Origin of the sequence: Achromobacter sp. LC458, from assembly GCF_001005835.2 — a bacterium.
GTDB classification, from domain to species: domain Bacteria; phylum Pseudomonadota; class Gammaproteobacteria; order Burkholderiales; family Burkholderiaceae_B; genus Achromobacter; species Achromobacter spanius_B.
The window spans coordinates 1-54,113 of sequence record NZ_LBHW02000039.1 but is presented as its reverse complement, the minus strand read 5'-3'; the positions used below and the strand labels follow the sequence as shown (position 1 = coordinate 54,113).

The 54,113-nt window shown below is 63.0% G+C and carries 57 protein-coding genes, 1 tRNA gene and 2 pseudogenes (1 of these 60 running past the window's edge); 24 read left to right on the top strand and 36 right to left on the bottom strand.

Translation table 11 applies throughout. The features are described 5' to 3' along the window. Positions 1-358, top strand: partial view of a response regulator gene (locus YH64_RS24570; RefSeq protein ID WP_052946093.1) — the 3' portion only. It extends 8 nt beyond the left edge of the window; only the last 358 of its 366 coding nucleotides appear in the window; its start codon lies beyond the left edge, outside the window; it ends in the stop codon at positions 356-358. Between the two features lie 34 nt (positions 359-392). On the opposite strand, the gene YH64_RS24565 is transcribed toward YH64_RS24570, so the two are convergent. After that, positions 393-1,163 (bottom strand): DNA adenine methylase, encoded by a 771-nt coding sequence (locus YH64_RS24565; protein WP_046806867.1) that lies wholly within the window; start codon positions 1,161-1,163, stop codon positions 393-395. Between the two features lie 172 nt (positions 1,164-1,335). Between YH64_RS24565 and YH64_RS24560 the strand changes: the two genes are divergently transcribed. Continuing rightward, positions 1,336-2,031, top strand: a complete 696-nt coding sequence (locus YH64_RS24560) for a hypothetical protein (protein WP_046806868.1) — start codon at positions 1,336-1,338, stop codon at positions 2,029-2,031. A gap of 76 nt (positions 2,032-2,107) precedes the next feature. Here the strand turns inward: YH64_RS24560 and YH64_RS24555 are convergent, their stop codons facing one another. The 11 genes from YH64_RS24555 to YH64_RS24505 all read right to left on the bottom strand — a co-directional run bounded on the left by YH64_RS24555 (position 2,108) and on the right by YH64_RS24505 (position 8,629). After that, positions 2,108-2,452 (bottom strand): hypothetical protein, encoded by a 345-nt coding sequence (locus tag YH64_RS24555; protein WP_046806869.1) that lies wholly within the window; start codon positions 2,450-2,452, stop codon positions 2,108-2,110. 128 nt (positions 2,453-2,580) lie between these two features. Then, entirely contained in the window at positions 2,581-2,778 is a 198-nt protein-coding gene (locus YH64_RS24550; RefSeq protein ID WP_143215522.1) for a hypothetical protein, read from the bottom strand. 118 nt (positions 2,779-2,896) lie between these two features. Further along, positions 2,897-3,490 (bottom strand): hypothetical protein, encoded by a 594-nt coding sequence (locus tag YH64_RS24545; protein ID WP_046806870.1) that lies wholly within the window; start codon positions 3,488-3,490, stop codon positions 2,897-2,899. Further along, the gene (locus YH64_RS24540) at positions 3,487-3,876 is read right to left on the bottom strand and encodes a hypothetical protein (RefSeq protein WP_143215521.1); all 390 of its coding nucleotides are present in this window, start codon (positions 3,874-3,876) and stop codon (positions 3,487-3,489) included. The genes YH64_RS24545 and YH64_RS24540 overlap by 4 nt, the downstream gene beginning before the upstream one ends. An 8-nt stretch (positions 3,877-3,884) precedes the next feature. Continuing rightward, complete coding sequence (locus YH64_RS24535) at positions 3,885-4,247, bottom strand: hypothetical protein (protein ID WP_052946097.1); 363 nt, start codon at positions 4,245-4,247, stop codon at positions 3,885-3,887. A gap of 35 nt (positions 4,248-4,282) precedes the next feature. After that, positions 4,283-4,477: a hypothetical protein gene (locus YH64_RS24530; protein WP_046806873.1), complete on the bottom strand. Its 195-nt coding sequence runs from the start codon at positions 4,475-4,477 to the stop codon at positions 4,283-4,285. A gap of 237 nt (positions 4,478-4,714) precedes the next feature. After that, positions 4,715-5,083 (bottom strand): toprim domain-containing protein, encoded by a 369-nt coding sequence (locus tag YH64_RS30860; RefSeq protein ID WP_370512776.1) that lies wholly within the window; start codon positions 5,081-5,083, stop codon positions 4,715-4,717. Positions 5,084-5,564: 481 nt separating this feature from the next. After that, positions 5,565-7,115 (bottom strand): DEAD/DEAH box helicase, encoded by a 1,551-nt coding sequence (locus tag YH64_RS24520; RefSeq protein ID WP_255444721.1) that lies wholly within the window; start codon positions 7,113-7,115, stop codon positions 5,565-5,567. Beyond that, positions 7,112-8,032 carry a hypothetical protein gene (locus YH64_RS24515; protein ID WP_052946094.1) on the bottom strand — a complete coding sequence of 307 codons (921 nt, stop codon included), beginning with the start codon at positions 8,030-8,032 and terminating at the stop codon, positions 7,112-7,114. The genes YH64_RS24520 and YH64_RS24515 overlap by 4 nt, the downstream gene beginning before the upstream one ends. 2 nt (positions 8,033-8,034) lie before the next feature. Further along, a complete protein-coding gene (locus YH64_RS30855) occupies positions 8,035-8,418 on the bottom strand; it encodes a helix-turn-helix transcriptional regulator (protein ID WP_143215520.1) in 384 nt (127 codons plus the stop codon). Further along, a complete protein-coding gene (locus YH64_RS24505; protein WP_082134618.1) occupies positions 8,411-8,629 on the bottom strand; it encodes a Cro/CI family transcriptional regulator in 219 nt (72 codons plus the stop codon). The genes YH64_RS30855 and YH64_RS24505 overlap by 8 nt, the downstream gene beginning before the upstream one ends. Positions 8,630-8,699: 70 nt before the next feature. Between YH64_RS24505 and YH64_RS24500 the strand changes: the two genes are divergently transcribed. The 9 genes and pseudogenes from YH64_RS24500 (at position 8,700) to YH64_RS24460 (ending at position 13,330) form a co-directional block, all read left to right on the top strand. Further along, on the top strand, positions 8,700-9,761 hold the full coding sequence (locus YH64_RS24500; protein WP_046806875.1) for a S24 family peptidase: 1,062 nt from the start codon (positions 8,700-8,702) through the stop codon (positions 9,759-9,761). Between the two features lie 276 nt (positions 9,762-10,037). Then, positions 10,038-10,394 carry a hypothetical protein gene (locus YH64_RS24495; RefSeq protein WP_143215519.1) on the top strand — a complete coding sequence of 119 codons (357 nt, stop codon included), beginning with the start codon at positions 10,038-10,040 and terminating at the stop codon, positions 10,392-10,394. Further along, positions 10,391-11,218, top strand: coding sequence for a hypothetical protein (locus YH64_RS24490; protein WP_046806877.1), 828 nt, complete (start codon positions 10,391-10,393; stop codon positions 11,216-11,218). Before YH64_RS24495 ends, YH64_RS24490 begins: the two co-directional genes overlap by 4 nt. Further along, on the top strand, positions 11,215-11,415 hold the full coding sequence (locus YH64_RS24485; RefSeq protein WP_046806878.1) for a hypothetical protein: 201 nt from the start codon (positions 11,215-11,217) through the stop codon (positions 11,413-11,415). Before YH64_RS24490 ends, YH64_RS24485 begins: the two co-directional genes overlap by 4 nt. Continuing rightward, the gene (locus tag YH64_RS24480; RefSeq protein WP_046806879.1) at positions 11,408-11,683 is read left to right on the top strand and encodes a hypothetical protein; all 276 of its coding nucleotides are present in this window, start codon (positions 11,408-11,410) and stop codon (positions 11,681-11,683) included. The genes YH64_RS24485 and YH64_RS24480 overlap by 8 nt, the downstream gene beginning before the upstream one ends. Further along, positions 11,680-12,498, top strand: a complete 819-nt coding sequence (locus tag YH64_RS24475) for a DNA-directed RNA polymerase subunit alpha C-terminal domain-containing protein (protein WP_052946095.1) — start codon at positions 11,680-11,682, stop codon at positions 12,496-12,498. The genes YH64_RS24480 and YH64_RS24475 overlap by 4 nt, the downstream gene beginning before the upstream one ends. Positions 12,499-12,555: 57 nt before the next feature. Then, positions 12,556-12,718, top strand: a pseudogene (locus YH64_RS24470) (ClpX C4-type zinc finger protein); the annotation flags it as partial. Between the two features lie 154 nt (positions 12,719-12,872). Further along, positions 12,873-13,136 (top strand): DUF4884 domain-containing protein, encoded by a 264-nt coding sequence (locus YH64_RS30270; protein WP_046806880.1) that lies wholly within the window; start codon positions 12,873-12,875, stop codon positions 13,134-13,136. Next, the gene (locus YH64_RS24460; protein ID WP_046806881.1) at positions 13,133-13,330 is read left to right on the top strand and encodes an AlpA family transcriptional regulator; all 198 of its coding nucleotides are present in this window, start codon (positions 13,133-13,135) and stop codon (positions 13,328-13,330) included. The genes YH64_RS30270 and YH64_RS24460 overlap by 4 nt, the downstream gene beginning before the upstream one ends. A gap of 131 nt (positions 13,331-13,461) precedes the next feature. On the opposite strand, the gene YH64_RS24455 is transcribed toward YH64_RS24460, so the two are convergent. The 6 genes from YH64_RS24455 to ppk1 form a co-directional block, all read right to left on the bottom strand. Next, positions 13,462-13,538: transfer RNA gene (locus tag YH64_RS24455), tRNA-Pro, on the bottom strand. 188 nt (positions 13,539-13,726) lie between these two features. Next, entirely contained in the window at positions 13,727-14,503 is a 777-nt protein-coding gene (gene pstB, locus YH64_RS24450; RefSeq protein ID WP_006221056.1) for a phosphate ABC transporter ATP-binding protein PstB, read from the bottom strand. A gap of 48 nt (positions 14,504-14,551) precedes the next feature. Then, a complete protein-coding gene (gene pstA, locus YH64_RS24445; protein WP_082134619.1) occupies positions 14,552-15,406 on the bottom strand; it encodes a phosphate ABC transporter permease PstA in 855 nt (284 codons plus the stop codon). A 26-nt stretch (positions 15,407-15,432) separates the two neighbouring features. Next, positions 15,433-16,449, bottom strand: coding sequence for a phosphate ABC transporter permease subunit PstC (pstC, locus tag YH64_RS24440; RefSeq protein WP_046806883.1), 1,017 nt, complete (start codon positions 16,447-16,449; stop codon positions 15,433-15,435). A 176-nt stretch (positions 16,450-16,625) separates the two neighbouring features. After that, on the bottom strand, positions 16,626-17,666 hold the full coding sequence (gene pstS / locus YH64_RS24435; RefSeq protein ID WP_046806884.1) for a phosphate ABC transporter substrate-binding protein PstS: 1,041 nt from the start codon (positions 17,664-17,666) through the stop codon (positions 16,626-16,628). Positions 17,667-17,885: 219 nt separating this feature from the next. After that, positions 17,886-19,961, bottom strand: coding sequence for a polyphosphate kinase 1 (gene ppk1, locus YH64_RS24430; RefSeq protein WP_046806885.1), 2,076 nt, complete (start codon positions 19,959-19,961; stop codon positions 17,886-17,888). 223 nt (positions 19,962-20,184) lie between these two features. Between ppk1 and ppx the strand changes: the two genes are divergently transcribed. After that, entirely contained in the window at positions 20,185-21,672 is a 1,488-nt protein-coding gene (gene ppx / locus YH64_RS24425) for an exopolyphosphatase (RefSeq protein WP_046806886.1), read from the top strand. 177 nt (positions 21,673-21,849) lie between these two features. Here ppx and YH64_RS24420 read toward each other — a convergent pair whose 3' ends face one another. From YH64_RS24420 to YH64_RS24400, 5 genes are all read right to left on the bottom strand, one after another. Then, a complete protein-coding gene (locus YH64_RS24420; protein WP_046806887.1) occupies positions 21,850-22,656 on the bottom strand; it encodes a GNAT family N-acetyltransferase in 807 nt (268 codons plus the stop codon). 215 nt (positions 22,657-22,871) lie between these two features. Then, a complete protein-coding gene (gene glmM, locus YH64_RS24415) occupies positions 22,872-24,215 on the bottom strand; it encodes a phosphoglucosamine mutase (RefSeq protein ID WP_046806888.1) in 1,344 nt (447 codons plus the stop codon). Continuing rightward, entirely contained in the window at positions 24,212-25,057 is an 846-nt protein-coding gene (gene folP / locus YH64_RS24410) for a dihydropteroate synthase (RefSeq protein ID WP_046806889.1), read from the bottom strand. The genes glmM and folP overlap by 4 nt, the downstream gene beginning before the upstream one ends. A gap of 18 nt (positions 25,058-25,075) precedes the next feature. Next, positions 25,076-26,965 (bottom strand): ATP-dependent zinc metalloprotease FtsH, encoded by a 1,890-nt coding sequence (gene ftsH / locus YH64_RS24405; protein ID WP_046806890.1) that lies wholly within the window; start codon positions 26,963-26,965, stop codon positions 25,076-25,078. Between the two features lie 216 nt (positions 26,966-27,181). Then, complete coding sequence (locus tag YH64_RS24400; protein WP_046806891.1) at positions 27,182-27,814, bottom strand: RlmE family RNA methyltransferase; 633 nt, start codon at positions 27,812-27,814, stop codon at positions 27,182-27,184. Between the two features lie 18 nt (positions 27,815-27,832). Between YH64_RS24400 and YH64_RS24395 the strand changes: the two genes are divergently transcribed. After that, positions 27,833-28,435: a YhbY family RNA-binding protein gene (locus YH64_RS24395; RefSeq protein WP_046806892.1), complete on the top strand. Its 603-nt coding sequence runs from the start codon at positions 27,833-27,835 to the stop codon at positions 28,433-28,435. A 130-nt stretch (positions 28,436-28,565) separates the two neighbouring features. Here the strand turns inward: YH64_RS24395 and greA are convergent, their stop codons facing one another. Together greA and YH64_RS24385 are read right to left on the bottom strand one after the other, a co-directional pair. Then, entirely contained in the window at positions 28,566-29,042 is a 477-nt protein-coding gene (gene greA, locus YH64_RS24390; protein WP_006221068.1) for a transcription elongation factor GreA, read from the bottom strand. 432 nt (positions 29,043-29,474) lie between these two features. Further along, positions 29,475-30,800: a solute carrier family 23 protein gene (locus tag YH64_RS24385; RefSeq protein ID WP_046806893.1), complete on the bottom strand. Its 1,326-nt coding sequence runs from the start codon at positions 30,798-30,800 to the stop codon at positions 29,475-29,477. 142 nt (positions 30,801-30,942) lie between these two features. Here YH64_RS24385 and YH64_RS24380 point away from each other — a divergent pair, with 142 nt between their 5' ends. The 6 genes from YH64_RS24380 (at position 30,943) to YH64_RS24355 (ending at position 37,383) form a co-directional block, all read left to right on the top strand. Next, positions 30,943-31,389 (top strand): FlxA-like family protein, encoded by a 447-nt coding sequence (locus YH64_RS24380; RefSeq protein WP_046806894.1) that lies wholly within the window; start codon positions 30,943-30,945, stop codon positions 31,387-31,389. 131 nt (positions 31,390-31,520) lie between these two features. Further along, positions 31,521-32,858, top strand: a complete 1,338-nt coding sequence (locus YH64_RS24375) for an extracellular solute-binding protein (RefSeq protein ID WP_046806895.1) — start codon at positions 31,521-31,523, stop codon at positions 32,856-32,858. A gap of 141 nt (positions 32,859-32,999) precedes the next feature. Continuing rightward, positions 33,000-34,712, top strand: a complete 1,713-nt coding sequence (locus YH64_RS24370; protein WP_046806896.1) for an iron ABC transporter permease — start codon at positions 33,000-33,002, stop codon at positions 34,710-34,712. After that, positions 34,709-35,794, top strand: coding sequence for an ABC transporter ATP-binding protein (locus tag YH64_RS24365; protein WP_143215517.1), 1,086 nt, complete (start codon positions 34,709-34,711; stop codon positions 35,792-35,794). Before YH64_RS24370 ends, YH64_RS24365 begins: the two co-directional genes overlap by 4 nt. A 10-nt stretch (positions 35,795-35,804) precedes the next feature. Beyond that, positions 35,805-36,713 carry a LysR family transcriptional regulator gene (locus YH64_RS24360; RefSeq protein WP_046806898.1) on the top strand — a complete coding sequence of 303 codons (909 nt, stop codon included), beginning with the start codon at positions 35,805-35,807 and terminating at the stop codon, positions 36,711-36,713. A 25-nt stretch (positions 36,714-36,738) separates the two neighbouring features. Next, the gene (locus YH64_RS24355; protein WP_046806899.1) at positions 36,739-37,383 is read left to right on the top strand and encodes a histidine phosphatase family protein; all 645 of its coding nucleotides are present in this window, start codon (positions 36,739-36,741) and stop codon (positions 37,381-37,383) included. A gap of 37 nt (positions 37,384-37,420) precedes the next feature. On the opposite strand, the gene YH64_RS24350 is transcribed toward YH64_RS24355, so the two are convergent. The 3 genes from YH64_RS24350 to carA all read right to left on the bottom strand — a co-directional run bounded on the left by YH64_RS24350 (position 37,421) and on the right by carA (position 42,701). Next, on the bottom strand, positions 37,421-38,185 hold the full coding sequence (locus YH64_RS24350; protein WP_046806900.1) for an SDR family oxidoreductase: 765 nt from the start codon (positions 38,183-38,185) through the stop codon (positions 37,421-37,423). Positions 38,186-38,290: 105 nt separating this feature from the next. Next, the gene (gene carB / locus YH64_RS24345) at positions 38,291-41,536 is read right to left on the bottom strand and encodes a carbamoyl-phosphate synthase large subunit (protein WP_046806901.1); all 3,246 of its coding nucleotides are present in this window, start codon (positions 41,534-41,536) and stop codon (positions 38,291-38,293) included. A gap of 10 nt (positions 41,537-41,546) precedes the next feature. Next, on the bottom strand, positions 41,547-42,701 hold the full coding sequence (carA, locus tag YH64_RS24340; protein WP_046806902.1) for a glutamine-hydrolyzing carbamoyl-phosphate synthase small subunit: 1,155 nt from the start codon (positions 42,699-42,701) through the stop codon (positions 41,547-41,549). A gap of 211 nt (positions 42,702-42,912) precedes the next feature. Here carA and tal point away from each other — a divergent pair, with 211 nt between their 5' ends. Further along, positions 42,913-43,866 carry a transaldolase gene (gene tal, locus YH64_RS24335; RefSeq protein WP_046806920.1) on the top strand — a complete coding sequence of 318 codons (954 nt, stop codon included), beginning with the start codon at positions 42,913-42,915 and terminating at the stop codon, positions 43,864-43,866. Between the two features lie 88 nt (positions 43,867-43,954). Here tal and YH64_RS24330 read toward each other — a convergent pair whose 3' ends face one another. Continuing rightward, entirely contained in the window at positions 43,955-44,482 is a 528-nt protein-coding gene (locus tag YH64_RS24330) for a carboxymuconolactone decarboxylase family protein (RefSeq protein WP_046806903.1), read from the bottom strand. Positions 44,483-44,581: 99 nt separating this feature from the next. Here YH64_RS24330 and YH64_RS24325 point away from each other — a divergent pair, with 99 nt between their 5' ends. Genes YH64_RS24325 through YH64_RS24310 form a run of 4 tightly spaced genes read left to right on the top strand, consistent with a single transcriptional unit; the run spans position 44,582 to position 48,405 of the window. Next, complete coding sequence (locus tag YH64_RS24325; RefSeq protein WP_046806904.1) at positions 44,582-46,774, top strand: ATP-binding protein; 2,193 nt, start codon at positions 44,582-44,584, stop codon at positions 46,772-46,774. A gap of 24 nt (positions 46,775-46,798) precedes the next feature. Continuing rightward, positions 46,799-47,152 (top strand): response regulator, encoded by a 354-nt coding sequence (locus YH64_RS24320; protein WP_223264912.1) that lies wholly within the window; start codon positions 46,799-46,801, stop codon positions 47,150-47,152. 25 nt (positions 47,153-47,177) lie between these two features. Next, entirely contained in the window at positions 47,178-47,819 is a 642-nt protein-coding gene (locus YH64_RS24315) for a hypothetical protein (RefSeq protein ID WP_255444717.1), read from the top strand. Positions 47,820-47,829: 10 nt separating this feature from the next. Beyond that, positions 47,830-48,405, top strand: coding sequence for a biliverdin-producing heme oxygenase (locus YH64_RS24310; RefSeq protein ID WP_046806907.1), 576 nt, complete (start codon positions 47,830-47,832; stop codon positions 48,403-48,405). A 31-nt stretch (positions 48,406-48,436) separates the two neighbouring features. Here the strand turns inward: YH64_RS24310 and YH64_RS24305 are convergent, their stop codons facing one another. The 7 genes and pseudogenes from YH64_RS24305 to YH64_RS24275 all read right to left on the bottom strand — a co-directional run. Then, positions 48,437-49,231, bottom strand: a complete 795-nt coding sequence (locus tag YH64_RS24305; protein WP_006222859.1) for an ABC transporter permease — start codon at positions 49,229-49,231, stop codon at positions 48,437-48,439. 3 nt (positions 49,232-49,234) lie between these two features. Further along, positions 49,235-50,044 carry an ABC transporter ATP-binding protein gene (locus YH64_RS24300; protein WP_104144548.1) on the bottom strand — a complete coding sequence of 270 codons (810 nt, stop codon included), beginning with the start codon at positions 50,042-50,044 and terminating at the stop codon, positions 49,235-49,237. Further along, the gene (locus YH64_RS24295) at positions 50,037-51,077 is read right to left on the bottom strand and encodes an ABC transporter substrate-binding protein (protein WP_046806909.1); all 1,041 of its coding nucleotides are present in this window, start codon (positions 51,075-51,077) and stop codon (positions 50,037-50,039) included. Before YH64_RS24295 ends, YH64_RS24300 begins: the two co-directional genes overlap by 8 nt. A 12-nt stretch (positions 51,078-51,089) precedes the next feature. Beyond that, positions 51,090-52,349, bottom strand: a complete 1,260-nt coding sequence (locus tag YH64_RS24290; protein WP_046806910.1) for a CaiB/BaiF CoA-transferase family protein — start codon at positions 52,347-52,349, stop codon at positions 51,090-51,092. A 76-nt stretch (positions 52,350-52,425) separates the two neighbouring features. Next, positions 52,426-53,034 (bottom strand): recombination mediator RecR, encoded by a 609-nt coding sequence (recR, locus tag YH64_RS24285; protein WP_046806911.1) that lies wholly within the window; start codon positions 53,032-53,034, stop codon positions 52,426-52,428. Positions 53,035-53,055: 21 nt separating this feature from the next. Next, positions 53,056-53,382, bottom strand: a complete 327-nt coding sequence (locus tag YH64_RS24280; protein WP_006221090.1) for a YbaB/EbfC family nucleoid-associated protein — start codon at positions 53,380-53,382, stop codon at positions 53,056-53,058. Between the two features lie 45 nt (positions 53,383-53,427). Continuing rightward, positions 53,428-54,113 (bottom strand): annotated as a pseudogene (locus YH64_RS24275) (DNA polymerase III subunit gamma/tau); the annotation flags it as partial.

The window sequence follows — 54,113 nt, the reverse complement described above, 5'->3', positions numbered from 1 at the left end:
ACTTATCGTTGACGATGATTCGGACACCGCCGAGCTGACGGCCGAATGCTTGATGGTGGATGGCGACGTCACCGTCCAGGTCGTCAGCAACGGTGACGCTGCACTACGCGCGGTTGCCAACTTTGCGCCCGATGCGATTCTTCTTGATGTCGATCTCCGTGGCGAGTCGGGCCTTGACTTGGCGCCAGAACTAAAGAGGCTATGCCCGGGCGGGGAACCTCGCATCATCGTATTCAGCGGCACCGTTCCGAGATTAAACTTTGGATCGTTACCGGCAGGCGTAGACGCCTGGCTTGCCAAACCTGCGCACCTTGCGGAAATTCAAGCGTGTATTACAGGAAAACCCCATTCCACCTGAAAGCGCATCGGCAGCTAAAGTCTGCCCCCACCAGCTATTGGCCCGACCAACTCTGAATCAGAAGTTCGCGCCTGGGCACGCCAGCGCCCCCGGCCACCGTGTACCGGATGTCCAGGACGTGCATGGGAAACCCGGCGAACACTTGCCGCATTTCCGGATGATCGTTGACGCTGACTAGCGCTCGGCTTTTCATCGTCCGCATGGCGTCCGCCATCGCGGCATATTGCTCAAGCCCGAACTCGACGCCGTAGCCCGCCGTGGCCCAATAAGGCGGATCCATATAGAAAAGCGTGTGCGGCCGGTCGTATCGCTTCACGCAATCCAGCCACGGCAAATGCTCGATGAAGATGCGCGCGAGGCGCAAATGCGCCGCTGGCAGCGTTTCCTCCAAGCGCAGCAGATTCAGGCCGGGCGGCGACGTCGTTGCCGTGCCGAACGTCATGCCCTCCAGCTTGCCGCTGAAGCAGTTCTGCATGAGGTAATAGAACCGCGCCGCACGCTGAATGTCGGTCAGCGTTTCCGGCCGGGTTTCCTTCTGCCACTTGAACATCTGCCGGCTTGAGAGCGCCCATTTGAACTGGCGTACAAACTCTTCCAGATGATGCTGCACCACCCGATACAGGTTCACCAGATCGCCGTTGATGTCGTTCAGCACCTCCACCTTGGCTGGTTCCGGCCTCGCGAATAGCAGAGCCGCGCCCCCGGCGAAAGGTTCGACGTAGCAGGAATGCTTCGGAAAAAAGGGAAGAATCTTGTCAGCCAGGCGGCGCTTGCCACCCAGCCAGGGAATGATCGGTTTTGCCACTTGTGAACGTCCATGTAAACTGACCCCCGCCTGTACAGGTGGGACGGCCTTGGGTCGATCACGGGTCACTCCGTGTTTCGGCTGTCAATGAGGGAACTCGCGATTCTCTCGTTTTCGCCGTCTTCTTCAATTAATAATTAGCCCGGCGCGGCATACGCACCGAACCAGAACCATGGAAATTGACGATACCGGTAAGGAGCGGCGTAACGCGCTGCTTGTGTCGGCACTGATTTTCGCTGCCGCGTTTCTGCACTTGAAGGTCCCATCCATCCTCGCAGAGTTCTTCAAGTTCGAATTGAACTCTACGTACGCCTATCGCGCATGGCTTCTGGCTGCGTGCCTGGCGGGCTATGTCAGCCTCCGCTATCACTTTAGTGACGCGCGAAAAGCGGCTTCCTTGGCCTCTAATCAGGATTTCGCGCTATCCATCGTCACCGACATGCGCCGTATATTCCATGATCGCCCCGTCGATGGCGGGGTTGCGTTCTTCCACTGGCAAAAACTGTTAGGGGAGCTGGGGCTCGCGGATAGTGAATTCGTAGCCTACGTCAGCCCTCGCCATTTCCGGGTTCGCGCATATCGCTTAACCGGGCATGAGCTTCGCATTCGTTGGCAGATAGATCCCGCCCTCCTGACCCGGCACGATGCAATAGCGCACCGCATTCCAGATGAGATCGCGACGGAGACGGATCTCAATCACGCATCAAGAGCCAAGATGAAAATCCAGGGGACTCTCCATCGCCTTTTCTGGAGCAAGTCCGCAATTGAAGTCACAACAGTTTATGTTGTCGGTCTCGCTGCAATAGCGATTTGCCTTCATCGGGCATACACCCTCTTCCACCCGGCCGCGAGTTCCTCAATAGGCTAGAAAGCAGAAAGCCCGCCGGTCCCGCAGGCGGGCATTTAAAGCTGAGACGGCTGTCAATTTGAAGATACAGAGCCGACTATGGAAGCCTCGATACGATGAACGAGACTTCGTTTTGATGGTTAGGGTACCGACTATTTTGGAGCGCTGCGAAGTCTTTCTTGGAGATTCGGTGGCGGTAAGCGTCGTGCAACTCAACCATAAACTGGTTTGCCTCGGCTTCCGTATCGACGGGCATGCGCTTGTAGTTCGGATCCGCCTTTATCTGCTCCACCAGCGAGTCGAACCATGCTGAGAACGGCTTATCTTCCAGGGCCGCAACAACGCGAGGGTCGGTATTCGCCGCACATCCCTGTATCACGGGCATAGCCAATACGCAGGCTAGTAAAACAGCGCGACCGACGTTCCTGACTCTCATTGTCATGCTCACATCTCCATGGCTTCTTAGATAGGAGCAATAAAGATACATCGATATGAGCCTAGCTAGAAAAAAAGGTCGCGGGCAAAGCAAAAAACCGCCGACTTTCGCATGGCGGGTATCGTTGGGCGCAATCAGCTTGGATATTTGTCTTGACGGCCAGACGCCAGCTCGAAGGCTCGCGCCGCTTCGTCAGTGATTTCGGCGTCAAGTACGTCATATTTCCAGCCGCGCCTCGGCGGCCAGGGAACGCCCAACAACGTGAGCTGCTTTTTGTTGTAGCCCCCGTTGGGGGTTTGCCATCGAAGCAGCCAATAGTTAGTGACCAGCATTCGCGCACCTCGAAACAAAAAAAAGCCCGTCGCTTTCGCTTACGGGCTCCCTCTAGGCGGACTTCTGAGGAAATCCGTTAATGCATATTGTGATGGCAGATTTCCGCAGTGTCAAGGATCAAGGGATAAATCCACCCTCTCGCAGCAGTTTTTCAGCCATCGCGTGCGCGGCCTGCTCAACGCCGTACACCGGATCATCGCCGGCCTTCTTCTTGCGCGTACCCCGAATCCAGTCCGTGGCCTTCACGCTCGCCCGCTCCGCGCTCGCACGACTGCACTCGTTAGCCGAAGCCAGTTGGTCGAGCGTCGGCCGCCAGTCGGGATCGAAATGGCGGCGCATCAGCGCGTACCGCATCTCGGCGTTGATGCTGCGCATGCCCAGGTAGTCGGCCAAGTAGTTGGCCAGCATCCGCAGCGCCCCCACCCATTCCAGATGATCGCCAGCCGTGCCGCATGACTTGCAGCGGGTCTTGCGCTGCCCGTACTTCGCATACAGCAGCGCGAAGTGCTTCGGCGAAAGGCGCTGCTCCAGAAACTTGCGCGTCTTGCCTATCTCGGCCGCGCCATCCATTCCGGACAATGGGCCAGGCTCGCCCAGGCGTTCGTCTGCCGCGCGCGCCATGGCCGGGCGGCCCGAGGTGTGCCGCTCGTCACTGAACGCATATGCGAGCGCAACGGCCGTGCACGCGAAAGGCGCTTTGTGGTCGTTCATGCCGCCCCCGGCAAGGAGTAGATCGAATACGACGGCTCCGGCTCACCGGCCGGCTTGCCGTCCTTGCGGCGGGCCTCGATGCGCAACCACGCCTCCAACTGCTCCTGTGCGCGTCCATGGTGGCCGGGCTGCGTATTCCAATTGAAGAGAAATTCTTCCCGAACAGCTTCCGGCTGGCGCAGCAGGTGACGAGCCAGCAGTCGGTCTAAGACGGGCCGGTCGGCCAGCGCGACCACTCCGCCGCAGCGCCAGCAATGGCAGCCGGTGCCACCCTTCTCCGGCCGCAACTCATACAGCACCACGCGCGCCGGTTGTTTATGGCCGCGCGCCATTTGCGCGGGGACTTCCTGCCAGAGGGATTGGCAATCGATAGTTTGGGTAAGCATGAACGTCCTTAAACGATTCCAGGGTTGTAGGGAGGGACGCGCAACAGCCGCGCCACAAGCTCAACCGCAGAGCCGTCTCGGACGGAACTCTCGGTAAAGCGCAACACCTTCCAGCCCGCAAGGGTGGCGGCGTTGTACTTCTCGCAATCAGCGACGAATCCGGATCCACGGGTGTGACGCCCGTTTGTCCATACGCCGCCTTCAATCTCGACCGCGAACTTCTGTTCGGGCCAAGCAAAGTCGATGCGCCACATACGCGGCGGCGCGAAGCGGTATTCGCGTTGCGGCTCCAGCACCTTGAGGGCGCGCAGGTCGCGGGCAAACCTTTCCTCGAGCGCACTCGGGACCTTTGGGGCGCGTTTGGCGGTCATCTTCGCCACGGGGCCCCGCACAGCACGGGTCGCCATCACGCCGCCCCCAAGCGCGCCAACGCTCGGTTGTGGCAGTTCACGAGAATCGTGTGCCATTCGGCGCGGCGGGCCCAATAAGTCCGGCGGCATTCCTCGACTTCTGCCACGTTGAATTCCTTCATCTGCACCAATTCCATTAGCCGGTTCTCGATCTTGGCCGGCAGCGCCTCTGTGTTCTTCTGTACCGTCATCTACTTGCCTATGTCCTGTGCTATTGCCTATCCGGCTTGGTGGACAGACCTCGCCCATCCAGGGGAGGCCTTCACATGCTGTCCGTCTCGGAGCCACATGACCCGTCAGCCTTTTCGATCAAGGGTGCTAACTTCGCCGCCCTCGCCCCTGTCTCAGATCTATCCCACAGTAGGAGCCTCTCCCTCGCGCCGCTGTCGTTAAGCTATGTCCGACCAGCGCAAGTGCAATGCACCGCGTTACCCGCCCATAGCGGTTCTCCTAGCGGCCATCAGCTTCATGGCGACGGCCAGCACTCCAGCACGCATGTGCAGGTCGTTGGCGTCCTCGCCAACCGCGTCACTCATGCAATACGCAAGGCCGGCTTCTTTCGCTGCCCGCTCGCCCGCCCCACTCTTGTCGTTGTCGGCGAAGGCGTACTTCTTTCCCTGCACCTGGGCGGCGGCGTAGCGCATGTTGCTGTCGCTGAAGCACACAAGCACGGCAGCATTTAGGCGCAACTGCTTGATCGCGGCATCGATCGACAGACCGGTGGCATAGCCTTCGCAGAGGACCGTCTCAAGTGCTCTGTCCGACCCGATTCGAAGCACCGCGCCGGTGGCCCGCATACCGGTCGCCATGCGCTTGACCCACGCTCGTTCGGTCGAATCCCAACGCACCGTCTGCACGCCCAGGATGCGGTTGTCCGAAACGTCACGCATGGGGATCACCAGGGCTTCGTCGGGCGCGACGAGCCCTTTCGTGTCCGGAAAACCCTTGCGATGCAAATACCCGTGTGCCAGCGGAATGCAGCTACGGAGCAGCGTCTCGGCCTGGCGCGCGGCCTGGATCTGGCGGGCGACGCGGCGTTGCCTGTCCGCATCTCGCTTGCGTGCCCACTCCCGCTTTTCCTCGTCCGTCCAGGGCTTGAACTCGCCGCCGTACCAGTGGACTTCGCCGTCACCATCCCAGGCCATGACCCAACCGCGCTGGCCGTCCCAGAAGTAGGCTCCGTTTTTGCTGCGTTCGTGCGCCGTCGTGGCGCAGCGCCGGATACGGTCGCTCGGATACAGATCGCCAACCAAGACGCCACAAGCCCGCGCAAACTCGCTAAACGTTTGCATTCGCGCCCCCCTTCTCCTTACCCTTCAGAAATGCCAAGCGCAGGGATGTGATCTTTCCCAGGGTGTTGCGCGTCGGCGGTGTGTTCGGCATGTCGTGGAATTTCCAGTCCCAGGACGGCCACTCGCCGGTAATGTCGTGGAACAAGGCCCGCGCACGCTTCTCCTGCTTGTCCTCGGCGGATTTCTCGCGGGCGTAGGTGCAAAGCTGCTCAAACAGATGCCGGCGGTCGTCGGCGAGTTTCTTCTTGCCCAGCATGACGGGAAGCATTTCACCTGCCTCGACCTCTACCAGCGCTTGCTTCTGCACCTCGAAGCCGCAGGCCATGCAGCGGCGTGCGAACGGCGTATGGCCGCATGACGGGCAGCCTTCGCGCTCGGTGTCCTTCGTCTCGCGGCGGATCTCTTTGTCCAGCTTCTCGCCCGCGTCCAGGGCGATCAAACCGTTGTAGAAAATGTTCTCGAAGTCCTTCAGGAATCGGACGAAATTGCCGCTGTGATCCAACAGGATGCAATCCGTCTTGCCCGTTTCTGGAGACGAGCGCAGACCGCGCCCCCACATCTGAATCGCAGTAGAAAGCGACTTTCGCAGTGGGCGGCAGTCGATCACGCAGCCCACGTCTTTCACGTCAAAGCCTTTGGCCAGCGCCTCAACGCTGATCAGGATGCGGATGACCGAATCGGGCTTCTCGTACTCCGCAAGGAGCATGTCACGCTCGGTTTGCGTCGTGTTCTGGCTGTAGACAGCGGCCATGACACCGGCCTCATTGAACTGGCGACATAGCTCCTCGCAATGAGCGATGGTCGAGCCGAAGCAGATGGTCTTGCGCCCTTCGCCGTACCGGATCCACTCCGACACCACGTCGCCGACAATGCCCATGCCGCGCTCAGCGGCTGCGGCCTCGGTCCATTCGCCGCCGGCCGTGGCCGCCCCGTCCATGTTGACGCGCTTCGCGCTCAAGACGTGCATCGGGACGAGAATCCCCTGCTGCGTCAGATCATTCATGGTGGCGGCGTTGATCAAGTTCGTGAACAACTTGCCCAGCCCTGGCGAGAACGGAGTGGCCGATAGACCAACGACAGACGCCGAGCATGTCTGAATGTGGTCCGTCCAGACGCTCAGTTGCGTATGCGCCTCGTCAATGATGATCACGTCCGACGCCGGCCAGCCACGGCTAGCCAGGGTCTGAGCGCTGGCGATCTGGAAAGGAAGACTGGGATTCACGCGCCAGTGGCTGGCCTGGATCACGCCGTGATTGTTCAGGCCGTAGCTATCCGCCGCCTTGCTCGTCTGGTTGATCAGCGCCACACGGTCGCAGACGAACGTCGCACGTTTGCCGCGCTGCAAGGCCTCATTCGCGATGCGCAAGCCAAGGTAAGTTTTTCCCGCCCCCGTAGGCGCCATGATGAGCTGATTCTTGTGGCCGGCGCGCCGGCCCGCGCGCAGGTCTTCGTGCGCGGTCTGTTGGAAAGGCCGGGGCGGCGGAAAGGTGGTGGCCGCCATAACGGCCACGTCTTCGGGAAAGAGAGCGTTATTCATGCGGTCCCGGTCCTTTTCTCCAGCGCGTCAAGCTTGCGCTTGTATGTCCTCGCAGCTTTGACGGCAGCGTCCTTTTCGTTGATCAAGCCGTTCACGCGCGTCAGCAGTACGCGGTTCTCTTCCGTAAGCCGGGCGATCTCGGCCATGGCAGCCGCAAGCTGACCGTCTGCCTCAAAGACGCGCGCCATCATCTGGTTGTCATCCAGAAGACGCTGGTAGTCTTCCAACGCGTCCGCCGCGAGGTCTTCATGGCTTGCGCCGTCATTAGCGCAACCCGCTTCTGCCGGGGGCGCAGAGTTCGCCCCCGGCTGGCTCTGCACCGCTGACGCTTCATTCGAAGGCGTCACAGCGCGCGCAGCTTCCTTAATGGCTTGCGGGCCCGCAGCCGCCAGCGCGGCCTGCTCTTCTTTCGGCAGATCTGCGATGGCGTGGGCGTCCTTGAGCGATACCGCCCCGGACTTCACCGCGTCCTTGATTTCCGGCGCGGCCTCGCGTTTCACTTTCCCAGCTTGTTTCATGGTGCGAACGCTGGCACCGGCCGCTTCCGCCATCTTCGCCACGGTCGGCGGAAATGGTGCACCGGGTGCACCTTTATCTGCTGCGGGACGACCGGCCGCGCGCCAGTCCCACAATTCGGCCTCAATAAGAGCCCAGGCGCCGACCGACAGGTGGCGGCGCTCCTTGTTCTGCGCCTTAACGAAATCGACCGGGTCTACGTCGCCCAACTGCGATTCCGGGCAAGGCATGCCCATCTCGACACAGGCGCTGTATCGGTGCCAGCCGTCGATCACCATTCCTTCGTACAGGAAGATGGGGTTTTGGACGCCGATGTTCTCGATGCTGTCTTTGAGCGCCTGGAACTCGGCGGCGCTCATGGCCGGGAACGCGGCCGACAGGGGGTGCTGAACGTATGCCATGTTCACGCGTCTCCTGTGCCAATCCACACGGCTCCAGATGCCGCAGGCGTGGTTGTGTCGCCGGGCACGTGCAGAGGAGGGGCGAAGGTTGGCCGCGCACACTTCTGGGTTCGGCTGACAGTAGATTGAGGCACTGCCTCGCGACCAGGAAGGTGACTCGCGGCACTCTTCACGGTCGCCCCCGCCCCGACATACTCATGGAGCGCGAGGAGTTTGACGCCTAGTGAATAGGTCGGCTCTGAGTGCCGGCCAGTATTCAATTGTGAAATCGCGGCCTGCGAACAGCCGAGTGCCTCGGCAACCGCCAACTGCGACCACCCACACTTTTTAAGCCCCCTCACAATGGAAGCCCATTCGACGGCGTTCCCGCTCTCGAGCTTAAACATGGGGGGCCTCCGACGTGGAATGTGCAAGGTCAGGCCAAAGGCTTTGCCAATCGTTCGGGTGAAGTCGCACGAAAGCCGCAAAAACGCGGTCCGCGATCTTGGGAGGTAAATCGTCGGGCCATTGGCGCACTGCCTGGTAGCTAATTCCCAGTGCCGAAGCTGCCGCAGTGATGGACTGGCCCAACATTTCGATTGCACGAACTTTTTTCATGACCAAATTGAATCATGATTCAGTATGATGTGCAACCATAATTCAATCCACACAGGCGAAACTTTGAATCATGATTCAGACCTACGCAGACCGTCTCCTTCTCGCCATGAGCCAGCGCAATGTCGATGTGACAACGCTCGCCAAAGCGCTGGGCATGAGCTATCAGGGCGTGAAGCGCGTAACGGACGGCAAATCCAAGGCATTCACCGCCGCCAACAATGAAGAGGCGGCCCATTTCCTGCGCGTCTCGCCAAGATGGCTTGCTACCGGGCAAGGAGATATGGACGCGGGCGCGGTTCGCGATCCGGATCCGTGGCCGTTACCGTTCGTTGAAGAGGCGGATGTGAGAGCTTTGGCACCGGAGCAATTAACGGCGCTGGGTGTCGCTGTTGCTTTGGCTGTTTCGCAACTGAAGCTCAATATCAAGGTGACGCCGCAAACGCCTCCAGTACAACCCCCATCGGGCGTGCCATTCCGGGACCACAAGCCGGGCGCACTCGTTGACATGGACGCCGCCGACGATCCGTTCCCGATGCGCATCCCTGGCCTTCCGCCCGCACCATGGGAAGCAGACAAAATCTCGCTAAGACCTGCACCCCCGCCCAAAATGAGCAGTGAAACGGGTGTCATAGCCAATGTGGGGCCAGGTGAGCCCCACGCAGCGAACGACAGGTTCGAGAAGGTCCCTGAATTGGCCGACGTGCGGCTTGCTGCGGGCGATGGGATCGAGAATCACAGCGAAGATCAGACTGGCATGATCCAGTTCCGCCGCTCCTTCCTCAGATCGGTGGGCGCCGACAACGGAAAAGCACGGGTGGTGTATGCAAAAGGCGACAGCATGGAGCCTGTCATACGTGATGGAGCCGCCTTGCTGGTCGTGCTGAGCGAGAATCTTACTGTTCGGGACCTCGCCGCCGGCGGTGTGTACGCGATCAACTACGACGGAAAAATGCTGGTGAAAACCGTGGCCAGAGACAAGCTCACGGGGCGCTGGGTCGCACGTTCATTCAACCCGGCCTACGCCGATATCGCCCTCGAGAACGGGCATCCGGTGCGAGTACTGGGCCAAGTGGTCTGGACTGGCGCGCGACTCCGCGACGACGAGGCGGGTCAGTGGGTGCCACATCGATAGGATGCGTCGGTGCAATGAAAAAACCACCCATGGGTGGTTTTTTTTTGCCCCGCCATCGGCCAAAGGGATGAATTATGATTGACCAACAAATTGAATCATGATTCAATGCGTACACGGTGTTCACTTCACCGGAGCTTTTTAAAGGCCGCGAGCGATCTTTCCACGATGCGGCCTCCAAAAGCAAAGCCCCAAATCTGTTAGCGCAGACCCGGGGCTTTCGAAGTACCGCAGTTAGCGCTGCGGCCTCACATATCTGGACAGCCGAAGGAGGCCAACATGTCCAAGGAAAATATCCGCCCGCAAGGCGCGGAGGGGATTTCTCACGCCTGCACTTTAGCACAACCCCCCCATAAGTCGGAATCTGGTAATTCATCCAGTAGCTGCCCGCCTGCCTTCGCCCATCTGGCGGACTTGCTCCAACGAGTCTCAAACGACCTTTATCAAGCGCGTGCGCTCTTTGTCGCGATTGAAGATCGAGTCAAAGACGAAGACGGCTCTGCGCTGGGCATGCATATTGAAGCGTTGGGTCAGATCGGGTCGGACATTAGCGAGCGCAATGGCGAAGACCTCTCGAACACGATTTGCACCCTTCGTGGCTACCTCGTGGCGCAGGCTCACAGGGGTGCGGCATGAACGAGCGCACCGATACCGTTTTGTGCATCAAGCCCGTCCAGTATCGCGAGTACGCCGAGATCGCAAAGGCTCATGGCCTCGCGTTGCGTCTGTTCGACCAGCCCGCGCAGGTGATTGGCCTTCGGTCCGGATTGGATGCCTGCGTAATCGATGCCACGTCGGACGCAGTAGTGGGATCGCTCACTGAGGTCGCGGCTCTGCTCCTTTCCACGACGATAGACACAGGCCACATCCGCCGAACTGGCAAAAGCCGTTTCGAATGTGATGTGTCGCAGCTTACCGACGCTGAGATGTATCGCTTTTGGCTGTTTCATGAGATCGGACACAGCGCGGACAACTACTGCTCGCTATCTTTCCAGTTCAGCCCGGCAGCGGGCGATCCAGAGTTCCGCCGCGAGACGTTGCGCCGGATATGGCAAGCGAACGAGATACTTGCTGACCGTTGGGCATGGGCCCAGGTCTGCGACCGCCCGATGCCTAAGACCGAATGCGGGAGTCGCGATGAGGATGCCATCGAAGCTGAACTTGCATTCCTCGATGGTGTGACGGGCGGGCGCAGGAACTACACGACAGGGCTGAAGCCCCACGTCGAGCCAGGCCGGTACCGGACTGTTCCGCTACGAATGCTGGGCCGGAAGGACGCCCACATCTGGGTCGGGCCGGACATCGATCCGAGCGTGAAGCAGCGGGCAGTCGACTACGAGGCACGAGCCCTGGAAAGCCCCGCAAACCAGTTGCCCGAAAAGCTGCTTATCAACGGCATCACTGGCCGCCCCGCGTTTAGGGCCGGCTCCTCCACTCATGAATTGTCGGAGGTCGCATGAGCAACATTCCCGCCCCCCAAGATTTGGCTTCGATGGCGTGGGAAATCCAGTCTCTTTTCGATGCTCTGGACGAACTCATGCCGCTGGATAACGCATCCAATCCCCCCGCGCTCCACGGCCTTGCCTCCGTTGGGCGGGCGCGCGCCCAAGAGCTTGCTAATCACCTATCCAAGGTGGAGGGCTTCACCAATGCATAAGCCTCGCAATCCCACCGAACAGCTGGCGGCAGCAGTCCGCGGCCGTGCGCTCTACACACGCCTGTACGACAAGGCCAATGCCGAGCTCTCCGAAGTTAAGGGGCAGGCAGCTGACCTGCGCGAGCGCTGTGCCACGCTGGCCAGTGCGCTGGAAATTACTACCAGCATTCTGGAAGCTTCGACAGATCCGCACCTGAAAGCCAGCGCCACGGCGGCGCGGAACCTACTTAGCACTGCGGGGCTCGCCCCGACGACGGAGGCGAAATGAAGCAATCCGACTTGAACCACCTGCGCCGCCTTCTGGGCTGGGTCCGATGCGATATCGGCCAGTCGCCGGGCGAGCTTCAGCAGACCATGATCGACGTGGCGGACGGCCTCGGCCATCCTGAAATCAGCCGAGAGGCGAAGGCCAGAATGGTGGAAGCCTACCACCGCGCAGAATCCATTCCTTTGTACGTTCGAGCGGCCGTCAAGGCTTTGGAAAAGGCACTGACCAACGGCGGGCCGCGCGGTGGCGTTGGTACGACCTGCGCCACCGACGAAACCCGTTACGTTGACCGTGGCGCTGCGGGCGGGTCAGGGCTGCCGCTTTCGGACTTCGCTATGGAGCGAGGGATGGCCGAGGTCGGCATTACGGTATGGGGTCCTCGCGCGGAGGACTGGGTGGCCGGCGTGGGGTACGCGGTCCGGCTGATGCGCGAGTGCTTGCCGAAGGCGGCAGCGGCGGCGCTTCCGAACCACGTCAACGCGGCAAGCAATCCGATAGCGTGCCGCGATGCCCCGGCGGCGGCGCCCACCCTTCGCCGGGACGACACCGGCGGCGCGGGCGCGGCCCGCCTCGTCAACCCGATTTTGGCCCAGAACGTTGATGCGATCGGCATTGATACCCGCTGCGCCAGAATGCTGCGGAGTCATGGAATTCGACGGGTCGGCGAGCTCGTGACGTACTCGACCGCCGATCTGCTGCGGATACCGAACTTCGGCAGAAGATCCTTGGGCGCAGTCGAAGAATGCCTGCAAAAGCAGGGCCTGGCACTGGAACCGGCACGCCTGCATCCGGTACAGGAGAGCGAGACATGCTAACTTCTCGCCTTTCTCAACGCGCCCACGCCCAGCCCTTTCGCTGGCCGTTCCCACCCAATGGAAGAACCGAAAAAACCGCGCCGCCGCAAGAAAGAGCCGGACACCCTGTATTGCTCGTTCTGCAACAAGTCTCAGCACGAGGTCAGCAAGTTGATTGCGGGGCCAAAGGTGCTGATCTGCGACGAATGCATCGAAATCTGCAACGAGATCATCGTGGAAGAGGAATACCTGCTCGCGGACCGGAAGGGCGCCCTGGCGGCGTACATCGTGAAGCAGCAGGAAGAAGTGGCCGAAATCCAGCAGCGCATCCTCAAGGCCGCTCGCGCGCTTGGTGCGTCGATAGCACCTTGGGGCGATACGCGGCACTGACCGTATTGACGTTCGCCTTGACCGGCTGCTCAAAAGATCCGGTCTCCGTGTCCAGCACGGACAACCAGGGTATCCAGGTTGCCGAGTTGTTCACGCATAAGGGCGTGACCGTCTTCCGCTTCTACGACGCCGGCCGCTGGGTCTACTTCACCAGCAAAGCCACCGACGTAACTGCGTCGCACGTCGAGTACTGCGGCAAAGGCTGCTCGCGATCGGTGACTGTCGAGACAATGGGCGCCGACGCGCTGGCGCGAGGTCGGAAACCATGACGAAGCTCGTATACAGCGTCGGCGAACTGAAGGAAGTGATTGGCTTGGCGAAATGGACGGTGTACGACCTCATCAAGAAAGGCCAGTTTCCCCACCCGGTCCAGTTGAGCGCAGGCCGGGTTGGCTGGCGAGCCACCGACATTCAGCGATGGCTCGATGAGCGGCCAACGACCGCCGAAACGCCCGAAGCCTGACCAAGATTCAGGTGGACCAACAGAAAGGCCCCAACCTCGATGAGATTGGGGCCTTTTTGCAGGTGGTCCACTTTTCGGTCCACCTAGCGGTTTTTCTTGCACTGCGGAAATCCGGAGACCCGCATGGATATTGGTCGGGGCGGTGGGATTCGAACTCACGACCCTCTGCTCCCAAAGCAGATGCGCTACCAGGCTGCGCTACGCCCCGAAGGGTGGCAACTATACCAGAATCCCGGCCCCCCGGGCGTAGACGCGCCGCGCGGTCGTGCGAACGTGGTCATGTCGCCCAAGACGATGCGCCCAAATAGAAATCGGCGCGCCATGAAGGCGCGCCGATTTTTTTATCCACGCATCGGGCCAACGGTCGTTACGACAGGGCCCGCGCCGCGGCATCCATCAGCCGAAGCGGCCCGTGATGTAGTCCTCGGTTTCCTTGCGTGAGGGCTTCACGAAGATCTGGTCGGTCTGACCGAATTCCATGAGTTCGCCCAGGTACATGTAGGCGGTGTAGTCCGAGCAGCGCGCCGCCTGCTGCATGTTGTGCGTCACGATCACGACCGTGTAGTCGTTCTTCAGTTCGGCGATCAGCTCTTCGATCTTGGCGGTGGAAATCGGGTCCAGCGCCGAGCAGGGCTCGTCCAGCAGCAGCACTTCGGGCTTGATCGCCACGCCGCGCGCGATGCACAGGCGTTGTTGCTGGCCGCCCGACAGGCTGTTGCCGCTTTGATGCAGCTTGTCCTTCACTTCGTTCCACAGCGCGGCCTTGCTCAAGGCCCATTCCACGCGCTCGTCCATTTCGCCCTTGGACAGGCGCTCGAACAGGCGCACGCCGAACGCGATGTTGTCGTAGATGCTCATGGGAAACGGCGTGGGCTTCTGGAACACCATGCCGACCTTGGCGCGGATCAGCGAGATATCCGTCTTGGCCGTCAGCAGGTTCTCGCCGTCCAGGATGATTTCGCCTTCGGCGCGCTGGCCCGGGTACAGCTCGAACATGCGGTTGAACGTGCGCAACAGCGTGGACTTGCCGCAGCCCGACGGGCCGATGAAGGCGGTGACCTTCTTCTCCTGGATCGACATGTTCACATTGCGGATCGCATGGAACTTACCGTAGTAGAAGTTCAGGTTCTTGACCTCGATCTTGTTCTTGACGGCGGTAGCGGTGTTTTCCATTTCTTTTCCCTTGGCTCCGGCGCGCCACGCGCGCCGGCAAAGCGATCTTTACTTGCGGAACATGTTGCGGGCAATGATGTTGATGCCCAGCACCAGTAGCGTAATCAGCGTGGCGCCGGCCCAGGCCAGGTCGTTCCAGTCCTTGAAGGGGCTGGCGGCGTATTGGTAGATGACGACGGGCAGGTTGGCCATCGGCGCGTTCATGTTGAACGACATGAACTGGTTGGACAGCGCCGTGAACAGCAGCGGCGCTGTCTCACCGGAAATCCGGGCAATGGCCAGCAGCACGCCGGTGATGATGCCGGTCTTGGCGGCGCGATAGCACACCAGCGTGATCATGCGCCACTTGGGGCAGCCCAGCGCCGCCGCGGCTTCGCGCAGGCTGTTGGGCACCAGCAGCAGCATGTTGTCGGTGGTGCGCACCACCACCGGAATCACCAGGATGGACAAGGCCAGCGCGCCGGCCCAACCCGAGTAATGGCCCACCTGCGCCACGTACACGGCGTAGATGAACAAGCCGATGATGATGGACGGCGCCGACAGCAGCACGTCGTTCAAAAACCGCGTGGCAGGCGCCAGCCAGCCGCGCTGGCCGTATTCCGCCAGGTAGGTGCCGGCCAGGATGCCAACCGGCGTGCCGATCAGCGTGCCTACGCCCGCCATCACCACGCTGCCGAAGATGGCGTTGATCAGGCCACCGGTTTGCCCGGGCGGCGGCGTGATTTCGGTGAACAGCGTGTACGACAGCGCGGGCGCGCCCTTGGTCAGCAGCGTTAGGATGATCCAGAACAGCCAGAACAAGCCGAACACCAGCGTGCCCAGCGACACCGTCAGCATGATGCGGTTGAGGATGCGGCGGCGCCGGTAGACGCCATTCTGCATATTGAGTACGGAGACAGCCATGATCTTTTCCTTGTGCTCGCGGCGCGTCAGGTCTTACGGCCTTCGCCGGCGGAAAGGCGTACCAGCAGCACCTTGGCCAGGGCCAGCACGATGGTCGTGATCAGGAACAGGATCAAGCCCAGTTCCAGCAACGCCGACTTCTGAATGCCGCCTGCTTCGTTGAATTCATTGGCCAGCGCGGAAGCAATCGAGTTGCCCGGCGAGAACAGCGAGCCCGACCATTTGAACGCGTTGCCGATCACGAACGTCACGGCCATCGTCTCGCCCAGGGCGCGGCCCAGGCCCAGCATGATGCCGCCGATGACGCCCGACTTGGTGAAGGGCAGCACCACGCGCCACATCACTTCCCAGGTCGTGCTGCCCAGCCCGTAGGCGGATTCCTTCAGCATCGCCGGCACCAGCTCGAACACGTCGCGCATCACGGCGGCGATGAACGGGATGATCATGATCGACAGGATCAGACCGGCGGTGAAGATGCCGATGCCGAAAGGCGGCCCGGCAAACAGCCCGCCGATGACGGGCACGTTGCCCAGCGTGGCGATCAGGAACGGCTGCACGTACTGCTGGAATACCGGCACGAAGACAAACAGTCCCCACATGCCGTAGATGATGGACGGAATGGCAGCCAACATTTCGACGGCGGTGCCCAGCGGGCGACGCAGCCACGTCGGCGACAGTTCGGTCAGGAAGATGGCGATGCCGAACGAAACCGGCACGGCGATGATCAGGGCGATGGCCGACGTCAGCAAGGTGCCGATGATGGGCACCACGGCGCCGTAGTTCTGGTTGACCGGGTCCCAATCGTTAAGCCACAGGAACGACAGGCCGTATTTGGCCAGCGATTCGCGGCTGCCGTAGATCAGGGATACCAGAATCGCCGCCAGCAGGATGAACACCAGGAAGGCGAACAGGCGGGTCAGATTCTTGAACAGCGCATCCATCAGCGCGTTTTTATTTTGCTTCATAGGCGAAGGCGTGCCGGTAGTCACGGAGTCCGCCACGCTGGGCGAAAGCGGCACACTATTATCCATTACCGCGCTCATGGATGGACTTTCCTTAGATGACCTGGGTGGAAACGGGAACTGCTGGGGCGAGCCGCCCCGGGTCTCTTGGTGGCCAAGATTTCCGGGGCGGTCGCCATCGGGTCAAGCGCGTGGCAGGCAAGCGTCAGGCCGTGCCCGAGGCAGGTCAGACGCCAATCTTGCGCGCTGTCCCCGGTTTACTTCCAGACGGGGGTGCCGTCGGCGGACTTGACTTCGCCCCAGGCGGCGCGGATTTCCTTGGTCACGGCTTCCGGCAGCGGCACGTAGTCCATGGCTTCGGCCGACTTGGCGCCGTTCTTGAACGCCCAGTCAAAGAATTCCAGCACGGCCTTGCCTTGCGCCGGCTTGGCTTGCGACTTGTGCACCAGGATGAACGTGGCGGCGGTAACGGGCCACGAATCGGCGCCCGGCTCGTCGGTCAGGACCACGCCCATGCCCGGCGCGCCCTTCCAGTCGGCGTTGGCGGCCGCGGCAGCGAACGCCTTTTGCTCGGGCTGGACGAACTTGCCGGCCTTGTTCTGCAGTTGCGTCCAGGCCAGCTTGTTTTGCTTGGCGTAGGCGTATTCCACATAGCCGATCGAGTTCTTCAGCTGGCCGACGTAGGCGGCGACGCCTTCGTTGCCCTTGCCACCCTGGCCGGTGGGCCACTTGACGGCCTTGCCTTCACCAACTTGCGACTTCCAGTCAGCCGACACCTTGGACAGGTAGTTGGTCCAGCCGAAGGTGGTGCCCGAGCCGTCCGAACGGTGCACGACGATGATGTCGGCCGACGGCAGCTTGACGTCCGGGTTCAGCGCCTTGATGGCGTTGTCGTCCCACTTCTTGATCTTGCCCAGGAAGATGTCGGCCAGCACGGCGCCCGACAGCTTCAGCTTGCCCGGTTCCACGCCGTCGATGTTCACGACGGCCACGGTGCCGCCGATCACGGCCGGGAATTGCAGCAGGCCGTTCTTTTCCAGGTCAGCCGCCTTCATGGGATCGTCCGAGGCGCCGAAATCGACGGTCTTGGCGATGATCTGCTGTTGGCCGCCGCCCGAACCGATCGACTGGTAGTTGATCGCGTTGTTGGTGGCTGCCTTGTAGTCCGACGCCCACTTGGCGTAGATCGGGTACGGGAACGATGCGCCCGCGCCGGTCACATCGGCGGCCTGGACGGCGAAAACGGCGGCGCTCAGCGCAACGCCCACGGAAACTTGTTTGAAGACACGTTTGAACATCAGGGTTCCTTCTGTGCTCGTTAAAGGAGTCTAGTCAGGCTTTTTCTAGTGCCTGTCTTTCAGCGACCCTCGCATCTTAGGGGCCCAACGTGACAAGATAGTGACAGTCACATACGCTTCATCAAGCGCTTTGCACCCCGCTAAAAACGTCGCGGCCGCCCCGGAAATACCGGGGCGGCCGCGTTCGCTCACGCAAAGGCCCTGTGGTCGGAACGGACGCTACACGCCCAGCTTTTCAATCAGGTATTGATGCAGATTGAAGGGCTCGCGCCGGCTTTTTACCCGGGTGTAATCACCATCGGGCCGCTGCTGCCATGCCAATTGGTTATCGCGCAGCGCATAGGTGAACGCCTCGTCGATGACGCGTTTCTTCAACGCCTTGTCGTAGACCGGGAACGCGATTTCAACCCGGCGGAAGAAATTGCGGTCCATCCAGTCGGCCGACGACAGATACACCGTTTCCTCGCCATCGGCGTAGAAATAGAAGACGCGGGAATGCTCCAGGAAGCGTCCCACAATGGACCGCACGCGGATATTCTCGGACAGTTCCGGCACGCCGGCCCGCAGCGCGCACACGCCCCGCACGATCAGGTCAATCTTCACGCCCGCCTGGCTGGCCTTGTAAAGCTCTTCGATGATCTGCTCTTCCAGCAGCGAATTCATCTTGGCCATGATGCGGGCGCGCTTGCCCGCCTTGGCCGCGCGGGCCTCGGCGCGTATCAGCGCCACCATCCCGTCGTGCATGGTGAAGGGCGATTGCATCAGCGCCTTCAGCGACCGGCGCGCGCCCAGGCCCGTCAGCTGCGCGAAGACCTTGTCCATGTCCTCGCACAATTTCGGGTCGGCCGTCAGCAGGCCAAAGTCCGTGTACAGACGCGCGGTGCGCGGGTGGTAGTTGCCGGTGCCCAGGTGCGCATATCGGCGCAGGCGGCCTTTTTCGCGGCGCAGCACCACGGCCATCTTCGCGTGCGTTTTGTGGGCCACGACGCCATAGACCACATGCGCCCCCACCTCTTCCAGCTTGGACGCCCAGTTGATGTTGGTCTGCTCGTCAAAGCGCGCCATCAATTCCACCACCACCGTCACTTCCTTGCCGGCGCGCGCCGCCGCCAGCAGGATCTTCATCAGCTCGGAGTCTTCACCGGTGCGGTAGATGGTCTGCTTGATGGCCATGACGTCGGGGTCCAGCGCCGCCGCCGTCAGGAAATCAATGACCGGCTGAAACGACTGGTACGGGTGGTGCAGCAGGCGGTCCTGCTGGGCCACTGCGTCGAACAGGTCTTGTGGTTTGTCGCCCACCTTGTCAAAAGGCGCAGGCACGGGCGCGCGGTATTCCGGGAACAGCAGGTCGGGCCGCAGATCGGAATTGCACAGCTGCATCAGACGCGACAGGTTCACCGGCCCGGGCACGCGGTACGTGTCTTCGGCCTTGAGCGAGAATTCGCGCTGAAGAAAGGTCTCCAGTTCCACCGGCGTCAGTTTGTCGATTTCCAGGCGCACGGCGGCGCCGAAATTGCGTTGCGACAACTCGCCTTGCAGGGCGTGGCGCAGGTTGGTGACTTCTTCCTCGTCCACGAACAGGTCGCTGTTGCGGGTCACGCGCCATTGGTAGCAGCCCAGCATTTCCAGGCCGGGAAACAGTTCGCCCACGAAGGCGCGCAGCAGCGACGTCAGCAAGATGAAGCCTTCCGGATGGCCGGAGAGTTCGGGCGGCATCTTGATCAGGCGCGGCAGCGCGCGCGGCGCCTGCACCACGGCAATCGACGCCTGACGCCCGAAGGCGTCGGCGCCGGCCAGCGACACAATGAAATTCAGGCTCTTGTTGTAGACACGAGGAAACGGATGCGCCGGGTCCAGCCCGATGGGGGTCAGCAGCGGCATCACATCGCGGTTGAACACGTCGCGCGCCCATTGCTGCTGCTCGGCATTCCATTCGGACGCGTGATGCAGGGTGATGCCCTCGGACTGCATGGCGGGCAGGATGGCGTCGTTAAGCAGGTTGTATTGCCGCGCCACCAGCTCGTGCACGGCCTGCTGGACGTTTTCAAACGCCTGATCGGGCGTCATGCCATCAGGGCCGACCAGGTTCGGCGACTGGCGCTGCTGCTCTTTCAAGCTGGAAATCCGGATTTCAAAGAACTCGTCCAAGTTCGAGCTGACGATACACACGTACCGCAGGCGCTCCAGCAGCGGCGTTTTCGGATCTTCCGCCATCGCAAGCACGCGTTCGTTGAATTTGAGCAGCGACAACTCACGATTCATGAGCAAGGGCTCGCCGGGCGGGCGTGTGGGCATACCGGATTCCATACGTTGGGAACAGAGCGTGGAGTTTTACTGCAAAAGAGTGACGGTTCTATGACACAAGTGCAAAACCGTAGCGTACGTCAAAATCGGGACATATAGCGCAACCGGATTATTCGGCCAAGCCCATGATCCATAAGCGAAAACCCGAATCTCAAGGCACTGTCACATGGGGTCTCTATAATCAGGCCACCTCAAAGCCTATATTACGAGCCGCATGGATCAACTTCTGGCCGCGGTGGACCTCGGGTCCAACAGCTTTCGCCTCTCCATCGGACGCATCGTTCAACAGGACGGTACGCCCCAGATTTACCAGATCGATCGTCTCAAGGAAACCGTCCGGCTTGCCGCCGGCCTGGATGCCGAGAAACGCTTGGGCGACGACGCCATCGAGCGCGCCATCGCCGTCCTGGAGCGTTTTGGCGACCGCCTGCGCAGCTTCCACCCCAACCGGGTGCGCGCGGTTGCCACCAATACGTTTCGCGTCGCGCGCAACACGCGGGATTTCCTGCCGCGCGCGGAAGCCGCGCTTGGCTTTCCCATTGAAGTCATCGCCGGCCGTGAAGAAGCGCGCCTGATCTTCTCGGGCGTGGTCCACACCCTGCCCCCATCGCCCAACAAGCGCCTGGTCATCGACATTGGCGGCGGGTCCACCGAGGTCATCATCGGCAAGGGCCACGAGCCTGCCCTGATGTCCTCGTTGTACATGGGCTGCGTCAGCTACAGCCGCCAGTTTTTCTCGGATGGCGTGGTCGATGCGCACCAGATGAAGCAGGCCGAGCTGGCAGCGCGACGCGAAATCGAAGTCATCGCCAAGCAGTACCGCAAGATGGGCTGGAAAGAGGCCTATGGCTCGTCCGGCACCGCCAAGGCCCTGTTCGCCATCCTGACCGAAAGCCGCTTTTCCGATCGCGGCATCACGCGCGCCGGGCTGGCCAAGCTGAAAGACCGCATCGTGCGTTCGGGCCGCGTCATCCCGTCAGAGCTGCCGGGCATCAAGATCGAGCGTTCCGATGTGCTGCCCGGCGGGCTGGCCATCATGACCGCGCTGTTCGATGAGCTTGGCATCGACGTCATGCACACGGGTGACGGCGCGTTGCGCCTGGGCGTGCTGTACGACCTGCTGGGCCGCGACGACGAGCACGACAAGCGCGACGAATCGGTACGCCAGTTCATGAAGCGCTATCACGTCGACGTCAACCAGGCGCGGCGCGTGCGCCACGCGGCGCTGACGCTGTTCGACGCCATGTTCCCCGAAGGCCCGGAACGCGCCGAACTTCGGCCGGCGTTGGGCTGGGCGGCGGACTTGCACGAAGTGGGCCTGTCGATCGCGCACAACGCGTATCACAAGCACACGGCGTACGTGCTTGAAAACGCCGACATGCCGGGCTTCTCGCGCGCCGACCAGCAGTTGCTGGCGCTACTGGCGCTGGGCCATCAGGGCAAGTTGACCAAGCTGGAACCGCTGATCCGCACGCGGCCGCAATGGAAAGCCATCCTGAGCCTGCGCCTGGCGGTATTGCTGTTCCGCCGCCGTGGCGAAATCGAACCGCTGCCGCTGACCGCGTCGGTGCGCGAAAACTCCATCGTGGTCCGGGTCAACCGGGAATGGCTGGCGCAACACCCCTTAAGCGACTTCACGCTGCGTGCGGAAGAAGCCGAATGGAACAAGGTGGGCTTTTCGTTCGAAGTGCTGGAATTCTGACAGCGCAATTCCGGCGCGTTGGCAACAAAAAGGGCAATGGCGCTGGCGCCATTGCCCTTTTTTAAAACAAAGACAGATCCGTCTGACGGCGCAGCTGCTTGAGTTCAAGCCGCAAAGGCCGCGTGGCCCGCCGTATCAATCTGATTTTCATTCGGCGGAACAGGCGGCGCATGATGATCAGCGCTGGCCGTTCAGGGCCGCGGGCTGGTCCAGCCCGAAGTGGCGGCGATAGCGCTCGTCCATGCGCTCCATTTTCAGCAGCACCGGGAAGTCGGCGGCGTTGAAGTCCGGGTCCCAGGCGGGTTCGCCACAGACCTTGGCGCCCAGCTTCAGATACCCCTTGATCAGTGGCGGCACGCGGGCCGGCAGCGTGCTGTTCAGCTTCTCAACCGGGTAACGGTGCAGCGGGGTCACGTGGGGATCACCGCTTTGGGGCAGCTGCGGCATGATCGTGCGCCACACTTCCGCGGCGGTCACGCCGTCATCGCGCAGGCTGACGCTGGCGCAGCCCAGCACGTATTCGTAGCCGCCGCGTCGCAGGTATTCCGTCAGGCCGGACCACAGCAACATGATCACCGCGCCGTTGCGGTAGTCGGAATGGGTGCACGAGCGGCCGACTTCAACCAGCTGGTCGCGAATCGGGCCCAGCCCGGAAAGATCGAACTCCGACTGCGCGTAGTAGCCGCCGGCTTCCCGCGCTTTTTCCGGCGTCAGGATGCGATATGTGCCGACGACGCGGCCCGTATCCATTTCGCGCACCATCAGATGTTCGCAATAGGGGTCGAAGCGGTCATGCTCGATACCGTCATGCGCGTCGGGAAACACCGCGCCCATGTCCTCGGTGAAGACGTCGTAGCGCAGACGTTGGATCTGCTCGATTTCTTCAGCCGTGCGCGCCAGGCCTACCGCCAACACTTTCGGGGAGTTGCCCATCCAGGGTTCGGCGGGTTTACGGCTTGGGGTGGTGCGTGCTAATTCCAGCATTGCGCGTAGCTCCTAGAGAGTCCGGTCAGTTTGGACGCCCTGTATGTCAAAGACTTGACCAATATGTTACGTGACTATGAAGTTTAGTTCGGGGGAGATGGGTCTACTTTAGGCGAATCTCGACAAAACTTTACAATTCAATACCAAGCCCGAATGCAGAAAAGCCACCCACCGAGACTCGGTGGATGGCTTTTTCTAAAGCGGCTGGGCCGGGCTCAGGCCAGGCTGGCGGCGAGCTTCTCTGCGGAGGAAACGGCAAGGGATTCATCTTCAGCTTCGACCATCAGGCGAAGCTTCGGTTCAGTGCCCGATGCGCGGATCAGGATCCGGCCACGGCCGTTCAGTTCGGCCTCGACGGCGGCACGGGCGGCGGTCAGGCCGGGGTGGGTTTTCCAGTCCTGGCCCGGGGTCAACGGCACGTTGATCATCTTCTGCGGGTACATGCGCAGGTCGCGCACCCACTCGGCCATCGTCGTATTGCCGCGACGCAAGGCAGTCAGCACCTGCAGGGCGGCGATGATGCCGTCGCCCGTGGAGTGGCAATCCAGGCACAGCAGGTGGCCCGAGCTTTCGCCGCCGTACTGCCAGCCGCGCGCCTGCATCTGTTCCAGCACGTAGCGGTCGCCCACGTTGGCGCGCTCGAAACCAACGCCCAGGCGCTGCATTTCGCGCTCGAAACCGAAGTTGGTCATCAGCGTGCCCACCACGCCGTCGACCTTGCCGCGCTGCATGCGCTCGCGGACGATGGCGTAAAGCAATTCGTCGCCGTTGTAGATGCGGCCTTCGCCATCAACCACTTGCAGACGGTCGGCGTCGCCGTCCAGGGCAACGCCCAGATGCGCGCCACGCGCCTGCACTTCCTTGGCCAGGGACTCGGGGTGCAGCGCGCCCACGCCCTTGTTGATGTTGAAGCCGTCCGGATGCACGCCGATGGCATGCACTTCGGCGCCCAGTTCGCGGAACACATGGGGGGCGATGTTGTAGGCGGCGCCATGGGCGGCGTCTACCACGATCTTCATCCCGTTCAAGTCCAGGTCGTTGGGGAAGGTGCTCTTGCAGAATTCAATGTAGCGGCCCTGCGAGTCCGACATGCGGCGGGCGCGGCCCAGGCCTTCAGAGCTGACGCAACCCAGCGGCTCGTCCAGCGCGGCCTCGATGGCGGCTTCGATTTCGTCCGGCAGCTTCATGCCCTGCGCAGAGAAAAATTTGATGCCGTTGTCCTGGTACGGATTGTGGGAAGCACTGATCACGATGCCGGCCACCAGGCGCAGCGCGCGGGTCAGGTACGCAACGGCCGGCGTCGGGATCGGGCCGGCCAGCAGCACGTCGATGCCCGCAGCCGACAAACCGGCTTCCAGCGCGGATTCCAGCATGTAGCCGGAAATGCGCGTGTCCTTGCCGATGACCACTTGCGGGCGGCTGCCGCCGCGTCCGGCGTGCTCGCGCGCCAGCACACGGCCGGCCGCATAACCCAGGCGCAGGGCGAACTCGGCATTGATGACCGGGCCGCCTACTTCACCGCGCACCCCATCGGTGCCGAAATACTTGCGTTGACTCATGAACTGATTGCTCCTTGTTCGGCCGCATGCCATACCTTAAGGGCATCAACGGTGGCGGCAACATCGTGCACACGCACGATGGAGGCGCCCCGCGACACGCAGGCAAGCGCTGCGGCGATGCTGCCGGGCAGCCGGTCGCCGACCGGTCGGCCCGTGGCCTGCCCGATCATGTTTTTACGCGACAGGCCGATCAGCAATGGATAGCCACCACTGCGCAAGCTGGACAGCCGACGCAGCAACTGGAAATTCTGGTCTGCCGTCTTGCCGAAGCCGAAACCCGGGTCCAGCACGATACGGCGGGGGTCAACCCAGGCGGCACGCAGCTTCTGCGCGCGCGAACCTAGGAAAAGTCCGATTTCACCGATCAGGTCGGTGTATTCGGGGGGCGCGGCCTGCATGGTGCGAGGCTCGCCCTTCATGTGCATCACGCACAGCCCGCAGCGCGATTGCGCTACCGCCTCGATGGCGCCGGGCTGTCTGAAGCCATAGATGTCGTTGATCATGTCGGCCCCCGCATCGAGCGTGGCGCGCATGACTTCGGGCTTGAAGGTGTCGATGGACAGCGGCACGCCGCAATCTCGCAGGGCCTCGATCACGGGCAACAGCCTATCAAGCTCGTCCGTGATGGACACCGGGTCGGCGCCCGGCCGCGTCGATTCGCCGCCCAGGTCAAGGATCTGGGCGCCTTCTTCGATCAGTTGGCGCGCGTGCGCCACCGCGGAATCCGTATCGTCGTGCTGGCCGCCGTCGGAAAACGAGTCCGGCGTGACATTGACGATACCCATGACAAGCGGGCGCTCGAGATCAAACTCGAAGCGCCCGCAAAGGAAGTTATTTGCCATGACTCAGGACAAAAAACCTCAGACTGCTGCAGCCGTGCTGCCGCCAGCCGCCAGCCCGGTGCTGGGCGGCGTGTCCGTCGAATCCGACGGACCTTGCGGCGTTTTCGGGGGACGCGGAGGACGGCCCTCGATGATGTCGTTGATCTGGTCGGCGTCGATGGTTTCCCATTCGAGCAGCGCGGCCGTCATGACTTCGACCTTGTCGCGATTGTCTTCCAGGATCTTGCGCGCAACTTGGTATTGCTCGTCGATGATGCGGCGGATCTCGGTGTCCACCTTCTGCATGGTGGCTTCGGACATGTGCGTCGTCTTGGTGACGCTGCGGCCCAGGAACACTTCGCCTTCGTTCTCGGCATAGACCATCGGGCCCAGCTCGTCCGTCATGCCGTAGCGGGTGACGATGTCGCGGGCGATGGCGGTGGCGCGTTCGAAGTCGTTCGAGGCCCCCGTCGTCATCTGGTCCATGAACAGTTCTTCGGCGATACGGCCACCGAACAGCACGGCGATGGTGGACAGCAAGCGGCCCTTGTCCATGCTGTAGCGGTCGGTTTCCGGCAACTGCATCGTCACGCCCAGCGCACGGCCGCGCGGAATGATGGTGACCTTGTGGACCGGGTCAGTCTTGGGCAGCAGGCGGGCAACGATCGCGTGGCCGGACTCGTGGTACGCGGTGTTCTTGCGTTCCTCTTCGGGCATGACGATCGAGCGGCGCTCGGCGCCCATGATGATCTTGTCCTTGGCCTTTTCGAAGTCGGACATATCCACCGTGCGGCCATTGCGGCGGGCGGCGAACAGCGCGGCTTCGTTGACCAGGTTGGCCAGGTCGGCGCCCGAGAAACCGGGGCAGCCGCGCGCCAGGATGGTCGGGTCGACGTTAGGCGACAGCGGAACCTTGCGCATATGGACTTTCAGGATCTGCTCGCGGCCACGGATATCGGGCAGCGGCACCACGACTTGACGGTCGAAACGGCCCGGACGCAGCAGCGCCGGATCAAGCACGTCGGGACGGTTGGTTGCGGCGATCACGATGACCCCCTGGCCGGATTCAAAGCCGTCCATTTCAACCAGCATCTGGTTCAGCGTTTGTTCGCGTTCGTCGTTGCCACCACCCAGGCCGGCGCCGCGCTGACGGCCCACTGCATCGATTTCGTCGATGAAGATGATGCAAGGCGCGTGCTTCTTGGCGTTTTCGAACATGTCGCGGACACGGGCCGCGCCCACGCCGACGAACATTTCAACGAAGTCCGAACCCGAGATGCTAAAGAACGGTACCTTGGCTTCGCCGGCGATGGCCTTGGCCAGCAGCGTCTTGCCGGTACCCGGCGAGCCCACCATCAGCACGCCACGGGGAATGCGGCCGCCCAGCTTTTGGAACTTGCTGGGGTCGCGCAGGAAGTCGACCAGTTCCTGGACGTCTTCTTTGGCTTCATCGCAGCCGGCAACGTCGGCAAAGGTGATTTGATTGGTGTTTTCGTCGAGCATGCGAGCGCGCGATTTGCCGAAGCTGAAGGCTCCGCCCTTACCGCCGCCCTGCATCTGTCGCATGAAGAAAACCCATACGCCGATCAACAGCAGCATGGGGAACCACGACACGAAGATGCTCATCAGGAGCGATTGCTCTTCACGCGGCTTGCCAGAGACCTGGACACCGTACTTCAGCAGATCGGAGACCATCCAGAGGTCGCCGGGCGAAGTCAGCGTATAGGCGCGGCCCGCGTCCGGGGTGACGTACAGCACGTCGCCCTGAACGTCGACCTTGCGGATACGTCCCGCCTTGGCGTCGTCCATGAACTGCGTGTAGGTCACGCCGTCCTGGGTCTGAGCGCGTCCGTCGAACTGTTTGAAGACGGTGAACAGCACCAGGGCTATCACCATCCAGACAGCGACTTTCGAAAATGAATTATTCAAGGTCGATCTCCTGCTTTCGATTCCGACCGGCAACCGCGCACCCGCATATGGCACAGTCACAAGTATGTCAATAGCCCATTCTACCCTGTTGGACCCGATTGCGTCCTGGGATCCCTGGGGTCCGTGTAGTTACGTCTGATTTGTCGTTATGGTGGTCGTTGTCTCGGCAAGCAGGTAAGTTCTTTGGGGTTCCAAGGCAGCATGCCCAGGCCCGGGTTACTTCAGATCGCGGGCAACCAGAAAGGTTTCCGAGGATTTATCCCGAGACGCCTTTGGTTTGCGCTCGACTACACGCTTGAAGTGCTGCTTGAAGGACTGCACGATCTGCGAAAAGCCGCTGCCGTGGAAGGCCTTGACGATCAGCGCCCCATTGGGCTTGAGATGAGCGCGGGAAAACTCCATCGCCAGCTCGCACACATGCTGAATGCGCGCGGAGTCGGCACTACCCACGCCTGACAAGTTGGGGGCCATATCCGAGATTACAAGGTCTACGGCGCGAGATCCGACCATGTCTTCCAATTGTTTCAGAACGTCATCGTCGCGGAAGTCGCCCTGGATGAATTCCACCCCGGCCACCGGCTCCATGGGAAGCAGATCCAGCGCAATAATACGTCCGTCCACGACGCCGCCCGGCCCGGCCAGGCGCTCGCGCGCCACTTGGGACCAGCTGCCCGGAGCCGAGCCCAGGTCAATGACCAGGTCGCCCCGGCGCATCAGCTTTTCAGTGTCCAGGATCTCGATCAGCTTGAAGGCGGCACGGGCGCGATAGCCCTTCTGTTGCGCCAGCTTCACATAGGGATCGTTGATGTGCTGGTGAATCCAGTCTTTAGAGAATTTATTCTTGGCCATTACCGTACAATTCCACGCATGCCTATATTAGAACTTACCTCTCGTGAGCGCAGCGACCTTCGCTCCGCCGCTCACCCTCTGCGCCCCGTCGTCCTGATTGGCGACAATGGCCTGACCGAAGCCGTGCTCAAGGAAATCGACCTGGCACTGGCTTCTCATGGCCTCATCAAGGTACGCGCCGGCGGCGATGACCGCGAGGCCCGCGAGACCATGTTGTCGACGATCTGCGACACGCTGTCTTGCGCCCCGGTGCACCACCTGGGCAAGACCCTGATTCTGTTCCGCCCCCTGGCCGGCAACGTCAAGCCCGCCGCGCTGGCTGCTATGGAGCCCGTGGCTCCTGCCAAGCGCCGCGCTTCCGAACCCTACACGCCGAAGAAGCTGGCCGCCGAAGGCAAGAGCCTGGCCAAGCGTCCGCGCCGTAGCGAGTCCGAAGAGCCCAAGCCGGCCAAGGCCCGCTTCGTGCCGCAAGACCAGCTGAACAAGAACGGCAAGCCCATGCGCCCCAGCAACAAGCGGGCTACCACCAGCGGCCACGGCATTCCCCGCCGCGCCGGCAGTGCGCTGAGCCTGCGGGCCGGAGCACGCAGCGGCACCAGCCGCAAGACAGCAAAAAGATAAGGCCGGGCACAAAAACGGGCGCTTTACGCGCCCGGTCCACCATAGCGATCCGCGTAGGTACCGCGGGCAGCCAGCCTAACGCAGGCTTCAAGCTATGGCGTTTTGACAGTGTACCGCCAAGGCGATCGCGTTAGATGTAACGCACGCCCAGAACTTCGTATTCGCGAACGCCAGCCGGGGCCTTGACCTCGACCACGTCGCCTTCGCTTTTGCCGATCAGCGCACGCGCCACCGGGCTGGATACGGAAATCAGATTGGCCTTGATGTCGGCCTCGACGTCACCGACGATCTGGTACGTCACGCGGTCACCCGAATCCAGGTCTTCGATATCCACGGTAGCGCCAAACACGGCGCGGCCTTCGGCATCCAGCGAAGTCGGATCGATCAGGTGGGCGTTGGAAAGCGTGCCTTCAAGTTCGGCAATCCGGCCTTCGATAAAGCCTTGGCGCTCGCGAGCAGCGTCATATTCGGCGTTTTCCGACAGATCGCCCTGCGCTCGCGCTTCGGCGATGGCGTTGATAACGGCAGGACGTTCCACGGTTTTCAGCCGCTGGAGCTCTTCTTGCAAGCGCTCGGCCCCGCGCACGGTCAAAGGAATGGCAGACATGTCGTTTCCCAAACAAAAAGTAGAAAAACGCCCCGACGGAGCGTTCTCGGTGAAGGTCGTTACCCTGGCGCGCACCCGCTGTCGGTGCAAGATTTGACACGAAGCTAGCGGCGCGGACGACCAAAACAAAACCCCGGCTCGGGTCGGAACCGGGGCAATCAAAGTCATATTGTGGGCAAACTCCACCGGAATTGCAAGCCACCCCGAAAAACGTGCTTTTACACGCATTTCGGGGCTGTAACCCGCCAAAAACGGCTATTTCGTCAAAAATCCCTCAACGCGGCGCTGGCTGGCTTGAGGATCGCGAAGGGCTGTGGCCAAAAAGATACTATTCAATAGTATTTTGTCATCGAGCCTGGCGCGGCGCCGGCCAGATACCGGCCAGATACCGGCCAGATCACCGACCGGGGCCACGACCCGGCCGCCCCACGCCTAGACCACCGGCCCCGGCTTCCGACGGCGCAGCAGCGCATACAGGATGATGGCGCCGAACGTGGCGGTGCCGATTCCGCCCAGCATGAAGTCACCGATCTTGATGGTGAAGTCGCCCGCGCCCAGCACCAAGGTGACGGCGGCGACGATCAGGTTGCGGTTGTCGCTGAAATCCACCTGGTTGACCACCCAGATCCGCGCGCCCGCAATGGCGATCAGGCCGAACACCACCACCGACATGCCGCCCAACACGGGCCCGGGAATCGTCTGGATCAGCGCGCCGAACTTAGGCGAAAAGCCCAGCACGACGGCGATCAGCGCGGCCACGACGAAGACCAGCGTGGAATAGATGCGGGTAACCGCCATGACCCCGATGTTCTCGGCGTAGGTCGTGACGCCCGTGCCACCCACCGCGCCCGACACCATGGTTGCCACGCCGTCGCCCACGAAGGCGCGGCCCAGATAGCGATCCAGGTCCTGGCCCGTCATCGCGCTGACGGCCTTCACGTGCCCCAGGTTTTCGGCGACCAGGATGATGGCGACCGGCACGATCAGGCCCATGGCTTCGGCCTTGAAGACCGGAGCGGCAAAATGCGGCAAGCCGATCCAGGCTGCGGCGGCCACGCCCGAAAAGTCGATGGGCTTGCCCAGCCCCATGCCGTTGGCCAGCACGGCGTACACCACGCACGCCAGGATCAGCCCGACCAGGATCAACAGGCGCTGGACCATGCCCTTGGTGTAGACGGCGATGCCGCCGACGCAAACAATGGTGACCAGCGCCATGAACGTGTCAAAACCCGACGCGCCCATCGCACCCTTGGCCGCGATGGGCGCCAGATTCAAGCCGATCACCGCAACCACCGCGCCCGTGACGACAGGCGGCATCAAGGCATCGATCCAGTTGGCGCCACTGCCCGAGCGCGCATTGACGATCCACACGATCACCCCGATCAGCGTATACGCCAGGCCACACGCGATGATGGCGCCCAGCGCCACGCCGATGTTGGCGTTGGCGCCACCGCCCGCATAGCCGGTGACCGCGATCACACCGCCGATGAAAGCGAAGCTGGACCCCAGGTAGCTGGGCACCCGGCCGCCGACAAACAGGAAGAAGATCAGCGTGCCGATGCCGGACATCAGGATGGCGACGTTGGGATCAAAGCCCATCAGCAACGGCGCCAGCACCGTCGAGCCGAACATGGCCACGACGTGCTGCGCGCCCATGGCGATGTTCTTGGGCCAGGACAGCCGTTCGTCGGGCGCAATAATGACGCCGGGTTCAGCGTCGTCCGCCAGGCGCCAACGCGGGAAATAGGAATTGGACATGGATATCCCAAATAAGGTGTCGGGGTAAGCGGGCGCCAGTGTAAAGGGGGCCACGAAAAGGCGGCAATGTTTAAGTTGCGCTTGCCCAATGCCGTTCATTAGTTGAACGCCCCGCAATTCCCCCCAAGTACCAGGAGACATCATGGCTATCAATTCCCTCGGCGGCTCATCCCGGATCGGCAGTTTGGCCGAGCTGTGGGTCCAGAAGATTCAAGCCAATAAGGAAGCGAAGGATCCCGCGGGCGGGGAGGCGACCACGGTCACCCCCGACGGCAAGATCCGCGTCAACAACGCTGGGGCGCTGAGCGTTGGGGGCACCAAGGCCTCGGAAGACACCGGTAACGACGACGAATTCACGCGTCAGATCAAAGAGCTGCAAAAGCAGCTCAAGCGCATCATGGATCAGATCGCCAAGGTGCAGGCCAGCGGCATGTCGGACGAGATGAAGGCACAGCAGCTTCAAGCGCTGAACGGCCAGGCCATGCAGATCCAAGGCCAGATCCAGCAGGTGCTGGTCCAGCAGGCCAAGGCGGCCATGGCCAGCGCCGCGGCCGGCGCATCGGGCGCCGGCGTATCCACCACGGCTTGATCGCAGCGCGTCATCAGCGGGGGGCCACCATCACGGCCCCACGCTGATGAGCCGCATCAAAATTTCTGATTGGACGCGTTGCAGACCAGACATTACTGTCTCCAGACAAATTAAAACTACGGAGACAAACCATGTATGCAATGCGCACCGCCCTTGCAGGCGCCCTTGCAGGCGCCCTGCTGGCCGTCTGCTCGGCACCTGCCCTGTCCGGCACCGTCACGGTGATCACGTCGTTCCCGAAGGACCTGACGCAGGCCTACAAGACCGCGTTTGAAAAGGCCAACCCCGGCATTACGCTGGAAATCCTGAACAAGAACACCGTGTCGGGCATTGCCTATGTGCGCGAAACGCCCGCCGGCCAACGCCCCGAAGTGTTCTGGGCCAGCGCGCCCGACGCCTTCGAAGTGCTGGGCCGCGACAAGCTGCTGGCCAAATCGTCCGACGTGGCGAACAAAGACGTGCCGGACAAGGTGGGCAACTATCCCATCAACGATCCGTCGGGCATGTACCTGGGCCAGGCGCTGGCCGGCTACGGCATCGTCTACAACACGCGCTATATCGCGGCGCACAAGATTCCCGCGCCCGTGGAGTGGAAGGATTTGCTGTCGCCCAAGTGGTTTGGCCACGTGGGCATCACGTCGCCGTCGCGCTCGGGCACCATGCATTTGACCGTGGAAACCATCCTGCAAGGCGAAGGCTGGGATGACGGCTGGAACACCTTGCTGCGCATGTCCGGCAACAGCAGCGCGGTGACAGAACGGTCATTCGGCGTGCCCGACGGCGTGAACAACGGCCAGTTCGGCGCCGGCCCGGTCATCGACTTCTTTGGCCTGTCCAGCAAGTATTCGAAGTTCCCCGTGGAATTCGTCTATCCGTCCGAGACCGCGATCGTGCCGGCCAACATCGCCTTGATCGACGGTGCGAAAAATACCGAGGAAGGCAAGAAGTTCATCGCCTTCACGTTAAGCCAGGCCGGCCAGGAGCTGCTGCTGGAACCGAAGATCTCGCGTCTTCCGGTGCTGCCGTATTCCGCGCTTGCCGGCAAGATCCCGCCCGGCTATCCGGACCCCGCGGACATTGCCAAGCGCAGCAAGGTGCAATTTAACGCCGACCTGTCCCAGACGCGCTATTACGTCGTGCAATCGCTGTATGACCAAACCGTCACTTTCCGCTTGAAGGAATTGCAGGCCGCCACCAAGGCGATCTACGACGCCGAGGCCAAGCTGGGCGACAAGGCCAAGTCGGGCAAGGCGGCCGAGCTGCTGGCCCAGGCGCGCAAGCTTGCCTGGGCACCGCTGGTCGATGGCAAGAAGGCCGCCGACCCGGCCTTCCTGGCGATCTTCGCGGGCAATAAGAAAGACGCCGCGGTCAACCAGCAGATCACGCAACTGGAAGGCGAGTGGAACGGCAAGTCCAAGGCCAACTACGAAGAAGCCGTGAAGCTGGCCAAGCAGGCTGCCGCGCTGTAAGCCGCCTCTGGCTGACCGCCCGTGGCTAACCGCCCGTGGCTGACCGCCCGTGGCGAACCGCCCGTGGCGAACCGCCCATAGCGAACCGCCCCGGGCACGCGCCCGGGGCGCAGTCCCCTGGCAACGATTTCGGGAATCTCGATGAATTCTTCGGGCCACTCACGCCTGCCCGCCGGCCCCGTATTGACGGCGCTGCTGGTATTCGGCTTTCTGCTGCTTTTTCTTGTCGTGCCCGTGGGCACGGTCTTCTACAGCGCCTTCGTGAACGCCGACGGCAGTTTCACGATGGGCCACTTCGGCGCCTTCTTCAATCAGCCGCTAATGCAGGAAGCGTTCTTCAACAGCCTGTACGTGGCGGGCTGGTCGGCGCTGCTGGCCTCGCTGATCGCGGTGCCACTGGCGTACTTCACGGTGCGCTTCGATTTTCGCGGTGCGCTGATCATCCAGACGCTGGGCGTGCTGCCGCTGATCATGCCGCCGTTTGTGGGCGCCGTCGCGATGCAGCTGATCTTCGGGCGGTCGGGCAGCGTCAACCTGCTGCTGAACGACTGGTTCGGGTTCACCGTCCCGTTCATGGAAGGCTTGAACGGCGTCATCTTTGTTGAAGCGCTGCACTACTTTCCGTTCATCCTGATGAACCTGGTGGTGGCGTTGCGCAACATCGACGGCGCCATGGAAGAAGCCGCATTCAACCTGGGCTCGCGCGGGTTTCGCCTGTTCCGCCGCGTGATTTTCCCGCTGGCCCTGCCCGGCTACGTGGCCGGCGCGTCGCTGGTGTTCGTCAAGGTGTTCGACGACCTGGGCACCCCGCTGGTGCTGGGCACGACCAACATGCTGGCGCCGCAAGCGTACCTGCGCATTACGCAGGTGGGGCTGGAAGATCCGCTGGGCTATGTGATCAGCGTCATCATGATCGCGTTTTCGATTCTGGCGCTGTGGCTGTCGGCGCGCGTGCTGAAGGGGCGCGATTATTCCACCTTGCAAAAGGGCGGCAACTCCATCCAGAAGCGCAAGCTGGGGCCGATGGAAAGCGTGCTGGCCTATGGGTGGATCATCCTGGTGCTGCTGCTGGTGCTGTCGCCGCACATGGGCGTGCTGCTGCTGTCGCTGGCCAGCGTCTGGAGCTTCGCCCCGCTGCCGGATGGCTACACGCTGGCGCATTACTCGGCGGTGTTCTCGGAATCGCAGGGCATGATCGCCAACACCTTGCTCTATTGCGGTCTGGCGGCCGGGGTGGACGTCATTCTTGGCACCGCCATCGCCTACCTGATGCTGCGCACGCGGTTGCCGGCGCGGCAGTGGCTGGACTTGATGGCGTCGGCCGCGCTGGCGATACCGGGCATCGTGCTGGCAATCGGTTTCCTGCGCACGTTTCGCGGCATCGAGCTGCCGGGTACCGGCACGTTGCTGACCTCGTCGTGGATCATCATCATGATCGCGTATTCAGTCAGGCGCCTGCCCTACGCGCTGCGCTCGTGCGTGGCCTCGTTGCAGCAGATCAACGTGTCGCTGGAGGAAGCCGCGCAATCGCTGGGCGCCACCCGCATGAGCACGATCCGCCGTGTCGTCGTGCCCTTGATGGCGGGCGGCATGCTGGCCGGCTTCGTGACCAGCTTCGTGACGGCGGCGGTGGAATTGTCGGCCACCATCATGCTGGTCACCAAGGACAGCCAGGCGCCCATGAGCTACGGCATCTATCTGTATATGCAAAGCGCGGCGGGCCGGGGGCCCGGCGCCGCGCTGGGCGTGCTGGCGGTGGCCGCGGTGGCCATCGGCACGTATGTATCGCACCTGCTGGTAGAGCGCGCGCAGTCGCGCCAGCGTCCGGCACGCACTGAAGGGGAATCCGCATGAAGAAGGTCAGCGTAGAGTGCCGCAACATCCGCCTGTCCTATGGCAAGACGGAAGTGCTGAAAGACGTAAACATTCACATCGAGCCGGGCGAGTTCTTTGCGCTGCTGGGCCCGTCCGGCTCGGGCAAGTCGACGTTGCTGCGCTTGATCGCGGGCTTCAATCGCCATAGCGCCGGCCAGTTGCTGGTGGACGGCAAGGACATCACCGGCACCCCGCCCTGGAATCGCAACATCGGCATGGTGTTCCAGAACTACGCGTTGTGGCCGCACATGACGGTGTGGGACAACGTGGCCTTCGGGCTGGTCGAACGCAAGTTGCCGCGCGCCGAGATTCGCGCCAAGGTCGAAGCCGCGCTGGAACTGGTGGGCCTGTCGCAGTATGGCAAGCGCCGGCCCAACCAGCTGTCCGGCGGGCAGCAGCAGCGCGTGGCGCTGGCACGCACCATCGTCATTGAACCGCAGGTGCTGCTGCTGGACGAGCCTCTGTCCAATCTGGACAAGAAGCTGCGCGTGCAGATGCGCCAGGACCTGTTGAGCCTGCAACGGCGCCTGGGCATCACCACCATCTTCGTCACGCACGACCAAGAAGAAGCCATGACCACGGCCGACCGCATGGCGGTGCTGGACCACGGCGTGGTGCAGCAGATCGGCGCGCCCAGCACGCTGTTCGACTATCCGACGAACCGCTTCGTGGCCAACTTCGTGGGCACGATGAATGTGCTGGAAGGCGATGTGCGTGAACGCACCAGCGGCAGCGTAGTGCTGGCCGTGCCTGGCGTGGGCGACCTGCACCTGCCTTTGACGGCGGAAGCCCCCGCCGCCAGCCGCCTGGCCGCCAGCTTCCGGCCGCACACCGTACAGATCGAAATGGCGGACGGCCTGGGCGACGCGCGCTATGTGTGGCTGCCCGGCATTGTGGAAAGCAGCGAATTCCTGGGCGAGTTCACGCGCTACCAGGTGCTGATCGGTGAACAACGCCTGACGGCGGATCAGTCGCACCTGGCCGGGCTGTCGCCGTTTCCTATCGGCGCGCCGGTATCCATCGGACTGGAACCCACGCAAGTGCGGCTGTTGGCGGCCTAAACTGGCGGCCATGGAAATCTATCAGATCCGCGCTTTCGTCACGGTTGCCCGCCTGGGCAACCTGACGAAGGCGGCCGAAGCGCTGTCCCTGACGCAGCCCGCCGTGACCGCGCAGATCAAGGCGCTGGAACAGAGCCTGGGCGTGGCGCTGTTCGACCGTAGTGGCGGGCGGCTGGCGCTGGCCAAGGCGGGCGAGGTGCTGCTGCCCACGGCGGAATCGCTGCTGGTGCTGGGCGCGCAATTCAAGTCCGAGGCCCAACAGCTGCAAGGCAGCCTGCATGGCGTTGTGGAGCTTGGCGTGCCCAGCGAAAAACCGGATTTCCTGCGCCTGGGCGAGCTGGCCGCGGCCGTCACGCAGCGCCTGCCGCTAGTGGAACTGAAGACGCAGACACTGCCCACGGCCACCTTGGCCGAACAGGTCAGCACCGGGCGGCTGCCGGCGGCGCTGACCATCGCGGCCAATCCCCCGCGTGGCGTATTGTGGCTGCCGCTGCGCAGCGTGCGCTATCGCATCGCGCTGCCCCACGACCATGCCGCGGTGCTAAAGCGCGGCGGCTGGCGCGAAGTGGCGCAGTTGCCGTGGCTGGACGGCCCGTCGGGCAGCCACACGCATCTGTTGCTGCGCGACATGTTTGAACGCCACGGCCTGTCGCCTCGCGTCGTCATGCAGAACGATGACCAGGCCAATTTGGAAGCGCTGGTGCGCGCCGGCGCGGGCTGCGCGTTGTTGCGGGAGGAAACCGCCTTGGCCGGCGCGGCCTCGAATGATTTCATGGTGTGGGGCCAGGCACGTGCCGACGCCATGCTAGGCTTCATCCTGCCCTATGAACGCGCCAGCGAACCCGCGCTGGTGGCGTTAAGCTCCCTCATCCAAACCGTCTGGAAGCCGCGCGCGGCAATCGCACCGGCCCAGCTTTAAGCCTTATTTGCGCATCACAAACGTAATGACTGAAATCTGGTTCATCCGCCATGGCGAAACCGACTGGAATCGCCAGCGCCGCCTGCAAGGCTGGAAAGACATTCCCCTGAACGAATTCGGCGTCAATCAGGCCAGCCTGCTTGCCGCCCGCCTGCGCGAAGACGCGCGCCACACGCCCATCCACGCTATCTATAGCAGCGACCTGCAACGCGCCCATGCCACGGCCGTGCCCGTGGGCGAACAGCTGGGGCTGCGCGTTCGGGTCGAGCCGGGCATCCGCGAACGGGGCTTTGGCGTCCTGGAAGGGCTGGACCACGAACACATCGATGTGCAGGCGCCCGAAGCCGCTGCCGCCTGGAAAAGCCGCGACCCGCTGCGCCCGCTGGATGGCGGCGAGTCCCTGGGGCAATTCCAATCCCGCGTGATCTCCACCGTGGACGACATTGCCAGCCGCCATGATGGCGAGCGCATCCTGATGTTCACGCACGGAGGCGTGCTGGACATCATCTGGCGTCATGCCTCGGGTGTGCCGCTCAATGGCGCGCGCGACGCCGCGTTGCTGAATGTCAGCATCAACCGCGTCGCGGTACAGGGCCGCAAGTGGGAAGTGCTGGATTGGGGCGACGTTGGACACGTGGCCGACGAGGTCGGCGACGACGTGGTGCCGTAAACCTGCCGTAGACGTGCCGTAAGCGCGCGGTAAAGGGCTACCCCGCTTTGCGCGGCTTGCGTGGCGCGTCACGCGCCAACTTGTCGTACACCGCGTTGGGCAACAGGCGCATCAGCTTGGCCACCACGCCCATCTGCCACGGGATCACCGTGTAAGACGTGCCACGCGTAATGGCCGCCTGCGCGCGTTGCGCAAAGGCGTCCGCCTCCATCAGGAAAGGCATCGAATACGGGTTCTTCGCCGTCATGGCGGTCTTGATGTAGCCCGGCGCAATGGTCACCACGCGGATGCCATCGCCCGCCAGCTCCAGCCGCAGGCTTTCGCAGTAGGTCACCACCGCGGATTTAGAGGCGCTGTAGGCGCCCGCCCCCGGCAGTCCACGCACGCCCGCCACGCTGGCAATGCCCACCAAACGGCCCGATCCGGCGGCGCGCATGGCGCCGACAAAGGGCTCGAAGGTGGCCACGGTGGCCAGCAAGTTGGTGTCGACAATGGCTTTGAAGACGTCATAGTCCTCACCGTGCTCGGTCAACGTGCCGGCACTGATGCCCGCGCTGGCGATGACGACATCCACCCTGCCCTGGCAGAACGCAATGAAATCGGCCGCCGCTGCATGCAGCGCGGCACGGTCGCGCACGTCAACCGCATAGCAACGATGGTTGCCCGGCAAGCTGTCGGCCAATTCACGCAACGCGTCTTCGCGCCGGCCCAAGAGACCCAGCGTGGCGCCCGATGCGGCGTACTGCTGCGCCAGGGCGCGGCCCAGGCCACTGCTGGCGCCGGTGATGAAGACTCTGTTCATGGAATCGTCTTAAGCGAATAGGAATGCAGGGATGGAAAAAGGGCGGCCCTGATCAAGGGCCGCCCCGGCATCCTACCTCAAGCCCGCGGGCTTGGCGCTGTCGCGTCAGCCTTGGCCGCTAAGCGATGCGTGCAAGTCCTGCAACGGATACACCTGCAAGCCCAGGCCCTGGCGCAGATACTGCATGCCTTCAACCGCGGCGCGGGCGCCGGCGATGGTGGTGAAGAAGGTGACGCGAGCGGCCAGCGATTGCGTACGGATCGTGCGCGAATCGACGATCGCGTTGCGACGTTCTTCAACCGTGTTGATGACCAGCGCGATTTCGCCGTTCTTGACCATGTCCACGATGTGCGGACGGCCTTCGGTGACCTTGTTGACCACTTGCACCGGAATGCCCGCGGTTTCAATTTCGGCCGCCGTGCCGCGCGTGGCGACCAGCTTGAAGCCCAGGGCATGCAGGCCACGCGCCACTTCCACGGCGCGGGGCTTGTCCTGATTCTTCACGCTGATGAACACCGTGCCGGATTCCGGCAGGCGCACGCCAGCAGCCAATTGCGACTTCACGAAGGCTTCGCCAAAGCTCATGCCCACGCCCATCACTTCGCCGGTCGACTTCATTTCCGGACCCAGGATGGTGTCCACGCCCGGGAACTTCACGAACGGGAACACGGCTTCCTTGACTGAGAAGTAAGGCGGCACGACTTCCTTGGTGATGCCTTGCTTGGCCAGCGTCTGGCCGGCCATGGCGCGCGCGGCGATCTTGGCCAGCTGCAGGCCGGTGGCCTTGGACACGTAGGGCACGGTGCGCGATGCACGCGGGTTCACTTCCAGCACGTAGACGTCGCCGCCCTGGATGGCGAACTGCACGTTCATCAGGCCGCTGACGTTCAAGGCCTTGGCCATCATCGTGGTCTGGCGCTTGATCTCGGCGATGACTTCCGCAGACAGCGAGTAAGGCGGCAGGCTGCAAGCCGAGTCGCCCGAGTGCACGCCGGCCTGCTCGATGTGTTCCATGACGCCGCCGATGAACACGGTTTCGCCGTCGGCCAGGCAGTCCACGTCGACTTCGGTGGCGTTGTTCAGGAAGCGGTCCAGCAGCACGGGCGAGTCATTGCTGACCTTAACGGCCTCGCGCATGTAGCGCTCGAGGTCTTGCTGTTCGTGCACGATTTCCATGGCGCGACCACCCAGCACGTAGCTGGGACGCACGACCAGCGGGTAGCCGATCTCGGTGGCGTGAGCCAGGGCCTCGCCTTCCGTGCGCGCGGTGCGGTTGGGCGGCTGACGCAGGCCCAGCTTGTTCAGCAGCTTCTGGAAGCGTTCGCGATCTTCGGCAACGTCGATGGATTCCGGGCTGGTGCCGATGATCGGCACGCCGTTGGCTTCCAGGGCGCGCGCCAGCTTCAACGGCGTCTGGCCGCCGTACTGGACGATCATGCCGACCGGGTTTTCCTTGTGGACGATTTCCAGCACGTCTTCCAAGGTCAGCGGTTCGAAGTACAGACGATCGGACGTGTCGTAGTCGGTGGACACGGTTTCCGGGTTGCAGTTGACCATGATGGTCTCGTACCCGTCTTCGCGCAGCGCCAGCGCGGCGTGCACGCAGCAGTAGTCGAACTCGATGCCTTGGCCGATACGGTTCGGGCCACCGCCCAACACGATGATCTTCTTGCGATCGGTGGGCGCGGATTCGCACTCTTCTTCGTACGTGGAATACATGTACGCGGTGCGGGTGGCGAATTCGGCGGCGCAGGTGTCCACGCGCTTGTAGACCGGGCGCACGTTCAACTGGTGACGCAGCTTGCGCACTTCGGATTCAGCGGAATCCAGCAGGAAGGCCAGGCGGCGGTCGGAGAAACCGCGGCGCTTCAGTTCCCACAGGGTGGCGTAGTCCAGGTCGGCCAGCGTCTTTTGTTCCAGCGCCAGTTCGATGTCGACGATTTCCTTGATCTGCGACAGGAACCACGGGTCGATGTGCGTGATGTTGTGCACTTCGTCCAGCGTGAAGCCTTGCGCAAAGGCATCGCCCACGTACCAGATGCGTTCCGGACCGGGCTCGCCCAGTTCGACTTGCAGCTTTTCGCGGTCGGTGGTTTTCTGGTTCAGGCCGTCCACGCCCACTTCCAGACCACGCAGCGCCTTCTGGAACGATTCCTGGAAGGTGCGGCCGATGGCCATGACTTCACCCACGGACTTCATCTGGGTGGTCAGGCGCGCGTCGGCGGTGGGGAATTTTTCGAAGGCAAAACGCGGCACCTTGGTGACGACGTAGTCGATCGACGGTTCGAAGGAGGCGGGCGTGGCGCCGCCGGTGATTTCGTTCTTGAGCTCGTCCAGCGTGTAACCCACGGCCAGGCGCGCGGCAACCTTGGCGATGGGAAAGCCGGTGGCCTTGGATGCCAGCGCCGACGAACGCGACACGCGCGGGTTCATCTCGATGACGATCATGCGGCCGTTCTTCGGGTTGACGGCAAACTGCACGTTCGAGCCGCCCGTGTCCACGCCGATCTCGCGCAATACCGCGATCGATGCATTACGCATGATCTGGTATTCCTTGTCGGTCAGCGTCTGGGCCGGCGCCACGGTGATCGAGTCACCGGTGTGCACGCCCATCGGGTCCAGGTTTTCGATCGAGCAGACGATGATGCAGTTGTCCGCCTTGTCGCGGACCACTTCCATCTCGAATTCCTTCCAGCCCAGCAAGGATTCTTCGATCAGCAGCTCGTTGGTCGGCGACGCTTCCAGGCCGCGACGGCAGATCGTTTCGAATTCTTCGGCGTTGTAGGCGATACCCCCGCCCGAACCGCCCATGGTGAAGCTGGGGCGGATCACGGCGGGGAAGCCGGACGTGCCCACTTCCGCGGCGATGCGGCGTTGCACTTCCCAGGCTTCGTCCATGCTGTGGGCCACGCCCGACTTGGCCGATTCCAGGCCGATGTCGGTCATGGCCTGCTTGAACTTCTGGCGGTCTTCGGCCTTTTCGATGGCGTGTTCGTTCGCGCCGATCAGTTCCACGTTGTACTTCTTGAGCACGCCGTGGTGGGCCAGGTCCAGTGCGCAGTTCAGCGCGGTCTGGCCGCCCATGGTCGGCAGCAAGGCATCGGGCTTTTCACGCTCGATGATCTTTTCAACGGCTTGCCAGGTGATGGGCTCGATGTAGGTGACGTCGGCCGTTTCCGGGTCCGTCATGATCGTGGCGGGGTTGCTGTTCACCAGGATGGTGCGATAACCCTCGGCCTTGAGCGCCTTGCACGCCTGTGCGCCGGAATAGTCGAATTCGCAGGCCTGCCCGATGATGATGGGGCCGGCGCCGATGATGAGTATGCTTTTTAGGTCTGTACGCTTGGGCATGATGCAATCTTTACTTTTGGCCGGACATCAGGGCGATGAACTTGTCGAACAGTTCAAGGATGTCGTGCGGACCCGGGCTGGCTTCGGGGTGACCCTGGAAGCAGAAGGCCGGGCGGTCGGTGAGCTCGAACCCCTGCAACGTGCCGTCGAACAGCGACACGTGCGTGACGCGCGCATTGGCCGGCAGGCTGGCCGCATCGACCGCGAAGCCGTGGTTCTGGCTGGTGATGAACACGCGCTTGGACTGGAGGTCTTGCACGGGGTGGTTCGCGCCGTGGTGGCCCGTCTTCATCTTGAGCGTCTTGCCGCCCACGGCCAGACCCATGATCTGATGGCCCAGGCAGATGCCGAAGACCGGCAGCTTCTTGTCCAGGAACACGCGCGTGGCGTCGATGGCGTAGTCGCAGGGCTCGGGGTCGCCGGGGCCGTTGGACAGGAACACGCCGTCAGGATTGAGCTTCAGGACGTCTTCGGCGCTGGTTTGCGCCGGCACCACGGTCAGGCGGCAGCCACGATCCGCCAGCAGGCGCAGGATGTTGGTCTTGATGCCGTAGTCGTAGGCAACGACGTGGAACTTGGACTGGTCGGGCTTTGCGAAACCTTCGCCCAGTTGCCACGTGCCTTCGGTCCATTCCGTCGTGGATTTTTGCGACACGTCCTTGGCCAGATCCTGGCCAGCCATGCCGGCAAAGCCCTTGGCCATTTCAACGGCGCGTTCGGCGTCGGTGCCCACGAAGATGCAGCCGCCTTGGGCGCCTTTTTCTCGCAGGATGCGGGTGAGCTTGCGGGTGTCGATGCCGGAAATGGCGACGATGCCCTGCGCGGCCAGATAGTCGGGCAGGGATTGCGTGGAACGGAAGTTCGACACGCGGGCGGGACAGTCGCGGACCACGAGTCCGGCGGCATAGACGCGATTGGCTTCCACGTCTTCGGCGTTGACGCCGGTGTTGCCAATGTGCGGATAGGTCAGCGTAACGATCTGACCGCTATAGCTGGGATCGGTGAGAATTTCCTGGTACCCGGTCATCGCGGTGTTGAACACCACTTCGGCAACGGTAGCCCCAGGCGCACCGATCGACACGCCTCGAAAAATGGTACCGTCCGCCAGAGCCAGAATTGCAGGAGGGAAGCGGTTGATCCCCTCGGGAAAAAGTTGCGGCAGCACAGTAAACCCCGGTTTTAGAATCGATAATCAAACCTTCGGATTATACCTTGACCGGGCCGATTCCCCGGCGAACCGCGCCAAATAAGGCCAGGATGGGGATTCCCCTCCTTCCCCGGCTTCCCTCTCCCACTCCTGGCTGACGGCCGGACGCCCACGGCAGTGATACGCTAAGGAACCTTCAACCTTAGCCGTCGTGAGCCGTTACTTGTCCATGTCCAGCCAACTTGACGCCCTGCGCAATCACACCACCGTTGTCGCCGACACCGGAGATTTCGAAGCGATGAAGGCGTTGCGTCCCACAGACGCCACCACCAACCCGTCCCTTATTCTGAAAGCCGTACAGCAAGAGGCCTATCGCCCCCTGCTGGAACAGACGGTGCGCGATCACCAGGGCGCCTCGGCGCCCGAGCTGGTCGACCGCCTCTTGGTCGCCTTCGGCCGCGCCATTTTGAACATCGTGCCGGGCCGCGTGTCGACCGAGGTCGATGCCCGCCTGTCGTTCGACACCCGCGCCACCATCGAGCGGGCGCGCGGCCTGATTGCCCTGTATGAAGCCGCCGGCGTGCCGCGCGAGCGCGTGCTGATCAAGATAGCCTCCACCTGGGAAGGCATCCAGGCCGCCCGCGCCCTGCAAGCCGAAGGCGTGCGCTGCAACCTGACGCTGCTGTTTTCGCTGCCCCAGGCCGTTGCCTGCGCCGATGCCCGGGTCCAGCTGATCTCGCCCTTTGTCGGCCGGATCTATGACTGGCACAAGAAGGCCGCCGGCGCCGCGTGGGTCGAGGCCGACAACGCCGGGCCGCAAGATCCCGGCGTGCTGTCGGTGACGCGCATATACCGGTATTACAAACAGCACGACATTTCTACCGAAATCATGGGCGCCAGCTTCCGAAACGTGGGCCAGATCCTGGCGCTGTCGGGGTGCGACCTGCTCACCATCAGCCCGGACCTGCTCAACCAGTTGGCCGGCACGCAAGGCGATGCACCGGCGCAATTGCGCGCCGACGACACGGGCGCGTCAATTGACCGTATCGGCGCGGACGAGGTCAGCTTCCGCACGCTGCTCAATGAGGACGCGATGGCCAGCGAAAAACTGTCCGAAGGCATCCGCCTGTTTGTCGCCGACGCCGTAAAGCTGGATGCACTGATCGACGCACAGCGTCGCTGACCCTCCGGCATTGCGCAAAAAAAGTCGCGTGCCCACGGTTTGGGCACGCGACTTGCTGACATACCTGTTGGCCTGCTGGATGGTGGCCTTAGCGGTGATCGTCCGAATGCACCTGCAACGCTTCCAAAAAGCGCGACACCATGTTGTACGCCGCGACGGTTGCGGTCAGTTCGACAATCAGCTTTTCCGAGCCCATGGCGGCGCGGGCGGCTTCAAACACCGGCTGCGGCACCTGCACGTGGCGCGTCATGGCGTCGGTATAGGCCAACACGGCTTTTTGACGTGGGTCGAACAGCGTTGAGTTTTCCCAATCGCCCAGCGCATCCAGTTGGGCCTGCGACACGCCTTCGCGAAGCGCGATCGGCGCGTGCTGATCGGCCTCGTAAGGCGCGCCGTTAAGCGCGGCAACGCGCATGATGACCAGTTCGCGCAGGTCTCCCGGCAAGCTGCTCAGTTGCCGGATGGAAGTCAAATAGTTCAGCCAGCCTCCGGCCACTGCGGGGCTGTGCAGCAGCATTTGGTACAGATGAAGCACGCTGCCGCGTTCTGCAACGATGCGCTCCACCAGGGGACGTGCGTCGGGATGAGACAGATCGGCGTAGGCAAGACGGGCCATGGAAGCTCCAGATAGGTGACAGGGCTGCAAATGCATACATTCATACAATATATTTGACATAATGACAGCTCATTGCGCGTCCCAGGTACCCCACCCACAATGAATGCGCCGACCCATTCCCCTACGCCAGTCACGCTCGCCAATTGCGATAGCGAACCCATTCATATTCCGGGCGCTATTCAGCCATTGGGCGCGTTGTTGGCGTTCGACTCGGATGGCATTTTGCAGTTTGCCAGCGAGAACGCCCCCACCGTGCTGGGCGCGCCGCTGACGCTGGGCCAGTGCTGCCCAGCGGGCACGCTGCCCCCCAGCCTGGCGCATTGCCTGTCGGCGTGGCTGGACGATCCCGAACCCATCTTCGATCCCCTGACGCTGTCCCTGAACGGCGCCATGTTCGATGTCATCGGCCATCGCAACAGCAATGGGCTGACTATCGTGGAGTTGGAACTGCGCGTTTCGACGGACGCGGATATGGCGGACCCGGCGCGCATCTACCGCAGCATTGAACGCGTCCGGCGCCAACGCGATATCGCCGGGCTGCTGGAGTGCGCCGTGCGCGAAGTGCGCCGCGCAACCGGCTTTGACCGGGTGATGGCATACCGTTTTCATCCGGACGACAGCGGCGAGATCGTGGCCGAAGAGCGCCACGAATCGCTGGAAGACTGGGTGGGTCGGCGCTACCCCGCCGGTGACATCCCCGCGCAGGCTCGCCGCCTGTACACCGTGAATACGCTGCGCCAGATTGCTGACGCCCGATATGCGCCCGTGCGCGTCCGGGGCGCACCGTCCACCAGCGCCACGCCGCTGGACATGAGCTTTTCGGCGCTGCGCAGCGTGTCGCCGATTCACCTGGAATACATGGCGAACATGGGCGTGCAGGCCTCGATGAGCCTGTCGCTGGTGATCGAGGGCAAGCTATGGGGCATGATCGCGTGCCACCACCATGCGCCGCGCCCGATCCCCTACCCCGCCCGGCTCGCTTGCGAAGCCATGGCGCAGGTGCTGTCCGCCGCGGTGGCCAACATCGAAGGCGCCGAACGCGCGGCGCAAGCGCGCCGCAACGCCGCGCTGGTCAGTGAAATAACGGAACGGGTGTCGGCGTCCGAAAACCTGCACCTGGCCTTGTCCGGCGGTCCGGACACGCCCGCCTCGCTGATTCCCAACGACGCCGCGCTGTGCCTGTGGGGCAACAGCGTCACCGTGTTCGGCGGCATTGCCCCGCGCGGTGAATTGGCCGGCATCCTGTGCGCGCTGGACCAAAGCGGACAGCGGGTGGTGCACACCGATAACATCGCCCGCGACTACCCCGAATTGCAAACCGATCTGGTGCCGTACGCCGGCCTGTTGGCGTGCAAATTCGACCCCATGAACAACGGCTGGCTGATCTGGCTGCGCAAAGAACAGGTTGAAACGCTGGTGTGGGGCGGCAAGCCCGAAAAGCAATACGCCGTGGGCAGCCAGGGGCCGCGCCTGACGCCGCGCGGCTCGTTCGAGGCCTGGCGCGAAGTGGTGCGCAATACCTGCACATCGTGGCTGCCGGGCGAACTGGAAGCCGCCGACAACCTGCGCGACGAACTCTCTCACATCGCCACCAGCCGCGCCGCTGACGTAGACCGGGCCCGCACCGCGCTGCTGGCCATGCTAGGCCACGATCTGCGCGACCCCCTGCAATCGATTTCGATGGCGGCCACGCTGCTGTCCAAAACGGATTCGGGCGCGCGCATGGGCGAGCGCATCCGATATTCCAGCGGCCGCATGCAACGCCTGATTTCGCAAGTGCTGGATTTGTCGCGCCTACAGGGCGGCATGGGGCTGGGCATCGAAAAAGGCCTGTGCAACCTCAGCGACCTGGTCAATGGCTTGATCGAGGAAAAGCGCCAGGCCTACCCCGGCTTGCGCATCGAGCCGGACGTGCAACCCGGTCTGGCGCTGATGGCGGACACCGACCGCATCGCCCAGGTCGTGACCAACCTGATGAGCAACGCGCGCCAGCATGGCGCGCCCCGCCAGCCCATCCAGGTGCGGGCGCGGCAAGACGGCGACCACATAGAATTGCAAGTCACCAACCATGGCGCGCCCATTGCACCGGAAGTGCTGGCGCACCTGTTTTCGCCGTTCAAACCCGAGTCGCTGGGCCATTCGCGCAACCGCAATGGCTTGGGACTGGGTCTGTACATCGCCGAGCAGGTGGTGCGCGGCCATGACGGCGACATCTCGGTGCAGTGCCGGGATGGCCTGGTCATTTTTACGGTAAGACTGCCGCGCGAATCCCGCGCCGCAGCCACCCCCTGAAGTATGGAGAACCTTTTGAACGAAGTGCGCGCAGTTCGCGTCCTGCTGGTTGACGACAATGAAATGGGCTCGGAGTTGCTTGCCGAATTCCTGGCGCTTTCCGGCGTGGAAACACGCTGCGCCCCCACAGGCGAAGCCGCTTTGGAAATGGTCGACAGCTTCCGGCCCGAGGCCGTGTTGGTGGACATACTGCTGCCCGACATGGACGGCTATGAACTGGCAACGCGGCTGCGCGCGCGCACCGAATCTCCTCGCATCTACGCGTTAAGCGGCCTGGCTCGCCACGAGCGCCGCGACGAAGACGGCATGTTCAACGGCTGGATCGAAAAGCCCGCGGACCCCGACGCGCTGCTGGCCATCCTGCGGCAAGCGCACTGAGGCCGCCATGTCGACGGCCAATCCCATGAATGCCCTGGTAGCCCAGGGCGTGCGGTTCAAAGTGCTGGCGCAGGTATTTCCCGTGCTGCGCCATGAAGTTGTCGGCCCCTTGTCCAACGCCACGTTGGCCGCCGCGATGCTGCGCCAAAGCCCGGAAGGCGCCGACGCCGATACCTTGCAGCAACGATGCCACCGCCTGGCCGGCGACCTGACCGGCATGCTGGAAGACAGCGTCACCATCGTGCGCGAGCTGGATCAGTGGCTGCTCGATAGCGGCGCAACCACGTCCACGCAGACGCTATTGCGCGAGTGCCGCAAGCTGATGTTCTCGCATCTGCTGCTGTCGCGACACAGCATCGTGTGGCCGGAAGACGTGGCGGATTTGCAGGTGCCGCAATTCACGTCGCGGTATCTGTTGCTGGCCTGGCTGTTGAGCCTGCTGTCCACGTTGCCGGCGGATGCCGCGCTGACGCTGGATTGTTCGCGGGCCGACGTGTGGCACGCGCATTTCCCGGCGCTGCCCGATACCGCCAAGGCGCCTGCCGACGCCCCCGCCGCCTTCCCGCCCGAAGACATTGAACTGCTGGCGGCGGCATCAGGCTGGCGGCTGCAACGGCAGGCGCAATGCTGGTCGCTGCACCTGCCCGTCACCCCTGCCCCAGCATGAGCGGCTGCCTATGATTTCCCCGGTACACCAAGTGCTGCGCGACGGCACCCGCGACAGGCATGAAACGCTGGATCAAGGGCTGGCCCTGACCAGCGGCGACCTGGACCGCGACGGGTATCTGAACTATCTGCGCGCCTTGCTGGGGTGGCTGGAACCGCTGGAGCGCCGCCTGTGGCAGCTGGATTGGCCTGACAGTTTGCAAGCGCACGCCCGTGCCGGCAAAAGCGATTGGATACGCGCGGACCTGGCGGCGGCCGGCGACGCCGCGCCCGTGGCGCACTGCCCCGACGCGCCCCGCGTAAACGCTGCCGATGCCTACGCGCTGGGTGTGGCCTATGTGGTGGAAGGATCACAGCTGGGCGGACGCTTTCTGGCCAAACAGCTGGCAGATATCAGCCCTGCCCTGCCACTGCGCTATCTGCGCGGTTATGGCGAAAACCTGGGCCCAATGTGGAAGAACTTTCTGCATTATCTGGACAGCGAGGCCGGCGCCCAGGGGCGCGAAGCCCGCGCATTGCAAGGCGCGCGCGACGCCTTCGACAGCCTGACGGTCTGGCTGCACAGCCGGCAAGCGCTGCGAACTTGAAGCTGACAGGTGCGCAGCGCCGGCTGACCGACTACAGTTTTTCGGTTTCGCCCGACTTGGGTTGCCACTTCATCAAGCGCTTTTCACCGATGCCCACGATGTAGTCCAGCACCAGCGCAAACGCCGTCAGCACCACAATGCCCGCGAACACGGTGTTCACGTCGAACGTGCCCTCGGCTTGCAGGATCAGGTACCCGACGCCGCTTGCCGACCCCAGATATTCACCCACCACCGCGCCCACGAAGGCCAGGCCCACCGACGTATGCAGGCTGGAGAACACCCAGCTGGTGGCAGACGGCAGGTAGACGTGACGCAGCAGCTGACGCTTGCGAGCGCCCAGCATGCGAGCGTTGTCCAGCAAAGTGGGGCTGACTTCGCGCACGCCCTGGTAGACGTTGAAGAACACGATGAAGAACACCAGCGTGACCGCCAGCGCCACCTTGGACCAGATGCCCAAGCCGAACCACATGCCGAAGATCGGCGCCAGGATGACGCGCGGCATCGAGTTGGCGGCCTTGATGTAGGGGTCAAGGATGGCGCTGGCGCGTGGCGACAGCCCCAGCCACAAACCAAAGCCCAGGCCCGCGATGGTGCCGATGAAAAACGCCAGCACGGTTTCGGTCAACGTCACCCACAAGTGGGTGTAGATGTCGGCGTTGGTGACGAACCAGGCCCAGATGCGGCCCCAGACTTTCAGCGGTTCGCCAAAGAAGAACGCCACCTTGGAATCACGCGACGCAAAATGCCAGACGCCCAGGATGACGACCAGCAGCAACAGTTGCCAGAAGCGCAGGCTGGCGGAACCGGATTTGAATGACTTCGACATACCTCAGGCTCGCTTCTGTTGGGCATAGCCCTTGAGCACTTCTTCGCGCAGCACGGCCCAGATGGCCGAATGCAGTTCAACGAAGCGCGGATGGGCGCGGACCTCTGCCACGTCGCGCGGACGCGGCAGGTCTATGGCGAATTCCCCGATCGGGTGCGTGCCGGGGCCGGCAGACAACACGATCACGCGGTCGCTCATGGCAATGGCTTCGTCCAGGTCGTGCGTGATGAACAGCACGGCCTTGCGCTTGGCCATCCACAAATCCAGGACCTCGTTTTCCATCAACTGGCGCGTCTGGATATCCAGCGCCGAGAACGGCTCGTCCATGAGGATGATGTCGGGGTCGCGGATCAGCGTCTGGGCCAGCATGGCGCGCTTGCGCATGCCGCCCGACATCTGGTGCGGATAGCGGCTTTCAAAGCCGCCCAGGCCCACGCGCCGCATCCATTCGCGGCCGCGTTCCAGCGCTTCGGGGCGCGGCACGCCCGCGAAGTCCAGACCGGCCACCACGTTGTCCAGCGCACTGCGCCAGGGCAAGAGCGCCTCGCCCTGGAACATGTAGCCCGCGCGCGAATTGATGCCCGACAGCGGTTGCCCAAAGACCTTTACCTGCCCGCTGGACGGTGCCAGCAAGCCGGCGCCGACGTTAAGCAGGGTGGATTTGCCGCAGCCGGTCGGGCCCACCACCGACACGAACTCGCCCGGCGCGATGGCCAGGGTCGTGTCGCTGACGGCGGTGTAGCGCTGCGACCGGTCGTCGCGCGAAACAAAGGTGCAACTGATATTTTCCAGCGATAGTGCGGCTTCAGCCATTGGCGTACTTCTCGTTGGCGCGGCGCGCGAAATCGTTGGTCCAGACCTTGGACGGATCAATCTTCGAGCCGTCGAAATCCGCTTGGTAGGCGGCCAGCGCCTTGAGCGCGGTGGCGGCGCCGTCCTCGGGGATCATGCCATTGGGCGACAGGCCTTCCAGGCTCTTGGAAATGGCGGCCTTGTACACGGCCGGATCGCCCAGCAGGTAGGTTTCCGGCACGATCTTGGCGATCTCGTCGGGGCCCGCCTTTTGAATCCATTTATCGGCGCGCACCAAGGCGTTGGTCAGCGCCTGGGTGGTGTTGGGGTTGGCGTCGATGAATGCTTGCGGCGCGTACAGGCAGCCGGCGGGCATGTTGCCGCCGAAGATGTCCTGGGTGTCTTTCAACGTGCGCGTGTCGACAATGATCTGGATATCGCCCGGCATTTCCAACATCGACACCACGGGGTCGGTGTTGGAGATGGCGTCGATCTGGCCACTGCGCAGCGCGGTCACCGCGCCGGCGCCGGCGCCCACACCGATGATGGAAACGTCCGATGCCTTCAGCCCGTGCTTGGCCAGGAAGAAGCTGACCACCATGTTGGTGGACGAGCCCGGCGCGGTCACGCCGATCTTCTTGCCCTTGAGGTCGGCCGGGCCCTTGTAGTTGGGCAGGTTTTTCTTGGACACGCCCACGCCGATCATCGGCGCGCGGCCTTGCAGCACGAAGGCGCGATAGGCCTGGCCCTTGGACTGCATCGACAACGTGTGCTCGAACGCACCGGACACGACATCGGCGCTGCCGCCGACCACGGCTTGCAGCGCTTTGGAGCCGCCGGCAAAGTCCGCGATGCTGACGTCCAACCCTTCGTCCTTGAAGTAGCCACGTGCTTCGGCGATGGACAGCGGAAGATAGTAGATCAGGGGCTTGCCGCCGACGGCGATCTGTACCTTGGTCTTTTCCAGTTTTTGTGCGCGCACGATGGCGGGCGCCAGGCTCATGATGCCGGCGGCGCCGGCGATCTTGAGCAACTCACGGCGAGTAACTGACATGGGGTTGTCTCCTTAGTTGTCGGGTTTACCGATAGCGCCGGTCTTCGCCAGCTCGTCAATAGCCGCTGAATCATACCCCAGCGATTTCAGGACTTCCTCGGTATGTTCCCCTAATTTCGGGCCCACCCAGCGCGTCTGGCCAGGGGTTTCAGACAGCTTGGGAACCACGGCGGGAAGCTTGACGGGGCTGCCGTCGGCAAGGCGATGTTGTTCGATCATGCGGCGCGCCAGGAACTGCGGATCGTTGAACATGTCGGCCACGCTGTAGATCTTTCCGACCGGCACGTCCGCCGCTTTCAGGGTGTCCAGCGCCTCGTCGATATTGCGGCCGTCGCACCACTGCTGGATGGCGCCATCGATCTCTTGGACGCGGCGCGCGCGGCCGTCGTTACGCACCAGATCAGGGTCTTCGGCCAGGTCGTCGCGGCCGATGGCGCGCATCAGTCGGTGGAAGATGGCGTCGCCATTGCCGGCGATGACGATGTTCTGGCCATCGCGCGTGGTGTAGGTGTTGGAGGGCACGATGCCGGGCAACGCACCGCCGGTGCGTTCGCGCACCACGCCGGCCACGTCATATTCGGGCACCAGGCTTTCCATCATGTTGAACACGGCTTCGTACAGGGCCACGTCAACCATCTGGCCCTGCCCCGCCTGGCATGCCTCGCCCGTCTTGCCGTTCCAGCGCCCGCCCGTGGCGTCGCGATGGCGCAGCGCCATCATCGCGCCGATCACGCCATGCAAGGCGGCGATGGAATCGCCGATGGAAATGCCGACCCGCAGCGGCGGCCGGTCGGGGTGGCCCGACACGTAGCGCAGCCCGCCCATCGATTCACCGATGGCGCCAAAACCCGGCTGGTCTTTCATGGGGCCGGTCTGGCCGTAGCCAGACAGCCGCACCATGATCAACGCCGGGTTGATGGCGCGCAATTGCTCAAAGCCCAGGCCCCACTTTTCCAGCACGCCCGGCCGGTAGTTTTCAACCACGACGTCCGCGTCCAGCGCCAGCTTGCGGGCAATTTCCTGGGCACGCGGATCTTTCAGGTTCAGGGCTATGGACTGCTTGTTGCGCGCCTGCACCGTCCACCAGAGCGAATTGCCCTCGTGCAGATGGCGCCAGCTGCGGATGGGGTCTCCGCCGCCCGTGCCATCAGGCCCGTGGGGCGTTTCCACCTTGATGACGTCGGCGCCGAATTCGCCGAAGATGCGCGCGGCGAACGGGCCGGCGATGAGCGTGCCGAGTTCCAGGACTTTCAGTCCGGTCAGCGCTGACATGGTTTGTCTTCCTCACGTTTCGTGCCGCGCCGATGCATTGCCGGGCGGCTATTTTGACGTTGCGAGCCCTGCTTTGCTAAGTGGTCTTGCGCTCCATCAGCGCCCAGGCAATGGTGCCGGCGTCCACGTATTCAAGCTCGCTGCCCGCGGGCACGCCGCGCGCCAGCCGGGTCACGCGCAGGCCGCGTTCGCCCAGCGCTTCGCCCAGAAAATGGGCGGTGGTCTCGCCTTCCGCCGTGAAGTTGGTGGCCAGGATAACTTCCGCGACCACGCCGTCGGTGGCGCGCTTGATAACGCGGTCGAAGTCCAGCTCACGCGGGCCGATGCCTTCCAGCGGCGCCACCCGACCCATCAACACGTAGTACAGACCACGGTAGCCGTGGCTGGACTCGATCATGTTCTGGTCGGCCGGCGTTTCCACGATGCACAAGAGCGAGGGGTCGCGCTTGGGGTTAGCGCAGGTGCCGCAGACCTCGTCTTCAGAAAAGCTGTTGCACCGGGCGCAATGTTTCAGGTCCCGCACGGCGCCGGCCAGCGCCCGCCCCAGCATGTCCGCGCCTTGCGGGTCGTGCTGAAGCAGGTGATAAGCCATGCGCCTGGCCGATCGGACGCCGACGCCGGGCAGGCGCCGGAGCGCCTCGATCAGAGACACCAGCGGTTCGGGTTCAGGCAGTAAAGGATCCATTGCAGCCCAGGGCAGCCTTGCTTAGAAGGGCAGCTTCATGCCCGGGGGCAGCGGCATGCCGGCGGTGACGCCCGCCATTTTTTCCTGCGACGTGGTTTCGGCCTTGCGCAGCGCGTCGTTGAACGCAGCGGCAACCAGGTCTTCCAGCATGTCCTTGTCGTCGCCCAGCAGCGACGGGTCGATCACGACGCGCTTGACGTCGTGGCGGCAGGTCATGGTGACCTTGACCAGGCCGCCGCCGGAGGCGCCTTCGACCAGGATTTCGGCCAGCGCGTCTTGCGCCTTCTTCATGTTTTCCTGCATCTGCTGCGCCTGGCGCATCAGGCCGGCCAGTTGTCCTTTCATCATGATGGATGTTCCTTGAACGAGGGAAATAAGAGAGGGGCCGCCGCGTCAGGCAGCGGCCGGGGGATCAACGTGGCGGATGGAGTCGGGCACGACATACCCGCCGAAATCGGCCAACAAGGCTTGCACAAAAGGATCGACGGCCACCGCGTCTTCGGCGGCCTGCTGGCGCGCGGCGCGTTCGGCCTTGGCCACGGCATGCGCCGTGTCCTCGCCGGTGACGCCGACCTGCACGTCCAGCCGGATGCCCTGCCCGAAATGTTCGCACAAGACGGTTTGCAGGCGAACCCGGCTTTCGCTTTCGGCCAGGGTTTTTACGGCAACGCGCAGGATGATGGCATCGCCCTGCACGCCGGCCCATTCGCTTTGCCGCGCCAGTTCTGCGGCCAGGCCGGTCACGGGCAGGGTCGCGGCCAGCCCGGGCCAGGCGGCTTGCGTCATGTCTTCGATGCGGGCGCGCGACGAACGCTTGCGCGAAGGCGCAGCGCCCTCACGGCGGACGGGGGCCACGGGGGGCGCCACGGAGGGCGCACTGGCCAGCGTTTCAAAACCATCGTCGTCGGGATCGGATGTGAATCCGCTCTCGGGAACAAAGCCGCCTTCGGCTTCAAACGGAATTTCTTCGTCGACCCAGGACGGCGGGCCGTCAGGGTCAGCCTCGGCCGGCGCAGTCGCCAGCACGGCAGCCACCGCGGGCGTCACCGCCAGCGCCGCAGAGCCTGCGGCCTTGGCGG

What these genes read in the sequence shown, in the direction of transcription:
- YH64_RS24560 (WP_046806868.1), top strand. Translation starts at nt 1,336, where the DNA reads ATGGAAATTGACGATACCGGTAAGGAGCGGCGTAACGCGCTGCTTGTG.
- YH64_RS24555 (WP_046806869.1), bottom strand. Translation starts at nt 2,452, where the DNA reads ATGACAATGAGAGTCAGGAACGTCGGTCGCGCTGTTTTACTAGCCTGC.
- YH64_RS24550 (WP_143215522.1), bottom strand. Translation starts at nt 2,778, where the DNA reads ATGCTGGTCACTAACTATTGGCTGCTTCGATGGCAAACCCCCAACGGG.
- YH64_RS24545 (WP_046806870.1), bottom strand. Translation starts at nt 3,490, where the DNA reads ATGAACGACCACAAAGCGCCTTTCGCGTGCACGGCCGTTGCGCTCGCA.
- YH64_RS24540 (WP_143215521.1), bottom strand. Translation starts at nt 3,876, where the DNA reads ATGCTTACCCAAACTATCGATTGCCAATCCCTCTGGCAGGAAGTCCCC.
- YH64_RS24535 (WP_052946097.1), bottom strand. Translation starts at nt 4,247, where the DNA reads ATGACCGCCAAACGCGCCCCAAAGGTCCCGAGTGCGCTCGAGGAAAGG.
- YH64_RS24530 (WP_046806873.1), bottom strand. Translation starts at nt 4,477, where the DNA reads ATGACGGTACAGAAGAACACAGAGGCGCTGCCGGCCAAGATCGAGAAC.
- YH64_RS30860 (WP_370512776.1), bottom strand. Translation starts at nt 5,083, where the DNA reads ATGCGGGCCACCGGCGCGGTGCTTCGAATCGGGTCGGACAGAGCACTT.
- YH64_RS24520 (WP_255444721.1), bottom strand. Translation starts at nt 7,115, where the DNA reads ATGAATAACGCTCTCTTTCCCGAAGACGTGGCCGTTATGGCGGCCACC.
- YH64_RS24515 (WP_052946094.1), bottom strand. Translation starts at nt 8,032, where the DNA reads ATGGCATACGTTCAGCACCCCCTGTCGGCCGCGTTCCCGGCCATGAGC.
- YH64_RS30855 (WP_143215520.1), bottom strand. Translation starts at nt 8,418, where the DNA reads ATGTTTAAGCTCGAGAGCGGGAACGCCGTCGAATGGGCTTCCATTGTG.
- YH64_RS24505 (WP_082134618.1), bottom strand. Translation starts at nt 8,629, where the DNA reads ATGAAAAAAGTTCGTGCAATCGAAATGTTGGGCCAGTCCATCACTGCG.
- YH64_RS24500 (WP_046806875.1), top strand. Translation starts at nt 8,700, where the DNA reads ATGATTCAGACCTACGCAGACCGTCTCCTTCTCGCCATGAGCCAGCGC.
- YH64_RS24495 (WP_143215519.1), top strand. Translation starts at nt 10,038, where the DNA reads ATGTCCAAGGAAAATATCCGCCCGCAAGGCGCGGAGGGGATTTCTCAC.
- YH64_RS24490 (WP_046806877.1), top strand. Translation starts at nt 10,391, where the DNA reads ATGAACGAGCGCACCGATACCGTTTTGTGCATCAAGCCCGTCCAGTAT.
- YH64_RS24485 (WP_046806878.1), top strand. Translation starts at nt 11,215, where the DNA reads ATGAGCAACATTCCCGCCCCCCAAGATTTGGCTTCGATGGCGTGGGAA.
- YH64_RS24480 (WP_046806879.1), top strand. Translation starts at nt 11,408, where the DNA reads ATGCATAAGCCTCGCAATCCCACCGAACAGCTGGCGGCAGCAGTCCGC.
- YH64_RS24475 (WP_052946095.1), top strand. Translation starts at nt 11,680, where the DNA reads ATGAAGCAATCCGACTTGAACCACCTGCGCCGCCTTCTGGGCTGGGTC.
- YH64_RS24460 (WP_046806881.1), top strand. Translation starts at nt 13,133, where the DNA reads ATGACGAAGCTCGTATACAGCGTCGGCGAACTGAAGGAAGTGATTGGC.
- pstB (WP_006221056.1), bottom strand. Translation starts at nt 14,503, where the DNA reads ATGGAAAACACCGCTACCGCCGTCAAGAACAAGATCGAGGTCAAGAAC.
- pstA (WP_082134619.1), bottom strand. Translation starts at nt 15,406, where the DNA reads ATGGCTGTCTCCGTACTCAATATGCAGAATGGCGTCTACCGGCGCCGC.
- pstC (WP_046806883.1), bottom strand. Translation starts at nt 16,449, where the DNA reads ATGAGCGCGGTAATGGATAATAGTGTGCCGCTTTCGCCCAGCGTGGCG.
- pstS (WP_046806884.1), bottom strand. Translation starts at nt 17,666, where the DNA reads ATGTTCAAACGTGTCTTCAAACAAGTTTCCGTGGGCGTTGCGCTGAGC.
- ppk1 (WP_046806885.1), bottom strand. Translation starts at nt 19,961, where the DNA reads ATGCCCACACGCCCGCCCGGCGAGCCCTTGCTCATGAATCGTGAGTTG.
- ppx (WP_046806886.1), top strand. Translation starts at nt 20,185, where the DNA reads ATGGATCAACTTCTGGCCGCGGTGGACCTCGGGTCCAACAGCTTTCGC.
- YH64_RS24420 (WP_046806887.1), bottom strand. Translation starts at nt 22,656, where the DNA reads ATGCTGGAATTAGCACGCACCACCCCAAGCCGTAAACCCGCCGAACCC.
- glmM (WP_046806888.1), bottom strand. Translation starts at nt 24,215, where the DNA reads ATGAGTCAACGCAAGTATTTCGGCACCGATGGGGTGCGCGGTGAAGTA.
- folP (WP_046806889.1), bottom strand. Translation starts at nt 25,057, where the DNA reads ATGGCAAATAACTTCCTTTGCGGGCGCTTCGAGTTTGATCTCGAGCGC.
- YH64_RS24400 (WP_046806891.1), bottom strand. Translation starts at nt 27,814, where the DNA reads ATGGCCAAGAATAAATTCTCTAAAGACTGGATTCACCAGCACATCAAC.
- YH64_RS24395 (WP_046806892.1), top strand. Translation starts at nt 27,833, where the DNA reads ATGCCTATATTAGAACTTACCTCTCGTGAGCGCAGCGACCTTCGCTCC.
- greA (WP_006221068.1), bottom strand. Translation starts at nt 29,042, where the DNA reads ATGTCTGCCATTCCTTTGACCGTGCGCGGGGCCGAGCGCTTGCAAGAA.
- YH64_RS24385 (WP_046806893.1), bottom strand. Translation starts at nt 30,800, where the DNA reads ATGTCCAATTCCTATTTCCCGCGTTGGCGCCTGGCGGACGACGCTGAA.
- YH64_RS24380 (WP_046806894.1), top strand. Translation starts at nt 30,943, where the DNA reads ATGGCTATCAATTCCCTCGGCGGCTCATCCCGGATCGGCAGTTTGGCC.
- YH64_RS24375 (WP_046806895.1), top strand. Translation starts at nt 31,521, where the DNA reads ATGTATGCAATGCGCACCGCCCTTGCAGGCGCCCTTGCAGGCGCCCTG.
- YH64_RS24370 (WP_046806896.1), top strand. Translation starts at nt 33,000, where the DNA reads ATGAATTCTTCGGGCCACTCACGCCTGCCCGCCGGCCCCGTATTGACG.
- YH64_RS24365 (WP_143215517.1), top strand. Translation starts at nt 34,709, where the DNA reads ATGAAGAAGGTCAGCGTAGAGTGCCGCAACATCCGCCTGTCCTATGGC.
- YH64_RS24360 (WP_046806898.1), top strand. Translation starts at nt 35,805, where the DNA reads ATGGAAATCTATCAGATCCGCGCTTTCGTCACGGTTGCCCGCCTGGGC.
- YH64_RS24355 (WP_046806899.1), top strand. Translation starts at nt 36,739, where the DNA reads ATGACTGAAATCTGGTTCATCCGCCATGGCGAAACCGACTGGAATCGC.
- YH64_RS24350 (WP_046806900.1), bottom strand. Translation starts at nt 38,185, where the DNA reads ATGAACAGAGTCTTCATCACCGGCGCCAGCAGTGGCCTGGGCCGCGCC.
- carB (WP_046806901.1), bottom strand. Translation starts at nt 41,536, where the DNA reads ATGCCCAAGCGTACAGACCTAAAAAGCATACTCATCATCGGCGCCGGC.
- tal (WP_046806920.1), top strand. Translation starts at nt 42,913, where the DNA reads ATGTCCAGCCAACTTGACGCCCTGCGCAATCACACCACCGTTGTCGCC.
- YH64_RS24330 (WP_046806903.1), bottom strand. Translation starts at nt 44,482, where the DNA reads ATGGCCCGTCTTGCCTACGCCGATCTGTCTCATCCCGACGCACGTCCC.
- YH64_RS24325 (WP_046806904.1), top strand. Translation starts at nt 44,582, where the DNA reads ATGAATGCGCCGACCCATTCCCCTACGCCAGTCACGCTCGCCAATTGC.
- YH64_RS24315 (WP_255444717.1), top strand. Translation starts at nt 47,178, where the DNA reads ATGAATGCCCTGGTAGCCCAGGGCGTGCGGTTCAAAGTGCTGGCGCAG.
- YH64_RS24310 (WP_046806907.1), top strand. Translation starts at nt 47,830, where the DNA reads ATGATTTCCCCGGTACACCAAGTGCTGCGCGACGGCACCCGCGACAGG.
- YH64_RS24305 (WP_006222859.1), bottom strand. Translation starts at nt 49,231, where the DNA reads ATGTCGAAGTCATTCAAATCCGGTTCCGCCAGCCTGCGCTTCTGGCAA.
- YH64_RS24300 (WP_104144548.1), bottom strand. Translation starts at nt 50,044, where the DNA reads ATGGCTGAAGCCGCACTATCGCTGGAAAATATCAGTTGCACCTTTGTT.
- YH64_RS24295 (WP_046806909.1), bottom strand. Translation starts at nt 51,077, where the DNA reads ATGTCAGTTACTCGCCGTGAGTTGCTCAAGATCGCCGGCGCCGCCGGC.
- YH64_RS24290 (WP_046806910.1), bottom strand. Translation starts at nt 52,349, where the DNA reads ATGTCAGCGCTGACCGGACTGAAAGTCCTGGAACTCGGCACGCTCATC.
- recR (WP_046806911.1), bottom strand. Translation starts at nt 53,034, where the DNA reads ATGGATCCTTTACTGCCTGAACCCGAACCGCTGGTGTCTCTGATCGAG.
- YH64_RS24280 (WP_006221090.1), bottom strand. Translation starts at nt 53,382, where the DNA reads ATGATGAAAGGACAACTGGCCGGCCTGATGCGCCAGGCGCAGCAGATG.